At 62.0% G+C, this 56,651-nt stretch carries 53 protein-coding genes and 1 tRNA gene (2 of these 54 only partly in view); 27 read left to right on the forward strand and 27 right to left on the reverse strand.

All coding sequences use genetic code 11. The annotated features are described in order from the left end of the window. Positions 1 to 342, forward strand: the 3' portion of a protein-coding gene (locus F0M18_RS10745; RefSeq protein WP_149611426.1) for a hypothetical protein. 282 nt of this gene lie to the left of the window's left edge; the window shows 342 of its 624 coding nt (coding positions 283-624); its start codon lies off the left edge, out of view; it ends in the stop codon at positions 340 to 342. A gap of 358 nt (positions 343 to 700) precedes the next feature. Here the strand turns inward: F0M18_RS10745 and F0M18_RS20180 are convergent, their stop codons facing one another. From F0M18_RS20180 to F0M18_RS10760, 3 genes are all read right to left on the reverse strand, one after another. Next, positions 701 to 1,111 (reverse strand): HNH endonuclease, encoded by a 411-nt coding sequence (locus tag F0M18_RS20180; RefSeq protein WP_394349401.1) that lies wholly within the window; start codon positions 1,109 to 1,111, stop codon positions 701 to 703. A gap of 357 nt (positions 1,112 to 1,468) precedes the next feature. Next, positions 1,469 to 1,545, reverse strand: a tRNA-Ile gene (locus tag F0M18_RS10755). A 187-nt stretch (positions 1,546 to 1,732) separates the two neighbouring features. Beyond that, on the reverse strand, positions 1,733 to 1,999 hold the full coding sequence (locus tag F0M18_RS10760; RefSeq protein WP_149611428.1) for a DUF5062 family protein: 267 nt from the start codon (positions 1,997 to 1,999) through the stop codon (positions 1,733 to 1,735). A gap of 185 nt (positions 2,000 to 2,184) precedes the next feature. Here F0M18_RS10760 and F0M18_RS10765 point away from each other — a divergent pair, with 185 nt between their 5' ends. Beyond that, entirely contained in the window at positions 2,185 to 2,628 is a 444-nt protein-coding gene (locus F0M18_RS10765; RefSeq protein ID WP_149611429.1) for a PaaI family thioesterase, read from the forward strand. Positions 2,629 to 2,692: 64 nt separating this feature from the next. On the opposite strand, the gene F0M18_RS10770 is transcribed toward F0M18_RS10765, so the two are convergent. From F0M18_RS10770 to F0M18_RS10795, 6 genes are all read right to left on the reverse strand, one after another. After that, complete coding sequence (locus F0M18_RS10770) at positions 2,693 to 4,861, reverse strand: PQQ-dependent dehydrogenase, methanol/ethanol family (protein ID WP_149611430.1); 2,169 nt, start codon at positions 4,859 to 4,861, stop codon at positions 2,693 to 2,695. A 56-nt stretch (positions 4,862 to 4,917) separates the two neighbouring features. Beyond that, positions 4,918 to 5,349, reverse strand: a complete 432-nt coding sequence (locus tag F0M18_RS10775; RefSeq protein ID WP_149611431.1) for an MAPEG family protein — start codon at positions 5,347 to 5,349, stop codon at positions 4,918 to 4,920. 72 nt (positions 5,350 to 5,421) lie between these two features. After that, positions 5,422 to 6,951, reverse strand: a complete 1,530-nt coding sequence (locus tag F0M18_RS10780; RefSeq protein ID WP_149611432.1) for a cryptochrome/photolyase family protein — start codon at positions 6,949 to 6,951, stop codon at positions 5,422 to 5,424. Positions 6,952 to 7,002: 51 nt separating this feature from the next. Continuing rightward, positions 7,003 to 7,620: a hypothetical protein gene (locus tag F0M18_RS10785; RefSeq protein ID WP_149611433.1), complete on the reverse strand. Its 618-nt coding sequence runs from the start codon at positions 7,618 to 7,620 to the stop codon at positions 7,003 to 7,005. Then, positions 7,617 to 8,696, reverse strand: a complete 1,080-nt coding sequence (locus F0M18_RS10790; protein ID WP_149611434.1) for an NAD(P)H-dependent amine dehydrogenase family protein — start codon at positions 8,694 to 8,696, stop codon at positions 7,617 to 7,619. Before F0M18_RS10790 ends, F0M18_RS10785 begins: the two co-directional genes overlap by 4 nt. A gap of 310 nt (positions 8,697 to 9,006) precedes the next feature. Next, entirely contained in the window at positions 9,007 to 9,246 is a 240-nt protein-coding gene (locus F0M18_RS10795) for a hypothetical protein (protein ID WP_149611435.1), read from the reverse strand. Positions 9,247 to 9,348: 102 nt separating this feature from the next. Here F0M18_RS10795 and F0M18_RS10800 point away from each other — a divergent pair, with 102 nt between their 5' ends. Continuing rightward, complete coding sequence (locus F0M18_RS10800; RefSeq protein ID WP_149611436.1) at positions 9,349 to 9,636, forward strand: 4a-hydroxytetrahydrobiopterin dehydratase; 288 nt, start codon at positions 9,349 to 9,351, stop codon at positions 9,634 to 9,636. Beyond that, positions 9,620 to 10,225: an alpha-ketoglutarate-dependent dioxygenase AlkB family protein gene (locus F0M18_RS10805; RefSeq protein WP_149611437.1), complete on the forward strand. Its 606-nt coding sequence runs from the start codon at positions 9,620 to 9,622 to the stop codon at positions 10,223 to 10,225. Before F0M18_RS10800 ends, F0M18_RS10805 begins: the two co-directional genes overlap by 17 nt. A 20-nt stretch (positions 10,226 to 10,245) precedes the next feature. Here F0M18_RS10805 and nei read toward each other — a convergent pair whose 3' ends face one another. Then, complete coding sequence (nei, locus tag F0M18_RS10810) at positions 10,246 to 11,070, reverse strand: endonuclease VIII (RefSeq protein ID WP_149611438.1); 825 nt, start codon at positions 11,068 to 11,070, stop codon at positions 10,246 to 10,248. 142 nt (positions 11,071 to 11,212) lie between these two features. Between nei and F0M18_RS10815 the strand changes: the two genes are divergently transcribed. From F0M18_RS10815 to F0M18_RS10845, 7 genes are all read left to right on the forward strand, one after another. Then, positions 11,213 to 12,100, forward strand: a complete 888-nt coding sequence (locus tag F0M18_RS10815; RefSeq protein ID WP_262500912.1) for an alpha/beta fold hydrolase — start codon at positions 11,213 to 11,215, stop codon at positions 12,098 to 12,100. A gap of 291 nt (positions 12,101 to 12,391) precedes the next feature. Beyond that, complete coding sequence (locus tag F0M18_RS10820) at positions 12,392 to 14,080, forward strand: ATP-binding protein (protein ID WP_149611440.1); 1,689 nt, start codon at positions 12,392 to 12,394, stop codon at positions 14,078 to 14,080. 231 nt (positions 14,081 to 14,311) lie between these two features. Continuing rightward, positions 14,312 to 14,581 carry a DUF211 domain-containing protein gene (locus tag F0M18_RS10825; RefSeq protein ID WP_149611441.1) on the forward strand — a complete coding sequence of 90 codons (270 nt, stop codon included), beginning with the start codon at positions 14,312 to 14,314 and terminating at the stop codon, positions 14,579 to 14,581. Positions 14,582 to 14,586: 5 nt separating this feature from the next. Then, positions 14,587 to 15,168 carry a VIT1/CCC1 transporter family protein gene (locus tag F0M18_RS10830; protein WP_149611442.1) on the forward strand — a complete coding sequence of 194 codons (582 nt, stop codon included), beginning with the start codon at positions 14,587 to 14,589 and terminating at the stop codon, positions 15,166 to 15,168. Positions 15,169 to 15,172: 4 nt separating this feature from the next. After that, a complete protein-coding gene (locus F0M18_RS10835; RefSeq protein WP_149611443.1) occupies positions 15,173 to 17,812 on the forward strand; it encodes a cation-translocating P-type ATPase in 2,640 nt (879 codons plus the stop codon). Between the two features lie 70 nt (positions 17,813 to 17,882). Next, complete coding sequence (locus F0M18_RS10840; protein WP_149611444.1) at positions 17,883 to 19,220, forward strand: NfeD family protein; 1,338 nt, start codon at positions 17,883 to 17,885, stop codon at positions 19,218 to 19,220. Between the two features lie 32 nt (positions 19,221 to 19,252). Next, on the forward strand, positions 19,253 to 20,008 hold the full coding sequence (locus F0M18_RS10845; protein WP_149611445.1) for a slipin family protein: 756 nt from the start codon (positions 19,253 to 19,255) through the stop codon (positions 20,006 to 20,008). On the opposite strand, the gene F0M18_RS10850 is transcribed toward F0M18_RS10845, so the two are convergent. The 4 genes from F0M18_RS10850 to F0M18_RS10865 all read right to left on the reverse strand — a co-directional run bounded on the left by F0M18_RS10850 (position 20,005) and on the right by F0M18_RS10865 (position 23,285). Beyond that, a complete protein-coding gene (locus F0M18_RS10850) occupies positions 20,005 to 21,309 on the reverse strand; it encodes a DUF6498-containing protein (RefSeq protein WP_149611446.1) in 1,305 nt (434 codons plus the stop codon). The genes F0M18_RS10845 and F0M18_RS10850 overlap by 4 nt on opposite strands. A 32-nt stretch (positions 21,310 to 21,341) precedes the next feature. After that, positions 21,342 to 21,560 carry an amphi-Trp domain-containing protein gene (locus tag F0M18_RS10855; RefSeq protein WP_149611447.1) on the reverse strand — a complete coding sequence of 73 codons (219 nt, stop codon included), beginning with the start codon at positions 21,558 to 21,560 and terminating at the stop codon, positions 21,342 to 21,344. 88 nt (positions 21,561 to 21,648) lie between these two features. Then, positions 21,649 to 22,287: a hypothetical protein gene (locus F0M18_RS10860; RefSeq protein ID WP_149611448.1), complete on the reverse strand. Its 639-nt coding sequence runs from the start codon at positions 22,285 to 22,287 to the stop codon at positions 21,649 to 21,651. After that, positions 22,284 to 23,285: a metallophosphoesterase family protein gene (locus F0M18_RS10865; RefSeq protein ID WP_149611449.1), complete on the reverse strand. Its 1,002-nt coding sequence runs from the start codon at positions 23,283 to 23,285 to the stop codon at positions 22,284 to 22,286. The genes F0M18_RS10860 and F0M18_RS10865 overlap by 4 nt, the downstream gene beginning before the upstream one ends. A 130-nt stretch (positions 23,286 to 23,415) precedes the next feature. On the opposite strand from F0M18_RS10865, the gene F0M18_RS10870 reads away from it, so the two are divergent. Together F0M18_RS10870 and F0M18_RS10875 are read left to right on the forward strand one after the other, a co-directional pair. Next, on the forward strand, positions 23,416 to 24,834 hold the full coding sequence (locus F0M18_RS10870; protein WP_149611450.1) for a hypothetical protein: 1,419 nt from the start codon (positions 23,416 to 23,418) through the stop codon (positions 24,832 to 24,834). A gap of 103 nt (positions 24,835 to 24,937) precedes the next feature. Beyond that, positions 24,938 to 26,656, forward strand: coding sequence for an alkaline phosphatase D family protein (locus tag F0M18_RS10875; protein ID WP_149611451.1), 1,719 nt, complete (start codon positions 24,938 to 24,940; stop codon positions 26,654 to 26,656). A gap of 49 nt (positions 26,657 to 26,705) precedes the next feature. Here the strand turns inward: F0M18_RS10875 and F0M18_RS10880 are convergent, their stop codons facing one another. Next, positions 26,706 to 27,233, reverse strand: a complete 528-nt coding sequence (locus F0M18_RS10880; RefSeq protein WP_149611452.1) for a fasciclin domain-containing protein — start codon at positions 27,231 to 27,233, stop codon at positions 26,706 to 26,708. A 239-nt stretch (positions 27,234 to 27,472) separates the two neighbouring features. On the opposite strand from F0M18_RS10880, the gene F0M18_RS10885 reads away from it, so the two are divergent. From F0M18_RS10885 to F0M18_RS10905, 5 genes are read left to right on the forward strand one after another with little or no spacing between them, the layout of a single operon-like run. After that, positions 27,473 to 27,793 (forward strand): ArsR/SmtB family transcription factor, encoded by a 321-nt coding sequence (locus tag F0M18_RS10885; protein WP_262500913.1) that lies wholly within the window; start codon positions 27,473 to 27,475, stop codon positions 27,791 to 27,793. Between the two features lie 32 nt (positions 27,794 to 27,825). Next, positions 27,826 to 29,097, forward strand: coding sequence for an NAD(P)/FAD-dependent oxidoreductase (locus F0M18_RS10890; protein WP_149611453.1), 1,272 nt, complete (start codon positions 27,826 to 27,828; stop codon positions 29,095 to 29,097). Between the two features lie 10 nt (positions 29,098 to 29,107). After that, a complete protein-coding gene (locus F0M18_RS10895) occupies positions 29,108 to 29,311 on the forward strand; it encodes a YgaP family membrane protein (protein WP_149611454.1) in 204 nt (67 codons plus the stop codon). 27 nt (positions 29,312 to 29,338) lie between these two features. After that, positions 29,339 to 32,653, forward strand: coding sequence for an efflux RND transporter permease subunit (locus tag F0M18_RS10900; protein ID WP_149611455.1), 3,315 nt, complete (start codon positions 29,339 to 29,341; stop codon positions 32,651 to 32,653). After that, the gene (locus tag F0M18_RS10905; protein ID WP_149611456.1) at positions 32,650 to 33,693 is read left to right on the forward strand and encodes an efflux RND transporter periplasmic adaptor subunit; all 1,044 of its coding nucleotides are present in this window, start codon (positions 32,650 to 32,652) and stop codon (positions 33,691 to 33,693) included. The genes F0M18_RS10900 and F0M18_RS10905 overlap by 4 nt, the downstream gene beginning before the upstream one ends. A gap of 71 nt (positions 33,694 to 33,764) precedes the next feature. On the opposite strand, the gene rpoD is transcribed toward F0M18_RS10905, so the two are convergent. The 4 genes from rpoD to rpsU form a co-directional block, all read right to left on the reverse strand. Beyond that, positions 33,765 to 35,579, reverse strand: a complete 1,815-nt coding sequence (gene rpoD, locus F0M18_RS10910) for an RNA polymerase sigma factor RpoD (RefSeq protein WP_149611457.1) — start codon at positions 35,577 to 35,579, stop codon at positions 33,765 to 33,767. A 213-nt stretch (positions 35,580 to 35,792) separates the two neighbouring features. After that, complete coding sequence (dnaG, locus tag F0M18_RS10915) at positions 35,793 to 37,709, reverse strand: DNA primase (protein ID WP_149611458.1); 1,917 nt, start codon at positions 37,707 to 37,709, stop codon at positions 35,793 to 35,795. Positions 37,710 to 38,162: 453 nt separating this feature from the next. Continuing rightward, positions 38,163 to 38,618 carry a GatB/YqeY domain-containing protein gene (locus F0M18_RS10920; RefSeq protein ID WP_149611459.1) on the reverse strand — a complete coding sequence of 152 codons (456 nt, stop codon included), beginning with the start codon at positions 38,616 to 38,618 and terminating at the stop codon, positions 38,163 to 38,165. Between the two features lie 16 nt (positions 38,619 to 38,634). Next, positions 38,635 to 38,850, reverse strand: coding sequence for a 30S ribosomal protein S21 (gene rpsU / locus F0M18_RS10925; protein WP_149611460.1), 216 nt, complete (start codon positions 38,848 to 38,850; stop codon positions 38,635 to 38,637). Positions 38,851 to 39,107: 257 nt separating this feature from the next. On the opposite strand from rpsU, the gene tsaD reads away from it, so the two are divergent. Genes tsaD through folK form a run of 3 tightly spaced genes read left to right on the forward strand, consistent with a single transcriptional unit; the run spans position 39,108 to position 41,013 of the window. After that, positions 39,108 to 40,145 carry a tRNA (adenosine(37)-N6)-threonylcarbamoyltransferase complex transferase subunit TsaD gene (gene tsaD / locus F0M18_RS10930; RefSeq protein ID WP_149611461.1) on the forward strand — a complete coding sequence of 346 codons (1,038 nt, stop codon included), beginning with the start codon at positions 39,108 to 39,110 and terminating at the stop codon, positions 40,143 to 40,145. Then, the gene (gene folB / locus F0M18_RS10935; RefSeq protein ID WP_149611462.1) at positions 40,145 to 40,501 is read left to right on the forward strand and encodes a dihydroneopterin aldolase; all 357 of its coding nucleotides are present in this window, start codon (positions 40,145 to 40,147) and stop codon (positions 40,499 to 40,501) included. The genes tsaD and folB overlap by 1 nt, the downstream gene beginning before the upstream one ends. Continuing rightward, positions 40,501 to 41,013, forward strand: coding sequence for a 2-amino-4-hydroxy-6-hydroxymethyldihydropteridine diphosphokinase (gene folK, locus F0M18_RS10940; RefSeq protein ID WP_149611463.1), 513 nt, complete (start codon positions 40,501 to 40,503; stop codon positions 41,011 to 41,013). Before folB ends, folK begins: the two co-directional genes overlap by 1 nt. Here the strand turns inward: folK and F0M18_RS10945 are convergent. Genes F0M18_RS10945 through rsmA form a run of 4 tightly spaced genes read right to left on the reverse strand, consistent with a single transcriptional unit; the run spans position 41,010 to position 44,326 of the window. Next, positions 41,010 to 42,248, reverse strand: coding sequence for a multifunctional CCA addition/repair protein (locus F0M18_RS10945; protein WP_149611464.1), 1,239 nt, complete (start codon positions 42,246 to 42,248; stop codon positions 41,010 to 41,012). The genes folK and F0M18_RS10945 overlap by 4 nt on opposite strands. Before the next feature lie 45 nt (positions 42,249 to 42,293). Further along, positions 42,294 to 43,124 carry a symmetrical bis(5'-nucleosyl)-tetraphosphatase gene (locus F0M18_RS10950; protein WP_149611465.1) on the reverse strand — a complete coding sequence of 277 codons (831 nt, stop codon included), beginning with the start codon at positions 43,122 to 43,124 and terminating at the stop codon, positions 42,294 to 42,296. Position 43,125: 1 nt separating this feature from the next. After that, positions 43,126 to 43,539, reverse strand: coding sequence for a Co2+/Mg2+ efflux protein ApaG (gene apaG / locus F0M18_RS10955; protein WP_149611466.1), 414 nt, complete (start codon positions 43,537 to 43,539; stop codon positions 43,126 to 43,128). Then, a complete protein-coding gene (gene rsmA, locus F0M18_RS10960; protein WP_149611467.1) occupies positions 43,529 to 44,326 on the reverse strand; it encodes a 16S rRNA (adenine(1518)-N(6)/adenine(1519)-N(6))-dimethyltransferase RsmA in 798 nt (265 codons plus the stop codon). Before rsmA ends, apaG begins: the two co-directional genes overlap by 11 nt. A gap of 122 nt (positions 44,327 to 44,448) precedes the next feature. Between rsmA and F0M18_RS10965 the strand changes: the two genes are divergently transcribed. Beyond that, complete coding sequence (locus F0M18_RS10965) at positions 44,449 to 45,228, forward strand: ABC transporter permease (protein WP_188109689.1); 780 nt, start codon at positions 44,449 to 44,451, stop codon at positions 45,226 to 45,228. Beyond that, positions 45,228 to 45,947: an ABC transporter ATP-binding protein gene (locus tag F0M18_RS10970; RefSeq protein ID WP_262500914.1), complete on the forward strand. Its 720-nt coding sequence runs from the start codon at positions 45,228 to 45,230 to the stop codon at positions 45,945 to 45,947. Before F0M18_RS10965 ends, F0M18_RS10970 begins: the two co-directional genes overlap by 1 nt. A gap of 37 nt (positions 45,948 to 45,984) precedes the next feature. Here F0M18_RS10970 and F0M18_RS10975 read toward each other — a convergent pair whose 3' ends face one another. The 4 genes from F0M18_RS10975 to F0M18_RS10990 form a co-directional block, all read right to left on the reverse strand. Further along, a complete protein-coding gene (locus F0M18_RS10975; protein WP_149611468.1) occupies positions 45,985 to 47,781 on the reverse strand; it encodes a hypothetical protein in 1,797 nt (598 codons plus the stop codon). A gap of 82 nt (positions 47,782 to 47,863) precedes the next feature. Beyond that, positions 47,864 to 48,862 carry a 4-hydroxythreonine-4-phosphate dehydrogenase PdxA gene (pdxA, locus tag F0M18_RS10980; RefSeq protein ID WP_149611469.1) on the reverse strand — a complete coding sequence of 333 codons (999 nt, stop codon included), beginning with the start codon at positions 48,860 to 48,862 and terminating at the stop codon, positions 47,864 to 47,866. 18 nt (positions 48,863 to 48,880) lie between these two features. Further along, complete coding sequence (locus F0M18_RS10985) at positions 48,881 to 50,158, reverse strand: peptidylprolyl isomerase (protein ID WP_262500915.1); 1,278 nt, start codon at positions 50,156 to 50,158, stop codon at positions 48,881 to 48,883. Continuing rightward, the gene (locus F0M18_RS10990) at positions 50,148 to 52,487 is read right to left on the reverse strand and encodes an LPS-assembly protein LptD (RefSeq protein WP_262500916.1); all 2,340 of its coding nucleotides are present in this window, start codon (positions 52,485 to 52,487) and stop codon (positions 50,148 to 50,150) included. Before F0M18_RS10990 ends, F0M18_RS10985 begins: the two co-directional genes overlap by 11 nt. A gap of 109 nt (positions 52,488 to 52,596) precedes the next feature. On the opposite strand from F0M18_RS10990, the gene F0M18_RS10995 reads away from it, so the two are divergent. The 4 genes from F0M18_RS10995 to trpE all read left to right on the forward strand — a co-directional run. Continuing rightward, a complete protein-coding gene (locus F0M18_RS10995; RefSeq protein WP_262500917.1) occupies positions 52,597 to 53,667 on the forward strand; it encodes an aminoglycoside phosphotransferase family protein in 1,071 nt (356 codons plus the stop codon). Positions 53,668 to 53,672: 5 nt separating this feature from the next. After that, the gene (murU, locus tag F0M18_RS11000; RefSeq protein WP_316838472.1) at positions 53,673 to 54,353 is read left to right on the forward strand and encodes an N-acetylmuramate alpha-1-phosphate uridylyltransferase MurU; all 681 of its coding nucleotides are present in this window, start codon (positions 53,673 to 53,675) and stop codon (positions 54,351 to 54,353) included. Between the two features lie 73 nt (positions 54,354 to 54,426). Beyond that, positions 54,427 to 55,095: a ribulose-phosphate 3-epimerase gene (gene rpe, locus F0M18_RS11005; RefSeq protein WP_149611472.1), complete on the forward strand. Its 669-nt coding sequence runs from the start codon at positions 54,427 to 54,429 to the stop codon at positions 55,093 to 55,095. Positions 55,096 to 55,368: 273 nt separating this feature from the next. Next, on the forward strand, positions 55,369 to 56,651 hold the 5' portion of the coding sequence (trpE, locus tag F0M18_RS11010; RefSeq protein ID WP_149611473.1) for an anthranilate synthase component I. It continues 202 nt past the right edge of the window; the window shows 1,283 of its 1,485 coding nt (coding positions 1-1,283); its start codon is at positions 55,369 to 55,371; its stop codon lies beyond the right edge, outside the window.

Raw genomic sequence — 56,651 nt, forward strand, 5'->3', positions numbered from 1 at the left:
GCCTATGTGTGGCGCACCTTTGTTGCCACAGCACACGGCGACGAACTCTTCGTGGATTTCAATGAAAAGTGCCGCTACGGTTACAAGAGCTTGACCCTGCCGGCATACCGCGGGCAGCGCCTGCAGATTCTCATTTCCGAGTATACCGACAAGTACCTGACCCGCGGCAGGCAGTTTCACATCTTCTTTGTCGAGACGCACAATTTCCCGTCGATTGTTGCGGTAAAGAAGGAAGATGCCGTGGTCGTCGGCCATGCAGGATACTGGAAACTGTTCGGTCGCTATTTCTGTTTCCGCTCTACCGGTGCTGCCCGGTACGGTTTTCGTTTCTTTGTGCCCTGAGGTTTACACGCTTTTGTGGTGCACCCAGGGTTTGACCGGGTTCGGCCTTTCCCCGGTGATTAGTGCGTCGCTCCAGTCGATGTGGAGCATAGGAAATGCAAACACCCTAAGGAGAGCAGACTGTAAGTACCCACTGAAATAGTCCCGCGCAAAGCTGAAGTTTTCGGCCATACTTAATGAGGCGAGGAGAGCGACATTGACGTCATCATTAACGGGGGCACCGGCATTCATTAAACTGAATTTGCGAATATCGTTTAATGGAGAGAACACCGATGTCCAACGCAGGGATGATTATAGGTATACCTGGCCTGGAAGTAATGCGGGGAAAGTGATGGCGCTTCGTCCAGTCTGGCAGCCTTCAGTGAGTCCTCCCGGATACTCCATCTGTGAGCCTCAACCCGTGCCAGGCGCCCTTTGATAGTCGGTATTGTGCGCGAGTTTTGAACGCGTCCGAGGTGAGTGCTTTCCCTGCTTTGTGTCGCGTCCTGTTGCAGAACAGGCAAGCGGCAACAATGTTTTCCTGGCTCACCTCGCCGCCCTCTGAATGGGGTACCAGGTGTTCACCGGTGCATTTCAGCAGTTGTGCCTGCTTCGAAGTGATTGGGAAACGTGAAACCAGTTCCTGTTCCGACTCTTTCCACATAGGCTGATGGCAATAGTAGCAATGACCGTGCTGAACCTGGTAAGCACGAGATCTGGACGTCTTGAGAGACTTGCGTTTTTGGGTCTTTACGGATTTTTCTTTGGGGGGTGATTTTATAAAGGACATAGCGATACCAATAATTGATGTCACTAGGCGGTGGAAGGCTGTCCGTTCTGTGACCAGGGCCAACCAGATGGTTATCCCCCAATTATTTATCACTACACAGCCAATGGCTTGTGTCGAGTAGCATGGACTGCCAAGTCCTGTCTCCGACTCGTACGAGGCTCTGAAACATTAAGCTACTTATCAGGCAGATCGCCTGTGATAAAGCACACGAAAAGGATATACCCTGCCTGCCGTGCGGGCAATAGGCTTGGTAATCTCGCGATTCACCCACCGACCATGCATGAGCAGGTGTCACCCATCCTCCCGGAATAATCGGGTGGTCAAGGGCGCTATAACTATCTGATAAATAATGAAAAATGGTGGGCCCAGAAGGACTTGAACCTTCGACCTGCCGATTATGAGTCGGATGCTCTGACCAACTGAGCTATGGGCCCGCAGAGGGTGAGGTGGGCGATTATAGTGAATCAGGAAGCCGGCGCATAGTGCCGGATGGCAGGTGCAGCGTGGCCCCTGGGCAGTGGTTAGGTCGGCCTGGGCTCGCTCGCCAGGCGCACCTCGCAGCGATTGCCGTCTACGCTTACGCGGATCACCCGTTACACAACGTGTTTTGCCAGGCCGCGCTTACTGGCCGCTGACGAGGGGGTGATCGCTGGGCAATTGGCGTTTTATCCACAGGGCCAGCTTGTGCTCCATGTTGGGCACGCTGATATCCTGCTTTGCCAGCGGCTGTATCAGTTTGTCCTCTACCAGGGCGCGGTAAATGTATTCCACTTTGAGTTTGTGGGAGTCGGTGGCCTCAAATTCGCCGTAGCCACGTTTGCGGACATAAACGGCCCCCACGGCGAGCGCCTTTTTCACCAGCTCCGTTTCCTGCTTGTTCTTGGCCACCGTATTCTCCCTTGGAAACTGGATACGTCATGTCAGCTTGCCACAAAGTTCCGGCCTGGCTTCATGGCTTGAACTGTGTGTGTTGCAAAAATAATAGTGTAGTCCAATATGCCTGCGTCGCCGTTTGGCTGCAGGAGAAATCCAGCGCCAGCGGTATCCCGGTATCAGGTTGATTTGGAGAAAACATGAACACGCAGGTGATTATTGATGCGCTTAACAGCCATACCTTGCCTTTCATCAAGATGCTCGGCGGGCGTGTGACGGACGTCGATGTCGAGCAGCAAAGCTGTACCTTCGAATTCAATGTGTCGCATGACTTCTGCCACTCCGGCGATGTGGTACAGGGCGGGTTTGTCACTGCAATGCTGGATGCGGCCATGAGCCATGCGGTCGTTGGCCTCGGGACTGACATCGCCAACGTGTCCTCCCTCGAAATTACCACGCGCTACCTCGAGGCCACCCGGGCCGGCAGGCTTGTCGCCGTCGGCAAGATCACCAAGGCCGCCTACAAGACCGCCTTTCTCGAAGGGTCGCTCTACGACGGCGATGGCAAGTTGCTGGCTACCGCCCAGACCGTCGCCAAACTGGTGCGGAAAAAACCAGGGGATACTGCAAGCCCCGCAGGTTGACGCGGGGAGGGCGGCGCCGTCGGCCTGGCTGCAGTGTTCGGGCCCGGTCGCGAATGCGCCACTTTCACGGTGTGCTTTCTGTTTTGACGCCAGGCTTTGCCGCCTCCCAGTCAGCATTGGCCTTGTCGATAACGAATGCCCGAATTGCCTTCACCTCCGCCTTGCTCAGCCGGTCGCTGAAACTGATCATTCCGTTCTGTTTCAGGGCGCCGTCCAGTACCACCGTGTACCAGCCGTCGTTATCCAGCAGTGCTGAGTGACGCAGGTCGGGCGTGCCGCCGCCGCCGACCACCGCAACGCCATGGCAGCCGCCGCATTGCTGGTAGTAGCGGGTTTTACCCAGGGCGATTTCCTCTGCGCTGGCAACGCTGGGCGGCGGCTTGCGTGTCACCATCTCCTGCTTGGGAATGGATAAGGTGGCATCGCCACCCAGTTTGTACACCAGCACGCGGCCTTCGACCGGCGCCGCCTCCGGGGTCATGAACACGCCGCCCGCCAGCTGCAGCAAACTGCCCCAGCCGGACATCACCGCCACGTATTGTTCACCGTCCACGGTATAGGTCACCGGGCCGGCGACAATGCCGGTATCTGCCTGGTGATTCCACAACAGCTTGCCGCTATCGGCGGCATAGGCCGCAAAGCGTCTGTCGGAAGTGCCCTGGAACACCAAGTTGCCCGCAGTGGACAGGGTGCCGCCGTTCCAGGGCCGCTGGTACTGGACGCGCCAGACTTCTTTTTGCTGCACCGGATCCCAGGCGCTCAGGTGGCCGCGTATGTCCTTGAGGATATCGTCGCGTTCGGCCTTGTCGGATGGCAGGTCTGCGGTAGAGAAGTCGACGCCGAAGTTGGACTGCCCCGGGCGGTACTCGAAACCGTCAGGCTCGTCCTGGTAGATATGAAAGATTTCCTGGGCGGGCAGGTATACCAGCCCGGTGGCCGGGTTATACGACCAGGGATGCCAGTTGTGTCCGCCAAAGGGTGAGGGGTAGATGGCCACGCCCTCGCCCTCGTAACGTGCATCTTCTGTTTCCACCGGTCGGCCCGTCTTCGGGTCCACATGGGTGGCCCAGTTGATGGGTACGTAGTTGTTGGCGGATATGAACTCGCCGGTGACCCGGTCAATGACGTAGAAGAAGCCGTTCTTGGGTGCCTGCATCAGCACCTTGCGCGGCTTGCCGTCTATGTCCAGGTCGGCAAGCATAATGGGCTGGGTCGCGGTGTAGTCCCAGGTCTCGCCCGGGGTGGTCTGGTAGTGCCACACGTACTCGCCGCTATCCGGTTTCAGTGCCACGATAGAGGAGAGGAACAGGTTGTCGCCGCCGCCGGGCGAGCGGATACGCTGGTTCCAGGGTGTACCGTTACCCACACCGATATACAGCAGGTCCAGTTCGGGGTCGTAGGCCATGGAATCCCAGACGGTACCGCCGCCGCCGACTTTCCACCACTCACCGTTCCAGGTCTTTTCCGCCATCTCCAATGCGGGGCTTTCCTGGCCATTGGCGGGATTGCCGGGAATGGTATAAAAGCGCCAGTCCATCGCCCCGGTCTCGGAATCGTAGGCGCTGATGTAGCCGCGCACGTCATACTCGCCGCCGCCGCTGCCGATGAACACCTTGCCCTTGATGACACGGGGTGCACCGGTAATGGTGTAAGCCAGTTGCGGATCAAAGGTCTGCACCGACCAGGCGACCTTGCCGCTGTCGCGCTCCAGCGCCACCAGGCGTCCGTCCAGGGTGCCGACGTAGACCTTGTCACCCCAGGCCGCAACGCCGCGGTTGACCACGTCGCAGCAGGCATGCACGCCCTTGCTCCTGGGCACCTGTGGATCGTATTTCCACAGCAGTTTGCCGGTGGCTGCATCGAGTGCGAACACCACGCTCCAGGCGCCAGTGGTATACATGACACCGTCAATGACCAGTGGTGTGGCTTCAATACCGCGATAGATCCCCAGCGGGTAGGACCAGGCCAGCCCCAATCCGGCGACATTATCGCTGGTGATGGATTTCAGCGGGCTGAAACGCTGTTCTGAGTAGGTGCGCCCATGGGTCAGCCAGTTACCGGTTTCCCGATCGGCGTTGCGTATCCGTTCAGCGGTGACGGCGGCAGCATTGTGCGCCGGGCTCACGCTTAATGGTTTAGCGCTTGGCGCGGGCGCTGCTGACGCGGCCGGGGCGCTGCATGCAGCGAGCGTCAGGGCGAGGCAAAGCAGCCCCCGGTATTTCTTATTATGCATGTGTGCTGGCCTGCTATTTTCGGGTCAGAAAACTATAGCACAGCGGTCTCCCGCGCTTACGCCAGCGTTAAATACACCGCTTTCAGTGCCAGTCCCAGCAGGCACAGGCTGGACGCCAGGAACAGCATGAAGCGTATCGGAATGGTGTTGACCAGGTTCTGCCACAGGCTGTGTACGATGCGCAGCCCGCAATAGGCCCATGCCAGTGCGAGGCTGGTGGTGGTGCTGTCGCCGGCTACTGCCAGGATCATGATCACTGCATAAAACAGCGTGGGCTGCTCCATCAGGTGCACGTAGTTGTGCGACACCCAGTTCACCTTTGCGGGCATTGCTGGCTCCACGTCCTGGTAGCGCCCACCGGGTTCCGCTTGCGTGAGATCGATGCCCGCTTTCTTGAACGCGGGGAAGCGGGTGAACATGATCCAGAACAGCACGATGATAGACCACAGGATGAGCACGGCCGCGGGGGCCAGGATGGGGGGCGCCATGTTTATCTCCTTGTTGTTTGGCTACCCCGGCATTGTCCGGCGCGGCGGGGAGGCAATGCAAGCGCGGTGTGCTCAGCCCAGCAGGCGTTCGCGGGTCTTATCCGCCCACGTGAGAATGGACTGGCGTTCGTCGGCCGACTTGCGTTGCCAGTTGTTGAGTGTCAGGCCCATGCGGCCGTTGTCGCTGAAGGCCTCCTGGTGGCGGTCGATAAACTGCCAGTACAGGCTGTTGTAGGGGCAGGCATCGCTGCCGGTCATTTTGTCCGGCCGGTAACGACAGTGATCGCAATGATCGCCCTGTCGCTTGATGTACTTGCCGCTGGCGGCGTAGGGTTTGCTGGCCATGATGCCGCCGTCGGCATGCAGCGCCATGCCCAGCGTGTTGGGTAGCTCCACCCATTCGAAGGCATCCACGTAGACGGCCAGGTACCAGTCGCAAACCTGCTTCACGTCGAGGCCGGTGAGCAGGGCGAAGTTGCCTATAACCATGAGCCGCTGGATGTGGTGCCCGTAACCGAGATCGAGGGATTGTTGCAGTGCTTTGTGCAGGCACTGCATGTCTGTGTCAGCGGTCCAGAACCAGTCGGGCAGGGGGGTGGTGGCGTCGAGCGTATTCAGCTCCGCGTAATCCGGCATCTTCAGCCAGTACAGGCCGCGCACATATTCCCGCCAGCCGAGTATCTGGCGGATAAAGCCCTCGGCTGCGGCGAGATCGCATTGGCCCTCGCGCCAGGCGTCCTCCGCAGCGCGGCACACCGCCAGCGGGTCCAGCAGGCCGATATTCAGGTACATGGAAACCAGGCTGTGATAGAGCCAGGGCGATTCCTCCGCCATGGCATCCTGGTACTGGCCGAATTTCGGCAGGCAGTGCTGTATAAAAAACGTCAGTTGTTCTTCCGCCGCCGCCGCGGTGACGGCGAAATTAAAACGTGTGAGATCGCCGGGGTTGTCGGGGAACTCGCGTTCCACCAGGTCCAGCACTTCTTCCGTGAGAGTGTCGCGGGCGATGTCGGGGCGTTCGGGAATAGCGTCCTTGCCGCGCCAGCCGGCGCGATTCTGCTGGTCGTAGTTCCACTTGCCGCCTTCGGGCTTACCCTGCTCATCCAGCAGCAGCTTGTGCTGGCGCCGCATTTGCCGGTAAAAGTACTCCATGCGCAGTTGCTTGCGGCCCTCCGCCCAGTCCCTGAATGCGTCCAGTGAGCACAGGAAGCGATCGTCCGGGAGCCAGCGCAGCTCAAGGCCGACTTCGTCGGCAACGGCATCGAGGTGTTCGGAAACTCGGTGCTCTCCGGGCTCACAAAAGACCACCTCGGTAATATCGGTCTCCGCGCTGACCTGCTGCAGGGCCTCACCCAGTGAAGCCACGCCATCTTCATATTGGAAGTAGTGCACCTTGAAACCCGCTGCACGCAGGTCGTCGCGAAAGTGCCGCATGGCGGCAAAGATCAGTGCGATCTTGTGCCGGTTGTGTGTCACGTAAGTGGCTTCGTCGCGCACCTCGGCCATCAGCACGACGTCCTGTTGCGGATCGAGTTCGCGCAGCGGCGCGAGCTCACGGCTTAGCTGGTCACCGAGTACCAGTATGATCTTGGGATTTTGCATGAGCTTGATACGCAGCGGGTGCGCCCGCGGATGGCGTGCGTCGGGTGCTACTCAGGTCAGGGCCATCCAGCAGAGCACGCCGGTGATCGCGCTGCCGGCGATAGCCCGGCCCAGGACCGGGGGCGTCAGTTTCGACAACTCGGCCAGCGGATCACGGCTGCGCCGGGTGCGCAGCAATACCGGCCATTCGATGAGGGAGCCGAGCACGAAGCCGGCAACCCCCGCCGCGAGCAGTGCCGCCCGGCCGCTGTTGTCAGGCGAGATGTTCGCAAACAGGTACCATACGCCCAGCGCGCCGCCGACACTACCGGCGATACTCATGACATAAAAACGGCCGAGCGAGTTCTTGTCGAAATGCCAGTCAAAGACAAACAGGCCCGGCCGCGCGGCAATGGCGTACTGCCCGGAGGTGAGTTTCGCCCCCAGGTAGTGGAACCACTCATGCACCAGGTTAACGGTGACAAACCCGGCGACGATGCCGGTCAGCATGTTCAGCAGGGACGCCAGTGACGAACCTGTCAGCTCGGTCCAGCTATCGGTGGCGGCGAACAGGCTGAAGCTCAGCAGCCACACTGCCAGGTGAATGCCCGCCTGTTTTGCCAGCAGGAAGCCTGGGCGCTGGCTGAGTTCGGCAAAAGCCGCTTCGGTACTGTTCACGGAGTCGTTCACGGTGTCGCTCCCAGCTGCGCGGCACCGGTTATCGGCGGCAGGTCGAGTACGGTGACCACCCCGGGTTGTGCGTCACACACGGCGGGAATCGCATTCACCAGCCAGGCCGCCGCCGAGGCGTTGCCGCCGCCGGCCGGGCCGGTTTCCACCGGGTCGTGACCGTGCACGGTGACATTGAGTGTCGGGCTGCCGGAAACGATCACCTGGTGACAGCCGCCGCCCTCGGGCGGATAGGGCCAGTCCGGTGCGCAGTCGTCGTCAATGCGGGTTATGTGTTCGAGCGCGTACAGTGGCTCATCCCCATGGTAGCCGAGGATCTCGAAACGGAATGCTCCCTGGGTGCCCTGCTCGAAGGTGCCCATGCCGGGAACGGTGATGGTTTTCTCCAGGGGCCTGCGCTCCACGCTGATTGTGCAGCGCTGCACCGGTTTGCCGAGCGCACGCCCGACCAGCTTGATCATGGGCGACCACACCATGTCGATGGCGACGTCGTGCAGCATCAGCGGCAACGTGTCCATGGACTGGCCGAAGCCGATCACCTCGCGCACAACCTGGGGCTGGTCGTAGAGCGCGTAGTTGAAAATCTCCCGAGTGCGGATTTCCGATATATTCGCGCTGGCGCCGCTGAGCACGGCCGGCAGCATGTCCATGACCCAGCCGGGGTCGATGCCGGAGACAAACAGCGAAGCACCGGACCGCTCACAGGCGGCCTGTATGGGGGCCAGTGCTTCCTCTGGCGTGGATTGCGGGTCGAGATAGAGGTAGAAACCCGATGCCACCACGTTGATGCCCGCGTCCAGGCAGGCTACCAGTTCGGCAATGGCATCTTCCATGCGCGTGTCGGCGGTGGCGCTGTAGACGAGGGCGTCGGCCCCGGACGCCAGCACCGCCTGCCAGTCGGATACGGCAGTGACGCCACAGGGAGCGGTGCCGGCCAGTTCCCCGGCATCGCGCCCGACTTTGTCCGGATTGGATACGATCACCGCGTGCAGGTTCAGGTGGGCGTGGTGCAGTATGGCCCTGATGGCGGGGCGACCCACATTGCCGGTGCCCCAGACGATGACGTTTTTTTGCATAACCGTTTCTCACTCGATGGCCGGAGGGCCGGCCTGGCTTTTATTGTGGTTCGAGTAGCGCAATGTCCCAGCCGCTATGCTCTCCCCTTGCCGTTGACGCCAGCATATAGGAAGCGAACCGATGACAGAAGAGTGGGGTGCGCCGCAGCTGGCCGCTGACATAACCTGTGCACTTCAGCACCACCAGCGTCGTTGGTAGCAGGCGATGGGAGCACACACCACGGCGCACCGCCGGCTCCACCGCACCCTTACGGGCGCGGAAGAGACTTTTTCCAGCTGGAGTTGCAAGGCAGCCACAGCTGCTCCGCCTTTACAGCACCAGTTGCCCATCCGGGGTACTGTCTGCCGGTTCTGCGGGCGGTTCCAGTGATTCCAACTCAAAGCAGTGGAAATGTCGGTGTGCATCGCTGGCCGGGTCATAGATCACGGCGACACGGGTGTCGGTACAGGCCATCACAAATCTGTCCTGGGTACTGTCCTTGCCGCCGAGATAACCGATGGCCGTGCCCGTAAGCAGGGCCAGCGACGTCATCAATACGTAGAGCTTCATAGTGTGCTCCAGGGTGTTTGCAGTAATTACGCAGGCCGCCACGCATCCGTTCACTGTTCCTCTATAATCGGTGCTCTCAAGGCGATATCAGAGGAAGCGAACATGGCAGTAGACAGACTTTCCGACGACGACATCAAGGCACGCCTGCCGGGGCTGCCGGAATGGTCATTGCGCGACGGGGTCCTGTATCGCGCCTTCCGTTTCAGTGACTTCAGCGAGGCCTTCGGCTTTATGGCGCGAGTGGCGCTGGAGGCCGAGCGACTGGATCACCATCCGGAGTGGCAGAATGTGTACAACCAGGTGCAGATCAGCCTGACCACTCACGATGCCGGTGGCATCAGCGACCGTGACTTCGAGCTGGCGCAGCGCATCGATGCCCTGCTGCCCTGAGCCGTCCGCGCAGCTGGCGCTGCCGGGCGCCGACCTGACCCTGTTGCGCAGCCCCGACCTGGGGCTGCCGGCGCGGGAATTGCTGTCGCGGCTGCTGGCGGAGACGCCCTGGCGCCAGGAGACGATTACCCTGTTCGGCAAGACCCACTTGCAGCCGCGCCTGCTGGCCTGGTACGGCGATCCCGACGCGGTATACCGCTACTCGGGCAAGACGCACCAGCCACTGCCCTGGACCGAAACCCTCACCGCACTGCGCCAGCGTATGGAGGCGCTAGCCGGGGCCCGCTTCAACAGCGTGTTGTTGAACTACTACCGAGACCAGCGTGACTCCATGGGGCTGCACGCGGATGACGAGCCCGAGCTCGGTCCACAGCCGGTGATAGCCTCAATCAGCCTGGGTGAGGAGCGCAAACTGTATTTTCGCCACAAGCGCCAGCGCGAGATGCAGGGCCTTGATGTTCCGCTACCCGATGGCAGCGTGTTGCTGATGCGCGGTGATACGCAGGCTAACTGGAAGCACGGTGTGCGCAAACTCTGGCGCCACTGCGAGCCGAGGGTCAACCTGACGTTTCGCCGAGTCCATACCTGATCGCAGGCCGGGGCTGGCTGTCAGTCCCCGGGTTGGCATTCAGGGCAGTAGTAGAGCCCGCGGCTGTTGAGTTCGGTACGCACAATGGTTTGCCCGCAGTGATAGCAGGGCAGGTCGCCGCGGCCATAGGCGTAGAAGCGGCGCTGCTCGCGTGGCAGGTTGTGCCGCGACAGGCTGGCCGCCAGGCGCGGTGCCAGGGTAATACCGCCGGTAGCATAACTGCGACGGCTGATTTCCAGCGTGCTGCGCGCCAGCCTGCCGCGTTCGCCGCGTGTCAGCTCTGCCGGCCGGCGGCGCGGGTGCAGCCCGGCCCGGTGCAGGATTTCGGAACGCAGGTAGTTGCCATTGCCACCGAGGAACGACTGGTCCAGGTACAGCGTGGCGAGCTCGCGCTTGCAGAAAGGGGCCTGGCGCAGGCGGCGCTCGATGTCACGCCAGGTGAGGTCGGGGTTCATGATATCCGGGCCCAGCTTTGCAAGGAATGGATGTTGTGGCAGCTCTTCTGTTGGCATCACGCTGATATCGGAGGCACTGTACAGGATGGCACTGTGCGCAGGTGTTTGCAGCAGCAGGCGCAGTGAGCGATTGCTTTTCGGCAGCTTGTGTCCTTTCACCACCCGCCAGACGCCGTAAAGCTGGTTGTGCGAATAAATGCTGTAGCCGTTGTCGAAGTGGGTCAACATGGCCTTGCCACGGGTTTCGACCTCGGTAACGTGACTGCCGCGCAGTACCCTGGCGTAGCGTTTCAGCCGGGGCAGGCCAAAGCGTACGCTACTGATTTCCTGGTTCACCAGCACCGCTGCGATGTTATCGGCGGCGCGTCGTATTTCCGGTCCTTCCGGCATGCTGGGCTATCTCCTTGCGGTGGAGCCAGTGTTTACGCAGCCGTGCTGCAATCCGTTCACGGTTGGCAATATTTGCAGTCGGCATCGATACGGGCTGCGTATACACTACACTGCTTACTACCGACTCAGGGAGCCCGGACCATTGCGTATCGAGGACTGGCAAGCGCGTGGCAAAACAGCACAGTTGTGTGGTCACGATATTTTCTATATCGACGAGCCCGCTCGCGGTGAGCCCTGGGGTACCGTACTGCTGATTCACGGCTTCCCCTCGGCCAGCTGGGACTGGTGGAAAATCTGGCCCAATCTCAACCGCCACCATCGCGTGGTGGCGATGGACATGCTCGGTTTCGGTTTCAGCGCCAAGCCCAGTCCTCACGACTATCGCATCATGGAACAGGCGGATATCTGCGAAGCGCTGGTAGCTGAACTCGGCCTGACCGGGTTCCACGTGCTGGCCCATGACTATGGAGACACGGTGGCCCAGGAAATGCTGGCGCGCCAGAACGCGGGCCAGGGCGCGGGGCAGTGGCAGTCATGCCTGTTCCTGAACGGCGGCCTGTTCCCCGAAACCCATCATGCCCTGCTGGTACAGCGTTTGTTGCTGGGACGCTTCGGTTTCCTGGTGCGGCACGCTTTCAGCCGGGCCAGTATGCGCAAGTCCTTCGATCGCGTATTCGGCCCCAACACCAAGGCCAGTGACGAGGAAATCGAGGTGCTGTGGCAGCTGTTCACCCGCGACAATGGCCAGCGCAACCTGCATCGCCTGATTCATTATATGAGCGACCGTCGCCAGCACCGCCAGCGCTGGCTCGACGCCCTGCGCGAGGCGAAATGTCCGCTCGGACTGATCAATGGCAGCGTCGACCCGGTATCCGGCGACCACATGGTGCAACGCTTTATCGAACTGGTAGGCGACCAGCACTTTATCCGCCGTTTACCGGATATCGGGCATTATCCCCAGTTGGAGGCCGCTGACGATGTGTCGTCGGCCTACCGTGAGTTCCTGGTGCTGGTTGGGGAGCCGGGGTAGGGCATTGGCCGGATCTCCGGGCCTCCAATTTCGCCGCGCTGGCTCCTTAAAACGCCGTTCAGGTGTCAGCAGTAATTCCGTAAAGCATTGATAATAAAGTAAAAATATCGACATGGTGCCGGCGAGGTTGTCGCGTTATGACGGGCCGGTTGTAGGCCGCTGCGTGACCCCGGTTGCCGGTTTGCTGCCTTTCACCAAGTTAACAAATGCTTAAAATCCCCAGTTTTTGCTGTACCCCGGTAGGTGCTTTCCCCTAACTTTCAGGCAATCGGCATTACGAGGGAACGCAACATGCTTGAATCTGTGAGCGCTGCCAGCTCCGGCGAACAGCCAGCCAGCGGACAGGAAACCCGTGTGGGTTTGCTGGTAGAGGTAACTGGTGAGTACTTTACTGCGCGGCTGGACCCGCGCCAGGACGCGGCGGCCGCGGAAGGTGCGTCGGATGCCAATCACATGCCCGCAGGGCAGGTAGGCTCTTACCTGAAGATTCGCAACGGCGACGGCTTTGTGCTGGTGATGGTTGAGCGCAGCTATCATGCTGCAGACAAACAGGGCCGGGCGGTGAACATGGTTCACCTGACACCCTTGGGTGAACTCAACAGTAACGGCGACTTCCAGCGCGGGGTCTCCTCCTACCCGATATCCGGGGCGCATATATACCGGGTCAGCCGTGACAGCCTGGCGACGATTTTTTCCCGTTATGGCGACACGGATTTCCGGGTCGGGCGCCTGGCCTCGTTCGACTCGATCGGGGTGCACCTCGACGCCTCGTCATTTTTCGGGCGCCATGCCGCCATTCTCGGCCAGTCCGGCGCCGGTAAGTCCTGGACTGTCACCAGCCTGATCCAGTCCACGCTGCAGGCCATGCCTGAAGCCCACATCATCCTGCTGGATATGCACGGGGAGTACAGCGACAAGGAAGTAGACGGTATTGTCTCGCGCTCGCCGTTTCATGCCGCAGGCAAGGTGCGCAGTTTCAAAGCCGAAGAGTTGGAGTTTCCCTATTGGCTGCTGTCCTTTTCCGAACTGTGCGACCTGCTGATCAACGCCGAGGACGAGAATGCCTCTATACAGGTTTCGGCCATGCGCACCGCCCTGATCAAGCTGCGCACGGAAGTAAACCAACACCTGAATCTGGGCCACATCACCGTGGACTCCCCGCTCTACTATTCGCTGCACGACCTGAACCTCGCCCTGAAAGAAGCCAACCGTGCCACCACCGATTTCGGCAAGGAAAAGCTCGCCACCTTTGGCAAGTTCAACCAGGTGCTGGTGCGCCTGGGCAGCCTGCTCAACGACAACCGCTACGACTTCCTGATGAAGCCCAAGCGGCGCACGTCCTCGGAGTCGCTCACCGGCCTGATGCAGGACCTGGTGGGGCTGGGTACGCCCAAGGCCAGTGTGACGGTTATCGACCTCAGCGCCGTGCCCTATGACGTGGTGCCGCTGGTGGCGGCGCAGATCGGCCGCCTCACCTACGAATTCAATTTCTGGAACCCGCGCTGCCGTGATTTCCCGCTGTTCCTGATCTGCGAAGAGGCCCACGAGTATATCCCGCGTGAAGATATTCCCCGCTTCCGCGAGGCGCGCCGGACCATGGAGCGTATCTCCAAGAACGGGCGCAAATATGGCGTTGGCCTGTGTGTGGTGAGCCAGCGGCCCCACGACGTGTCTGAAACCGTGCTGGCGCAGTGCAGTTCCTATATCTGTCTGCGTATCTCCAACCCTGATGACCAGGAATACGTGCGTTCGATGGTGCCCGACGCGGCCCGCGGTACGTTCTCAGCGCTGACCTCCCTGTCCAAGGGTGAGGCCGTGGCGCTTGGCGAGGCGGTACCCATGCCCGTACGTTTCCGGGTGGACCTGCCCGATCCGCCGCCCAACTCCACCGATATCGACTACTCCGGCAAGTGGCGCACCGAAGGCGATGGCGTCGATGTCGAAAAGCTGGTGCACAACTGGCATACGCAGGAACGCTAACCGGCGTTGCCCGGTTATTCAATCCCGCGCAGTCGCCCCGGCGTCTGCGCGGGGATGGCAAGCGCATAGCGCGCCACAGCATCGGCTTCCCGATTCCCCCCAATCCCCTCGCGCGCGCGAATTCCATACCCCTCCAGCAGGCATGACAGAGATCAAGCGAAGCTGTGTTTAGGCTTCCTCGGCTTTTGCAGCTTGCACTATGATGATAACTCGCTGTGTGAGGAATATAAGATGGTGAAGGTCAAGCGCCTGGTCCTGGATGTGTTGAAACCGCATCAACCGGGGGCCCTGGAATTCTGTCGACAGATAGCCGCTTCGGGCGAGGGCTACCGGGTCTGCCTGAAGGTGGATGAGGTGGACGAAAACACGCAAACCCTGCAGCTGGAGATCTGCGGCGAAGACCTTGCGCTGGAATCCATCGAGCGAGTGATCGCGGACATGGGCGCCTCGCTGCACAGCATCGACCTGGTGGAAGCACACAACCCGGCGGATGCCGACTAAAACAGATGAGTCTCTCCCGGCGCACTTCCCAGCTACTGCGCATCTCTGATTCCGGCGCCATCATGCGCCGCTACCTGATCGTCAATGGATTTGATGGTGCCCTGACCATGCTCGGGCTGATCATGGGTTTCCTGTTGAGCGAGCCTGCCGAACTGGCAGTGATCAGCAATGCCTGCCTGGCAGCGGCCATTGCGCTGGGTATGAGTGGTATCAGCAGCGCTTACGTCAGCGAGGAAGCCGAGCGCAAGCGCGAGCTGGACAAGCTGGAGGGCGCCATGATTACCCCCCTCGACCAGTCTGCGCACGGGCGTGCGGCGCGCTGGGTGCCGATCCTGGTGGCAGCGGTAAATGGCGGCTCGCCCCTGCTTATCTCGCTGGTGATCATCACCCCGTTGTGGCTCGCCCAGGCGGGCGTCGTGCTGCCGCTGCCCCCGCTGTTACTGGCGGTGGCTATAGCGGCGGTTTTGATCTTTGTGCTCGGCGTGCTGCTTGGCCGCATCGCCGAGGTGTCATGGGTGCGCAGTGGCCTGCGCACACTGTTGGTGGCCGGAATCACCGTGGCACTCATCTACATGGTCTCCGGGTAGGTGCATGGCGGAGGACTGCTGGTATAACAGCGAGGCAACGGCGGCACTGGCGCACTTCCAGGTCAGTGAACAGGGCCTGGACGAGCCTGAGGTGCAGCGACGACTGCAGCAGTACGGACCCAATGCGCTGCCTGTGCGGCCGCGTCGCCACTGGCTGTTCCTGTTCCTGAACCAGTTCCGCGACTTCATGATCATGGTGCTGCTGGCTGCAGCCGCCGTGTCCGGGGTGATCGGCGATCCGGAAGACACCATCGCCATTCTCGTGATCGTGGTGCTCAATGCCGTTGTCGGTGCGGTGCAGGAGCGCCGCGCGGAAAACGCGATCGCCGCGCTACAGCAGATGGCGGCCCCGTCAGCGCGGGTACTGCGTGGTGGCGAGGCGGCAACGCTGGAGGCATCGGCGCTGGTACCGGGAGACGTGGTCCTGCTCGAGGCCGGGGCCGTGGTGCCGGCAGACCTGCGCCTGCTGGCGGTATCGGAGTTGCTCTGCGACGAGTCGGCATTGACCGGTGAGTCGGTGTCCGTGCGCAAGCAGACCGATGCGCTGGCCGAAACCGGGCTGTCACCTGCCGACCAGGCCAACATGGCGTTTCGCGGGACGCTGGTTACCCAGGGCAGCGCCAGCGGCCTGGTGGTGGCCACCGGCATGGCAACAGAAATGGGCCGCATTGCCGAATTGCTGTCCACAGAACCGAATGCCAGGACACCACTGCAGCAGCGCCTGACGCGCTTTGGCCGCTACCTGGCGCTGGCAGTGCTGGCAATCTGCGCCATTGTGTTTACCGCCGGCCTGTTGCAGGGCCAGCCCACCCTGCTGATGTTCCTGACCGCAGTGAGCCTGGCGGTAGCCGCCATACCGGAGGCGATGCCGGCGGTGATTACGGTTTCCCTGGCCCTGGGGGCGCGGAAGCTGACACGGCACAGTGCGCTGATCCGCAATCTGCCAGCGGTGGAAACGCTGGGCTCGGTAACCTGTATCTGCGCCGACAAGACCGGCACGCTCACCTGTAACCGCATGACAGTGGAAGCGTTCTACTATGCCGGCCAGCGCCAGGCCGCGTTGCAACAGGACGGCCCAGGGGGCGAACTGGGCATGGCGATGGCGCTCAATAACGACGTTATCGTCGAGTCGGGCGAGGCCGCGGGCGAAGCCACCGAGCTGGCGCTGTACCTGGCCGCCGAGCAGGCCGGGTTTGCCAAGCGAGAGCTGTCGCAAAGCCTGCCGCTCAGTGCCGCCATCCCCTTCGACAGTGACCGCAAGCGCATGTCCACGCTGCACCAGACCGGGAATGGGGTGGTGGTCTACGTGAAGGGGGCACCGGAACAGGTGATCCCGGCGTGCCAGCGGTTATACTGCAGTGCCCAGCAATCGGCCATCGACGCCGGGGCGCTGCTGGCCGAGGCGGAATCACTGGCCGGTGACGGCTATCGTGTGCTCGCCTTTGCCCGGCGCACCCTGGACGCGTTGCCCGCAGCATCGGCTGCCGCAGCACCGGCTGCCGCAGATGTGGAACAGCAGCTGGAGTTTCTCGGCCTGGTGGCGCTTATCGATCCGCCGCGTGAGGAAGTACCGCAGGCGGTGCAGGCCTGCCTGGATGCCGGCATCAAGCCGATGATGATCACCGGGGATCACCCCGGCACGGCGCTGGCCATCGCCAGGCGCCTGGGCATTGCCGATGCCGATACGGCCGCGCTCAGTGGTGAGCAGCTGGCCGCGCTGGACGACACGCAGTTACAGCAAGCGGTCTCGACCTGCCGGGTGTTTGCCAGGGTGACGCCGGAGCAGAAGCTGCGCATCGTTGCCGCATTGCAGCAGCGGGGTGAGTTCGTCGCCATGACCGGCGACGGTGTCAACGATGCACCGGCGCTGAAGCGGGCCAATATCGGCATTGCCATGGGGCAGAAGTGCACGGACGTCGCCCGTGAAGCGGCGGACATGGTACTGCTCGATGACAACTTCGCCACCATAGTCAGTGCCGTGCGCGAGGGTCGTTCGATCTTCGACAACATCCGCAAGTTCATCAAGGACACCATGAGTTCCAATTCCGGCGAGATATGGACGCTGTTGCTGGCGCCTTTCCTGGGCCTCCCGGTGCCGCTGTTGCCGATACACATCCTGTGGATCAACCTGGTGACCGATGGCCTGCCCGGACTGGCATTCAGCGCGGAGCCGGCGGAACCCGGCATCATGACGCGCCCGCCGCGCCCGCCGCAGGAAAACATCTTTGCCCACGGCATGTGGCAGCACATTATCTGGGTAGGTCTGTACATCGCCGGTATCTCCATCGCCGCCATGGCCTGGGCCATGTCCCGGGACGCGGCTTACTGGCAGACGGTGGTGTTCACGGTGTTGACCGTGTCGCAGTTGTTCCACTCCATGGCGGTGCGCGCGGAAACCGCGTCGCTGCTGCGTATCGGCGTGTTTACCAATGTACCCATGCTGCTGGCGGTGACGATTACCCTGTTATTGCAGATGGCGGTGATCTACCTGCCTGCCTTGAACGAGGTGTTCCATACCCAGCCCCTGCCTGCCTTTGACCTGGCCGTCTGCCTGGCCCTGTCCTCCACGGTGCTGCTGGTAGTCGAGGTGGAGAAGTGGATGGTTCGGCGCGGCTTCATTTACCAGCAACAGGACACGCCGTGAGCATGACCGGGGCTGCCCGCCAGCTTGCCGTGGACAGGCAGGGCGGCGCGCTCTGGCCTATACTGAGGCGATGAATATCAATCTCTGCAAACGCGTTTTGCCACTGCTCGGCCTGCTGCTGGTTTGTGTCTGGTCGGCACCGGGCCGTGCCGAGGCCTGGCTGGTCGACCTCGAGGGTGCAGTAGGCCCGGCTACTGCGGACCATGTGGTGCGAGGCCTGGGCGAGGCGGCCGATGCCGGCGCCGAGTTGGTCATCCTGCGTATCGACACGCCCGGTGGACTGGACAGCGCCATGCGCGACATGATCAAGGCCGTGCTGGCCTCGCCGGTGCCGGTCCTGGGCTATGTCGCACCCAGCGGCGCCCACGCCGCCAGCGCCGGCACCTACCTGCTGTACGCCACGCATGTGGCTGCCATGGCGCCGGGCACCAACCTCGGGGCCGCAACCCCGATACAGATCGGGAGTCCGGGTATTGGCAGTCTGCCATCCGGCGAAGAGGATGGCGGCGCGGCGTCGCCATCGGCCATGGAAAAGAAAATTATCAACGACGCGGTGGCCTACATACAGAGCCTGGCGCAGCTGCGCGGGCGCAATGCCGAGTGGGCGGAGAGCGCGGTGCGCGACGGCGCCAGTCTCGCCGCAGAGGATGCGCTGGAACTGGGCGTGATCGACCTGCTGGCGGCATCGCTGGATGATTTGCTGCAACAGGCGGATGGACGCACGGTCAACCTCGATGGCACCGAGCGGCTGGTGAACAGTGCCGGTCTCGCGATGCACCATCACCAGGTGGACTGGCGCAGTGATTTCCTGGCCGTGATTACCAACCCCAACGTGGCCTATATATTGATGCTGATAGGTATCTACGGCCTGATTATTGAGTTCTACAACCCCGGCATAGGGCTGCCCGGCGTGCTCGGTGCCGTATGCCTGCTGCTGGCGCTGTATGCGTTCCAGGTATTGCCCGTGAGTTATGCCGGCCTCGCCCTGATCCTGCTTGGCATCGGCTTGATGACGGCGGAGGCTTTCGCGCCAAGCTTCGGCATACTCGGGCTCGGGGGGGTGGCCGCATTTGTCATCGGCTCGGTGATGTTGATGGATACACAGCTGCCGGGGTACCGCATCGCTGTCCCGGTCATCGCTGCCTTCGCGGTATTCAGTGCCGCGATCTGTTCCATCGCCCTGGGTCTGATCCTCAAGGCCCGCAAGCGGGCCAACGTGAGCGGCGTTGAGCACCTGTTGGGGCAGAGCGCCATTGTTGAGCGGGTAACACCGGAGGCGGCCTGGGTCAGGCTGGACGGCGAACTCTGGCATGCCCAGAGCGAACAGCCACTGGCTGAGCAGGATGAAGTTATCGTGGATGCGCTGGATGGGCTGGTGCTCAAGGTAACCCGCAGGCCACATCAATGAGCCTGAACAGGCTCCGGTAAGGAGAATAGCTGATGTTTGAGATGGAGTTTTTCGGCCTGGTGCTGCTGGTACTGGTGGTAGCGCTGCTGGCGTCCATGTTTCGCGTGTTGCGCGAGTACGAGCGCGGCGTCATTTTCATGCTGGGTCGTTTCTATAAGGTCAAAGGGCCCGGCCTGATCATCATTGTACCGGTGCTGCAGCAGATGGTGCGGGTGGACCTGCGTACCATTGTGATGGACGTGCCCACCCAGGATGTCATCTCCCGCGACAACGTCTCGGTGCAGGTGAACGCGGTGATCTACTTCCGCGTTCTGGATCCGGAGAAAGCCATCATCCAGGTGGAAAACTACCTGGAGGCCACCAGCCAGCTCTCGCAGACAACGCTGCGCTCGGTCCTGGGCCAGCATGAACTGGATGACATGCTCGCTGAACGTGAGCGCCTGAACGCGGATATCCAGGACATCCTCGACAAGCAGACCTCGGCCTGGGGTATCAAGGTTGCCAACGTGGAACTCAAGCACGTCGACCTCAACGAAACCATGGTGCGGGCCATTGCCAAGCAGGCTGAAGCCGAGCGTGAACGGCGCGCCAAGGTTATCCACGCGATGGGTGAATCCGAGGCCGCGGAAAAACTCGCCGAAGCCGCCCAGGTGCTGTCGCACCAGGACCAGGCCATACAGCTGCGCTACCTGCAGACGCTGGTGGAAATCGCCAGCGACAAGAGCAACACTATCGTCTTCCCGCTGCCGGTGGACATCCTGGCTAAACTGAAAGGGGAGGAGTCCTAGGTAGCAGCGGGGGGCGAGCCACCTGTCGCGTCGGCAGTGTCCTCGGTGTGTTGCTTCAGGTGTGAGCGCAGGTCGATCCAGGTTTTCAGGACGATGACGCCCATGATGACCGGCGCCGTCTGGCCCAGGATCATGCTCAGTGCACCGCCGAAGATGATGACCAGGTGCATGAATATGATGCGACTGTAGGGTTCTCCCATTTGCTGGCGAATGCTGCGACCAACGTACTCCCTGCGTCCGAGGAAGTTGTGTAAGAAGGAGTAACCGTGGCTGATGAACAATGCCAGCAGTGCCGGCCACAGCCCGATAAAGAGGCCTGCAACCTCCTGCAGTTGCGGATTGCCTGAGGATTCATCGGTGAGTCCGCCAAGGAAAAACGTGTACAGAAACAGGAAGTGCACCGCCATGAAGCCGCCGAAGTGGGCTATGAAGAACGGGGCCGCGCCCAGTGCCTGCCACTTGCCGATCACTATCATCCTGCAGACGTTGAAGAAACCGATTACCGCGCTTTCCGCCCAGTAAAGCAGCATCACCAGGCCGAGGTCCCAGTTCCAGAACACGGCACCGAGCAGGGGCACGATATTGGCCGCGATCAGTAGCAGGCTGGATGGCGATGCCAGCGTCACCGGGTCTGCCACCGGGGCGGCGGGCACCAGCTGTGCCGCGCGGGATGCGGGCGGGGCTTGCGTAACGCTGGCCTGGCTCAGCTCATCTGCTCGCGCTTCGCCCCGGCGCAGGCGCACGCCGGTGAAGGTCTCAATGCGTTCCTGGATCTGCGTCAGTCCCTCCTGCACCAGGTTCACGCCAAACGCGATCTGGTGCTCGCCGTAATCGAACACCGCGTGGCTGCCGCGCCAGGACCTGGCGCTCTTGCTTTCAGCGACCTCGATGCGCAGGTTGCGAATGGTCTCCGCCCGGTAACGCGCGCGCAGGCCCAGCAGAGGTAGCCCCAGGTCGATGGCCAGTTCTCCCGGGCGTGCGCGAATCGTCTCCCTGCCGAACAGCAACAGCAGCAACAGCGCCGTCAGCGTGAGCGGCGCCAGTGACCAGCCCACCAGCCAGAAAGTAATGAACAGCGCGGCCACCAGGTTGAACAGGCCGTCCAGCTGCTGCCAGAGCTCGCTGGCTTCCCGAAAAGTGAGTATGGCCGGAATGAGGAAGACGATGTCGAACACGGCCAGGGCGAGAATGGCACCCCAGTGCCGTTTGAAAGCAAAGGCTTCCTCGTAGGGATAGGAATCGCTGCGGGACCTGGCGCCGAAGTAAAACTGCGGGCGCAGCCCCTTGCCTGGACCGATCACCTTACCGTGCTACGGTTGCGCTCGGCCGGTGTTTACCACTTGAGCTCGATCTCGAGGCTGGTCTCATCGCTCTCGACTTCCAGCTCCACCTCCAGTTCCACCTGGTCCGCCACCCTGACCTGCACCGACTTGCCGTCCTGTGAGAACTGCAGTGCGTTGTGCCGTGCGAGGGAGTCCGCTATTTGATGCAGCAGTTTAGCTGCGTCCTCACGCGACAGGCGCTGTTTGTCCTTGATTTCGAGAATATCCATATCGTCTTTCCTGCAATAGTGGGTGACTTCTGTCTTCATCATCGCCGCAAAGGCGCTATGCGGGCAACACCCGCGCTGTCGCCAGCGTTCAGTATTCCACAATGCGGTCCGCCACCAGCACCCAGCCGGCCTCACCCGGCTCGAGCCGGTACTGGATCTGGCGCGTGCCGCCGCGGGGTTGTGCGTTGATGTCATCGGCCCTGTAGATGGGGTAGCGGCGCACCAGCCGGTTTTCCACCACGCGAAACTCATCGTGGCCCTGGTAACCGCTATGCTCCGGCGAGCTGGCGTCCAGCGGTGGCAGGTAAATCGGCGTAATGGACTTGCCGGCATTGACCGCGTAGGCAACCAGCGAGCCGTAACTGCCGCTGCCGGCCGAGCTGACATAGACGTAGACCTCGGGCCAGCCATTGCCGTCGAGGTCAGCCAGCTCGGCCCTGTAGGCACTGCCGTCGAGCTCTATGGATTGCGACTGCTGGTCCAGTTCAAGACCCATGGGGGTCAGTGCCAGGGTGTTGATGGAACTGCCGCTGCTGGCCTGCAGCAGAAAGCCGATATCGCCATTGCCGAGCCGACAGTAAGGGGCCTTGGTCAGTGCCTCGGCTGAGCACTCCAGGCTGTTGTCTGGAATGGGGGTGTCAGGGTTTGCGGCCATGGTAGAAGTGACCGCCATCAGGCAGACCGTTGTCAGCAGGCCGGTGCGGCCCTGTATGAAGGCAGAATTCATGGTCCGGCGCTCCGTGGTGTTGGCGCGTCCACGGCCGGTGGCAGCAGGTCTCGCCGTTGCAGGCGTTGACTGCCCGTTCCCAGGGCCCGCGGAAGCTGGTTGGTATTGAGGGTCTTGTCGAAGTCAGGACCGAGGAAAGCCGAAACCTGCATTTGTCCGCTCTCGTCGAAGTCGAGGATGGTGAAGCTGAATCCGGTGCGCTGGTCGGTGCCGATCAGCGCGCGCTGGTTGCCGCCAAGGTTGCCCATGCTGAGCATGGTAACGCCACTGCGGTGGCCGGGATAGAAAGCGTGATGGTGACCGCTCAGGTAGGCGCTGACGCGACCTTCGCGCAGCAGCGCTTCCAGCTGCGGGTCGCTTATCACGTCGCGCTCGCGACCGCGTGCGATGGCCTGTAGCGGCAGGTGACCGAAGACCAGGGTGATGTCCGTGTTGGCCGCGCCCCCGGCGCTGCCCCGGCCCAGGGTCTCGGCAAGCCATCGGCGCTGCGCCGGTTCCAGGGCACCCGTTCGCGTCGCGTCCAGGGAAACCAGTTTCAGGCGACCCCGGACCATGCTGAAGTAGAAGGGGAAATTGCCCCCGGGCTCGGGTGAGAGCAGGGGCGGGTGCCGGTGCTGGTAATCCGCGTACATGGCCCGTTCGTGGGCAAAGCCGGGGTAGGCTGAGGCGTCATGGTTTCCCGGGGTCATGACCAGTGGGATGTTGGCTCGCTCCAGTGGCGCGTGCACAGTGCTGCGGAAGCTGCGCCACATGGCTTCCAGCTCTCGAGTTTGCAATGGCGGATGCGCGCGCTGCCCGGCGACCATGTCGCCGGTACTGATGACCAGGTCGGGTTGCAGGGCGATGATGCGCTGTATGGCGGACCCGAGGCGCTGATGATAGCTGGTGCTGCCATAGCGCCCGTTGATATCTGATATTACCGCCACGCGCAGATCACGACTCGCTGCCGCCGGGCTGGCGCAGAGCAGTGTGATCAGTAGCAGTATCAGTGGACGCATCCCGAGTTCCTTTACTCTCTCGCCAGCCGTCCGGCGCGGTGGTGCGGGGTATGGCAGCCCGGTCGAGATCAAGTAGTATTGCAGTTCACGCGATCAGGGCCAAACAGACTTTCAGGTGCAGGGGCAGAAAATGGTGAGCAGGAGATGGACGCAGCGCTTGTTGCCGCTGCTACTGGTGTCGTCGCCAATCGTGGCGCAGCAAACAGCCGCCGGCGACTTTGCCGCCTGTGAGCCACTACCCGCGCTCGCTGGCCAGCCCGGCGCCAGCGATGACGCAGCGGAGCAGGCGTTTTGCGATATCGACTACCAGGGCGGCTCCGTGGCGCTGTGCCCCAAGACCTGGAGCACCAGTCCGGCGGCGCTGGTGTACGACCTGGAAGGCACCCGCTGGCAGGGGCGCGCGGAGGCATTTGAGCGCGAGGTCTGTCCGCGCGGCGGCAGTGCGCGAGACGAGGCCGCCCGCGAGCTGGGCTTCTTCAAGAACTCGCTGAACGGCAGGGAAACCAGCGGTACGTTCGCCCCGGCGAGCCTGCTCTACTACCACTTCAGTCGCCTGCTGCAGACCCGCGTGCAGGTGCCGGTTGCGGTCCGGCAGAGTTTTTCCGTCGCCGAATATCGCCAGCGAGTGGTGGCGCGGGGCGTCGATTACAGCAGCGGTGGGCGCGCGAAGATGCTGCATGCCGGCTGGCTGGAGATGGACCGGGCACTGGCTGCGCCGGCGCAATACAGCCACCGTCGCGAGCTTTTCGACGACACGGGTACACGCCTGCTGGGCGCCCTGCTGCTGGCGGACGGCAAACGCTATGGCGCCGAGGTAAACGGCACGCGTGCCTCCGGCTGGGGGGAAGGCCAGAATCGGGATTTCCAGCGCAGCGCGCCATTCCTGGCCTTGCGCACAGACGCGCCATTGGCGGAGGCGATCGCACAGGGCATCGCGGAGGCGCGTGCCGACCCCGCCATGGCCAGGGCCCTGCCTGCAGATATCAGTGCCGCGCAGGTGGCCTGGTGGATGCGCGACATCACCGAAGTGGTCTTGCTCGATTACATCCTCGGGCAACAGGACCGGGTCGGCAATGTGGACTACCTGTGGCGATGGGTGTGGCAGGAAGAGGGTGAACTGCGCACAGCGCGCAGCGAGCCGGCGGGCCCGGCGCAGAAGCTGCGCATCACCGTGCTCAACGACAACGACGCCGGTGCTCGCGCCAGCTACGCAAACTATGCCCGCAGTACCGGCATGCTCGATGGCTGGCACCATATCGATGCCGGGCTGTATCGCCGGCTGCAGGACCTGGGCGCTGATTTCAGGCAGGGCGGGCCGGTCGCGCAGGCCGTCAGGCAGAATTACCGCCTGTCCGAGCGGGAAGCGCAGCGCATTATCGACAGGGGCATGGCCGCTGCTGACGCATTGCGCAAGCGCTGCCGGGATGGCGCCCTGCGTTTTGACCTGGGTCTGGCCGACGTGCTCAATCCGGGGGCCGCCCGGGCCCAGCCTGTGGATTGCGGTGCGGCCCCCGACTCCCGGCCGATCGCCCGCGAGGACTCGCCATAGAGACTGGCCGGCGTGGTTAACGCCAGGGTCATATTTTTGTGCCAGACTCAGAACAGTGCCGCACCCCAGCGGGTCCTTTGCTGACTAACCGGAGCTCCCCAACATGAAAGACCAACCCGACGTTACGCGCAGGCGACTTGTACAGGGCCTCACCGGTGCTGCGCTGTTACCGCTGTTCAGTGCCAATCTGATCGGTTGTGCCGATAGTTCAGACCGCCAGCGAACGCCGACCGTGCCCGCAGACTTTCGCCACGGCGTGGCGTCCGGGGACCCGCTGGGCGACAGCGTCATTCTGTGGACCCGGCTGACACCGGAACGGCCCGGTGTCGTGGGGGTGGGATGGGAGGTCGCCCTGGATGAGTCCTTCACCGAGGTGGTGGTCAGTGGCTCGGGCACCACCACGGCCGAGGTCGACTACACCGTAAAAGTGGACGTGCAGGGTCTGTCGGCGGATACGCACTACTACTACCGGTTCAGCAGTGGTGACAAGGTCTCACCTGTCGGTCGCGCCCGCACCGCGCCCACCGGTGCGGTGGTGGCCGCCAGTTTTGCCGTGGTTTCCTGTTCGAATTACCCCGCCGGCTATTTCCACGCCTATCGCGAAATTGCCAATCGCGACTATGCCGCCGTGCTGCATCTGGGCGACTATATCTACGAGTACCCGGCGGACGGCTACGCCAGTGACGATGCGCAGGCCCTCGGTCGGGTGTCGGAGCCGGCCAACGAACTACTCACGTTGGCGGATTATCGACGTCGTTATGCCCAGTACCGCAGCGATGCCGATTTACAGGCCTGCCACGCCGCGCACCCGTTTATTGTGGTCTGGGACGACCATGAAGTGGCAAATAACACCTGGAAAGGGGGTGCAGAGAACCACCAGCCAGAAACTGAAGGTGACTTCTTCCAGCGCCGCACGGAGGCTATCCAGGCCTGGTACGAATGGTTACCGGTGCGCCCACCCGCCAGCGAGCGTGAAATCACCTATCGTCGATTCGACTACGGCGACCTGCTTGACCTGATCATGCTGGATACGCGCGTGATCGGGCGCGACCTGCAACTGGAATTTGCCGATTTTGTGAATGGTGAGCTGATCGATGTCGATACGCTGCGCGCTGCCGTGGCAGATCCGGGCCGTTCGCTGCTCGGTGAGGCGCAACTCAACTGGCTCAGGCAGTCGCTGACCGATAGTACGGCGCGCTGGCAGGTGCTGGGGCAGCAGGTTTTGATGACGCGACTGGTGATGCCCGAACCCCTGGTGCGGCCGCTCAGTGGCATTGGTGATGGCGGGCTGGGCGAGGCCACGTCAGCGCTGCTGGCAGCGCTGGCTGCCAAGGCCACGCCACCGGAGAACCGAAGTCCCGAGCAGCAGGCGCTGCTGGACTCGGCCATTCCGCTGAATCTCGATGCCTGGGACGGTTACGATTTCGAGCGCGAGGACATCCTCGCGCATGCGCACCAGCTGCAGTCCCGCCTGGTTGTGTTGGCCGGCGACAGCCACAACAGCTGGGCTTCCCAGTTGACCCTGGCTGATGGCACCCCAGTGGGTGTCGAGTTCGCTGGGGCGAGTGTGACCTCACCAGGTGCCGAGGGGCAGTTGGGGGTAGACAACGCGGTGTTGTTCGCGCCCCTGGCCACGCAGCTGGTAGACGACCTGCACTACGCCAATCTTGCGGATCGCGGTTTCATGGAGATTGTTTTCAACACGGATGAAGTACGTGCGCGCTGGCACTACGTGTCGGATATCAAAAGCCGGGACTATACGCTGTTGCAGGATATTGCGGCGGAAAGGGTTGTGAGCGGGGCGGACATGCTGTTGTCCTGAACCCCGCGTCACGGTTTGGCGCCCGCGGGCGGGCGCCGGTACCTTGTGCTTACAGGTTCGGCAGCAACACGCTGTCGATCACAAACACGATACCGTTGGAAGCGCGCACGCCTTCACAGACGACACCGGCGTTGTTGACACGGGGCTGGCCGTCGGCGCGAGTGAAGTAAATGGACTGGCCCTGCAGGGTGTCACGTGCCACGGATACAGCACCGGGGAACTTGCGCGGATCCTGGTGACCGGTAGTCACGTGGTAGGTCAGGATGCCTGTCAGCAGGTCAGTGTCTGCCAGGGCAGCATCCAGCAACGGTGCCGGCAATGCTGCAAAGGCGTCGTTGGTCGGCGCAAATACGGTAATGTTTTCGGTGGTGGCCAGTGCGTCACCGAGACCGGCTGCAGTGACTGCATCCACCAGGGTGCTCAGTGCGGGTGTGGCGACAGCGGCGTCGACGATAGTGCCGTCAAAATTCACCAGGCTGGTGGACGCGCACTCAGAGAAAGTTTGTGCCTGTGCACCAGCGGACATGCCGAGGGCGAGGGCGGCAGAGGCGATCAGTGTGGTTACCTTGTTTTTCATAGTCAGCTCCAAAAGTGTTCCTGATTCAAAAGTCCAAATTCAAAAGTAGTAACGTACCTCTGGCCACGCCCCTCCCGCGCTTGTTTCCGGCCGGCAGTCGTTACTTAAATCGGTATACGCCCTGGTTTTGAACTCGGATCAAACCCGAGTGTTTTAGTACGGTATGTCTGGGCGCGGTGCCGACTATTCGACCTAAGTATTAGTTGACTCTAATATTATAAATACCTAATATTAAGGTCATGAACGAAGCTCAACCGGAAATGAATCTCGCCGTGCTGCAGGCAAATGCGCAGGAAGCAACGGCGTTACTGAAATCGCTGGCTAACGCGAGCCGCCTGCTGGTGCTCTGTGCACTGGTGGGGCGGGCGCATACCGTGGGTGAGCTGGAAGAGTTGACCGGCCTCAGCCAGTCGGCCATTTCCCAGCACCTCGCGCGCCTGCGTGAAGCGGGCATCGTCAGCACGCGTCGCGATGCGCAGCGGATCTTTTACTCCTTGAACAATGCAGAGGTGCGGGCAGTGCTGGAAACGCTGCATGGCATTTACTGCCCGGATCGATAATTAAACCAGCCCCGCAGGGCGAGGGAGGCAACATGGCAAAGGTAGTGGTAATGGGAGCCGGCATCGGCGGTGTTTCGCTGGCTTACGAACTGAAATCCGAACTGGGTGCAGGCCACGAGGTCATGGTGGTGTCTGATGCGCCGGAATTCCAGTTTGTGCCTTCCAACCCCTGGGTTGCGGTGAACTGGCGCAAGCGCAAGGAAGTGGTGGTTGAACTGGAACCCTATTTCAAGCGCAAGAACATCGGCTTCACTGCCGTGGGCGTCAAGCGCGTTCACGCAGAGGAAAGTCGCCTTGAGCTCAATGACGGCAGCAGCCTGGATTACGACTACCTGGCAATTGCCACCGGGCCGCGACTCGCCTTTGAGGAAATCCCCGGGCTTGGGCCTGAGGGCTACACCAAGTCTGTGTGTCATATCGACCACGCAATGACCGCGCAGGATGACTGGCAGGCGTTCACACAGAATCCCGGCCCCATGGTGGTCGGGGCTGCGCAGGGCGCTTCCTGTTTCGGGCCCGCCTACGAATACGCTTTCATTGCCGATGCGGCGCTGCGCAAACTGAAGATACGTGACAAGGTGCCGATGACCTACGTCACCTCGGAGCCCTACATCGGCCATATGGGTCTCGACGGCGTGGGCGACTCCAAGGGACTGCTGGAGAACGAACTGCGCCAGCGCCACATTGACTGGATATGCAACGCCAGGATCCTGGAAGTGAAGGAAGACGTGATGATCGTCTCTGAGTGCGATGACAAGGGCGAGGAAATACAGCGCCATGAGTTGCCGCACAGCTATTCCATGGTATTGCCGGCGTTTACCGGTGTCGATGCGGTGCGTGATATCGAGGGGCTGGATAATCCGCGCGGATTTATCCTCATTGATGACTACAATCGCAACCCGACTTACCAGAATATCTACGCTGTTGGTGTGTGCGTGGCGATCGCCCCCAACAAGCCGACACCGGTTCCGACCGGGGTGCCCAAAACCGGCTACATGATCGAATCCATGGTCGCGGCGACGGTAAAGAATATCGCTCAGGCCGTTGCCGGTAAGGAACCCAGCCATGAGGCCACGTGGGCGGCTATCTGCCTGGCTGATATGGGCGACAGCGGTGCTGCCTTCGTGGCCATTCCGCAGATACCGCCGCGCAATGTGACCTGGGCCCGCAAGGGCAAATGGGTGCACCTGGCAAAAGTGGCGTTTGAGAAGTATCACCTGCGCAAGGTACGCACAGGCAGCACCGACCCAATTTACGAGAAATTGACGCTCAAGTTTATGGGCATCGAAAAACTCAAGTCATGAGGACATCAATGTGAACGTTGACAGACTGGTGCTGGCCATTGCCGGCGTATTCGTTCTGCTCAGCCTTGTGCTGAGCCAGTTACATTCCGCCTACTGGCTGTGGTTCACTGCCTTCGTGGGCGCCAATCTTTTGCAGGCGGCATTCACGGGTTTCTGCCCGCTGGCCATCATCCTGAAAAAGTTCGGCAAAGAACCCGGCTGCGCTTTCCAGTAACGGGCGCGTTCAGGAACAATACTGACTATGGTGCACCCTGTTGATCGATTGATCCGCTACACCCTGGGCGGCGGCCTGCCGAAACTGATATTCGTGGTGGGGGTCTTTGCCGGCCTGCTGGCATTGCTGTACACACCGCGCGAGGAAGAGCCGCAGATCGTGGTGCCCATGGTGGATGTGATGGTGGCGGCTCCGGGACTGAGTGCCGGGCAGGTCGAACGGCAGGTGACCATCCCGCTGGAAAAACTGCTGGCGCAGATACCCGGTGTCGAGCATGTGTACTCATCCAGTGGCACCGGGCAGGCCGCGGTGACCTTGAGCTTTTACGTAGGCGAGGACCGCGAGGACTCCATCCTCAACACCTACAACAAGCTGTACTCAAACCAGGACCGTCTGCCCCCTGTGGTGTCGCGGTGGATGATGCGTCCGGTGGAAGTGGATGACGTGCCTATCATCATGCTGGGCCTCTGGAGTGAAGACCCCGGGCTCTACAGTGACTTCGAGCTGCGCCGCATGGCTGAAGAGGTATCCACCTTCCTGCAGGCCATTCCCAGTACCAGTGAAGTCGAGGTGGTAGGGGGGCGCCCGCGTACCGTACGCATACTGGTCGACCCGGAAAGCCTGGGTGCGCGCAGCACCACGGCGCAGGATATCGTGCAGGCCCTGGCGGTTTCCAACGTGTTGCAAAGCGCCGGCGACTGGACGTTCGCGAACCAGTCCATTGAACTGGAAGCAGGTGATGTGCTGCGCGATACCGCCGAGCTGGACAACCTCGTGGTCAATGTTATTGACGGCGTCCCCATCTACCTGCGTGACGTTGCCCGCATCGAGGACGGTCCCGATGAAGCGGACGCCTACACCTGGATCGGCTTCGCCCCTGATCATCCTGTGGGCGACATCGGCACGCGGCCCATGGTGGCTGTTTCTGTTGCCAAGCAGCCGGGAACCAATGCCGTGGGTGTGGCCCGCGATGTGCACGGGGTCATGGCCGAACTCAAGCAGCAACTGTTGCCCGCCGAGGTGCACATCGAGGTATTGCGCGATTACGGGCAAACCGCCAATGAAAAGGTGAACAACCTCACCAGTAGCCTTGGCTTCGCCATTATCACCGTGGTGGTGTTTATCGGTGTGTTCCTGGGCTGGCGGCCAGCGCTGGTGGTCGGCCTGGCGGTGCCGATTTGCTACGGCATCACCCTGGCGATGGATATGGCCCTGGGGTATACCATCAACCGCGTTACCCTGTTCGCGCTGATCCTTTCCCTGGGCTTGTTGGTCGATGACCCGATTACCGGTGTCGACAATATCAGTCGCTTCATGGGGCGTAAGGATCTCTCTCCGGCAGATCGCGTGGTGGCGGCCATGAGCGAGATCCGGGTGCCGCTGATCATGTCTACCATTACCATCATCTTCGCCTTCCTGCCGCTCGCGGGCATCACCGGGATGATGGGGCCCTACATGGCGCCGATGGCGTTCAACGTGCCAGCCAGTGTGGTCACCAGTACGGCGGTGGCATTCATGGTGACCCCGTGGCTGGCCAGCCGCCTGCTCAAGGAAGCCCCCCCTGCTGCGGAGACCGCGAACGACGACGGCCTCTACGTGCGCTTGATGGCCCCGCTGCTGGACAATCGCAGCAGGGCGAAATTGACGCTCTGGGTGGTCCTCGGCCTGTTCATGGTGACTGCCAGCCTGCCGCTGTTTCGCCTGGTGCCATTGAAACTGCTGCCCTTCGATAACAAGAACGAGGTCCAGGTACTGATTGATATGCCCGAGAGCGCGAGCCTCGAGCAAACCGCGGCGTTGGCGCGGGAAATTGCCGCAGACGTGGCCCGCGTGCCAGAGGTGCGGGCCATCGCCGCATTTATCGGGCAGCCCTCACCCATCGATTTTAATGGCATGGTGCGTCGCTATTACCAGCGCATCGGCCCGCACCTGGGCGAGTTGCGAATTACGCTGGCCGACAAGACGGAGCGGGCGCATCAGTCACACGGCCTGGTGTTGCGCCTGCGTGAACTGCTGGCGCCCTACAGCGCCGATGGCATCTCGGTGAAAGTGGTAGAGGTGCCGCCGGGCCCGCCGGTCCTGAGCACGCTGGTAGCGGAAATCTACGCCGATACCCTGACACCCTACGCGACCCAGAAGCAGGCGGCCAGGGAGCTGATGGCGCGTCTCTCGCGGGAGGCGCATGTGGTCGAGATCGACTCCACGCTGGAAGCAGAACAGCCTCGCCTGCGCTTCGTGACCGACCGCCAAAAGGCCGCGCTTTCCGGCATTTCCACGGATGACATTGCCCAGACGCTGGCCATGGCAAATGACGGCTATGTGGCCGGTTACGTGCAGTCCCCACGTGAGGCCAGCCCACTGCCGATTGAGTTGCGCCTGGACCCGCAGCAACGCATAGCCGACAACGACTTCGAGCGCCTGCTGGTGAGGGGTCGACAGGGCGTAGCCAAGAGCAGCACCCCCCAGGGCCTGGAGATCGCGCCGCAGCCGCTGGCCGCCCTTGGTGAACTCGGTGAATTTGAAACGGGTGTGGCGGATACGATGATTCATCGCAAGGATCTGCGCCCGGTGGTTTATGTGATGGCCGAGCTCAACGGGCGTACGCCGGCGGAAATTATCGCCGACGTGCACGCTGACATGGGCGCGGATCCGGGCGCGGCCAACGACTGGCAGTCGCGCACCTTCCTCACTAGCGGTGCCGGTGACGGCTGGCAACTGCCGCAGGGCACTGATGTGCAATGGACCGGTGAGGGCGAGTGGCGCATTACCAAGGATGTGTTCCGGGATATGGGCCTCGGCTACGCCTTCGCCCTGCTGGCGATCTTTTTTGTGCTGCGGGTGCAGACCAGTTCGACCCCGCTGTCGTTGATCATCATGCTGTCTATCCCGCTCACCGTCATCGGCATCATGCCCGGGTTCTGGGTGATGAACCAGTTTGGTGAACGCTGGATTGCCGGTGCCCCGGAGCCGGTGTTGTTCACTGCCACGGCCATGATCGGGATGATCGCACTCGCCGGTATTGTGGTGCGCAACTCGTTGATTCTGGTCGAGTTTATCAGCCAGGCACGGGATCGGGGTGCGTCCATTCGCGATGCGCTGCTGCAGGCGGGATCAGTGCGCATGCGGCCCGTATTGCTCACCGCGGGCACGACCATGCTGGGTAATCTCATCATCACCCTGGATCCGGTGTTTTCCGGGCTGGCCCTGGCCATTATTTTCGGCATTGTCGCCTCGACGGCGTTCTCGCTGGTCGTGGTGCCGGTGGTCTATATGCTGGTCTTTGATAAACCGGGTAACGCGCCGGAGGCCGCGCCTTCCCCGGTAGAGGAAACGCAATCATGAAAAAGATATTGCTCCCGCTGGCAGCCATCGTCCTGCTGTTGCTTATGGTGGCCGGGATGGCCGGCTATTTCAGCGACAAGATAGAACCAGGGCTGGCCGAGCCACAAGCCACGTCAACGGAACAGGCCGTCGCCGTTGTCAGGCGCAGCGCACCGTCCACGGAATCGGTGCCCGCCTCGATAGAGGCCAAGGAGGCGACGATGATCTCTTCCCGGCTGCTGGCGCGGATCACTTCGATCAAGGTGCGCGCGGGGGACTACGTGGAAGAGGGGCAACTGCTGCTGGAACTGGAGCAGTCTGACCTCAATGCCCGTGCCGAGCAGGCCCGCGAACAAGTGCGGGTAGTGGAGGCGCGCTTACGTGAAGCACAGCAGAACCTGAAACGCGCGCAGGAGCTGCACCAGCGCGGCCTTATTGCCGTGGCCGACCGCGACGCGGCCCGAGCCGATGCGACGGCGCTGGCAGCGGAGCTCTCCTCTGCCCGCCGCGCCCTGGAAGAGGCCGAGGCATCGGTCGCTTTCAGTGAAATCCGCTCGCCGATTGCGGGGCGCGTGGTGGACCGGTTTGCCGAACCGGGCGACACGGCTTCGCCGGGCAGCAAGTTACTGTCGCTCTACAACCCTTTTTCACTGTGGGTGGAGGCGCGCGTGCGCGAGCAGTTGGCCCTCTCATTGCAGATGGGGCAGACGCTGACAGTGGAGGTTCCTGCGCTTGAGAAGCGCCTGACAGCTCGCATAGAGGAGATTGTGCCGGCCGCTGACCCGGGCTCGCGCAGCTTCCTCATCAAGGCGGTCCTGCCCGGCGAAAAAGACCTGTTACCGGGAATGTATGCCCGCCTGCTGGTGCCCGCCGGTGAGCGCGAGCGTCTGCTGGTTCCCGCTGACCGGGTGGTAGAGGTGGGCCAGCTGGATGTGGTCTGGGTAGCCGAGGGGGGCGCGCCGGTGCGTCGCTTTGTGCGTCTTGGTCGATCTGCCGAGGACGGCATGGTAGAAGTGGTTTCCGGGCTGTCGGAGGGTGACCTGGTACTGCCGGTTCCGTGAACCGGTATCGATACGCCTGAAGCGCGGGGGAGTGCAGGCGGGGTACACCAGCGTGCACCCCGCCTCGTGGTTTACTCGTCGAGGAAGCTGCGCAGGTAATCCGAACGGGTCGGGTGGCGCAGCTTGCGCAGTGCCTTGGCCTCGATCTGGCGGATACGCTCACGGGTCACGTCAAACTGCTTGCCCACCTCTTCTAGCGTATGGTCGGTGTTCATGTCGATGCCAAAGCGCATGCGCAACACCTTCGCCTCCCTCGCTGTCAGCCCCGCCAGGACCTCCTTGGTGGCCTCCTGCAGGCCCTGCCCGGTAGCGGAGTCAACCGGCGAGGAAATGGTGTTGTCCTCGATGAAGTCTCCCAGGTGCGAATCTTCGTCGTCGCCAATCGGCGTCTCCATGGAGATCGGCTCCTTGGCGATCTTGAGCACCTTGCGCACCTTGTCTTCCGGCATGTCCATGCGCTCACCGAGTTCTTCCGGCGTCGGCTCGCGGCCCATCTCCTGCAGCATCTGCCGCGAGATGCGGTTCAGCTTGTTGATGGTCTCGATCATGTGCACCGGTATACGGATGGTGCGTGCCTGGTCGGCGATGGAGCGGGTAATGGCCTGGCGAATCCACCAGGTAGCGTAGGTGGAGAACTTGTAGCCGCGGCGGTACTCGAACTTGTCGACCGCTTTCATCAGGCCGATGTTGCCCTCCTGGATCAGGTCCAGGAACTGCAGCCCGCGGTTGGTGTACTTCTTGGCGATAGAAATCACCAGGCGCAGGTTGGCCTCTACCATTTCTTTCTTGGCGCGGCGGGCGCGAGCCTCGCCCATGGACATGCGGCGGTTGATTTCCTTGATCTCACTGACAGTGAGGCCGGTGTCTTCCTCGACCTGGCGAATCCTGCGCTGCAGGCGCTGAATGGTTTCTTTCTCGGCGTTCAGGCTGGAGCCGTAATCTTTCTTGCGCGCATGGCGTGAAACCCACTTCAGGTCGGTTTCAGAGCCCAGGAACGAGGTAATGAAATCCTTGCGGGGCATGCCGCACACCTTGATGGCGATGCGCATGATCTCACGCTCCTGGTCACGCACGGCGGCGAGGATATTGCGCGGCGTATCGCTGATCGGATCGAAAACCCGCGGCGTCAGCTTGAAGAACTTGAACAGTTCGCCCAGCTTCTCCATTTCCTTCTGGCTGGTCGCGTCCTGGCGGCCCTTGGCGGTGATCGCTTTCTCGGTTTTGTTGTACTGACGCTTGAGAGCGGTGAATCGCTTCTTGGCTTCAACCGGATCGGGCCCGGTATCGGCTTCTTCGTCGTCATCGTCGTCATCGGTGTTTTTGTTGGCAGCGGCTTCGGCCATTTCCGCGGCTGAAGGCACGTGCTCTGCCGGATCGAGGTAGCCGACCATGATATCGGCGAGCTTGCGCTCTTCCTTGGCTACCAGGTCATATTCATCCAGCACCTGCTTGACCGCGCCCGGGTATAGCGCCAGTGCCGCCATCAGCTCGCGGATGCCTTCCTCGATGCGCTTGGCGATAACGATTTCGCCTTCCCGGGTCAGCAGTTCCACGGTGCCCATTTCGCGCATGTACATGCGCACCGGGTCAGTGGTCCGGCCGGCTTCGGTTTCCACCGCGGCCAGTGCCGCCGCAGCTTCCGCAGCGGCAATGTCATCCGCCGAGGAGTCGCCCTCGGTCATCAGCAACTCGTCGGCATCGGGAGCCTGCTCGAACACCTGGATGCCCATGTCGTTGATCATCTGGATGATGTCTTCAACCTGGTCCGGGTCGGAAATGTCTTCTGGGAGATGGTCGTTCACCTCCGCGTAGGTCAGATAGCCTTGTTCCTTACCCTTGGCGATGAGTGCTTTCAGGCGGGACTGTTGCTGTACCACGTCGGTCATTAAGCTGGCACCTTAAAATTCAAATAAGCAAAAAAAAATCAGCCGGCAATTATAGCCGGCAATCGATGGCTTAACTACTAAAAAGCCGGGATATTTCGCGAAATCCGGGCCATTTTCCGCCCTTTGCAGCCGTTTTTCTTAGATGAGGGCAGTTTGCTCAAAAACAACGTCTCCCGGGCGATAAGCGGGGGTTTTTCCTGCCCCGGGAGCGCGTTACGGCTCACGCCGCTTGCGCTCTTCATCGCGTCGCTGTTTTTCCTGCAGCATTTCTCTCAGTTGCTGCTTCTCCAGATCGCTCACTTGAGCGTAGTTCGTGAGTTTGAGTTTGTCGACTTGCTGGGCGAGTTTTGATTCCCGCGGCAGTCGATCGGCAAGACTGTGCATGATATCGCTGAATTGCTGCTCGATGCCCGCGCTGGGAATCAGTCGTTCCTGCCCGGCCAGCCGGCTAAGCAGTTCCCCTTCCGGGGTGCCGTACCAGTGCCCCAAGAGCATGCCGGTATTGGATTCCGGCCGCCGCTGCACCAGTTCGATCAGGTCTCGCAACAGGTTGACGTCGTCGCCGCTGAGCGCCTCCAGGCTGGCCGTTTTTACGGTGCGGGCTATCTCCGGCTGGTGCAGGATGAGGGCGATGGCGCTCTGGGCGAGATTGGAGTAACCCGGGGCGGTTTGCGGTGTTGGCGTGCGCTTGCGCGGCTGCGCTGCCAGTTCGCCCTCGTCGAAGTGCCCATAGTCGCCGGGCTCCGCCGGCGGCGGCTCTCCCGGCCCCGGGACGTTGTGTTCTGTTGCCGCATCGGGCGCGAAATTTGGCGCTGGGGGCGGGCTCGCCGCTTCCAGGCGCATCAGGCTCTCCAGTTCCAGCCCGGTGCGCTCGGCCAGTGCCTGGAACATCAGCTGCCGGTAGACCCCGTCGGGAAGCTGCCGGATGTAGGGCAGGGCCAGCTTGCTGAGGCGCGCGCGCCCGTCGAGGCTGTTCGTATCCAGCCCCTCGGCCATGGAATCGAAGAGAAAGGTTTCCAGGGGCTGCGCCTCCTGCAGCAGGGCGGTGAACTGGCTGGCGCCGCCGGCCCGGACAACCGTATCCGGATCTTCGCCCTCGGCGAGGAACAGAAAGCGTGCCTGGCGGCCATCTTCCATACACGGCAGGGCCGCTTCCAGGGCGCGAAAGGCCGCCTTGCGCCCGGCCTCGTCGCCGTCGAAGCAGAAAATCACCTCGGTGCAGCGCCGGTATAGCCGCTCCAGGTGCGTCTTGCTGGTGGCCGTGCCGAGTGTGGCGGTGGCGTAGCTGATACCGTGCTGTGCCAGCGCAATAACATCCATGTAGCCTTCCACTACCAGCACGCGATCGAGTTTCCGATTGGCCTGCAGGGCCTCGTAAAGACCGTAGAGCTCGCGGCCCTTGTGGAATATTTCCGTCTCCGGGGAATTCAGGTATTTGGGTTTGTCGTCGCCTAGGACCCTGCCGCCAAATGCGATAACGCGCCCGCGCTGGTCGCGGATCGGGAAGACCACGCGGTCGCGAAAGCGATCGTATATCCTGCCCTTGTCGTTCTCGACCAGCATACCTGCCTGCATCAGCAGCTGTTTCTTCTCGTCAGTCTCGCCGATAGCCTGCAGCAGGTTGTCCCAGCCCGGCGGTGCGAACCCGAGGCCGAACTGTCGCGCGATTTCGCCGGTGAGTCCGCGCTGCTTCAGGTAGGCGACTGCCTTGTCGCGCTGCGGGTGATGGCGCAACTGGTGCTTGTAGAAACCGGCTACCTGCTCCATCAACTTGTAGAGCGGCTTGCTGGTCTCCTCGCGCCGCTCCTGCGCCGCGCCGCCGCGAGAGGGCTCTCTCTGGACCTCCAGCCCGACGGTGCTGGCGAGGTTTTCCACCGCCTGCGGGAACTCCAGGTTCTCGTAGTCCATGAGAAAACCCAGCGCGTTGCCACCGGCGCCGCAACCGAAGCAGTAGTAGAACTGTTTGTCGGGACTGACCGAAAACGAAGGTGTTTTCTCGTCGTGAAAGGGGCATCGCGCGCTGTAGTTCTTGCCGGTTTTCTTCAGCTTCACGCGCCGATCGATGACGTCGACGATGTCGACGCGGTCCAGCAGGTCATCGATGAAGGTCTGTGGGATTCTTCCGGCCATAAGCCGAGTAGTGTACCTGTATTTCTGGTGTCTCACCCGTGGTTCTGGGGCTTGTTTGGCCAAGCCGGTATGGCGCCATCAGACTCCAGACCTCAGAAGAGTCACCAGGAACAACCACCGACTTGGTGGGCGGAACAGAACAGTAATTGATGATTGATACGAGGTTTGGGGGCCTGGTCAACTGCTCCCGGGGCGTGCGAGGCCACGGACGGCCGAGCCCGAGCCTGGCATGGATGCCGCTGTTTGGCGGTCCCGGGAGCAGTTGACCAGGTCTCCAGACCGCTTAGAGCGAAAGAAACTTTTCAAGACTTTGGGATTTCCCCGGGCGATTTTCCAAGAATATGCTGCGCCGGCGGTCACGGAAACAGTTGATCCTGCCTCCAAGCCGTGTAGGCAATAGGAAACAGCACCTCTGTTACGTGAGGTGATAGATGAGAGTGTCTCAGAATAGCGTCAGGCGGAAAGCCGCTGCTTGACCAGCCCACTGACGGCACCCATATCGGCGCGTCCGGCGAGTTTTGGCTTGAGCTGGCCCATGACCGGCCCCATGGCGGCCATGCCCTCGGCACCCGAGGCGGCGATGGCCTCGTCGATCAGGGCGATGATTTCGTCTTCAGACAGCTGCTGCGGCAGGAATTCCTGGAGTACGGCGATCTCGGCGTTTTCTTTCTCAGCGAGTTCGTCGCGGCCAGCGTCGGCGTACTGCTGTGCGGAGTCGCGGCGCTGCTTGACCATCTTGTCGAGCACAGCCAGGGCGCGTGCGTCATCGACTTCGATGCGCTCGTCCACTTCGATACGTTTGAATTCGGCCTGTATCAGCCGGATGGTGCCCAGTCGATCCTTATCCCTCGCCTTCATGGCCGCTTTCATGGCGGCCCTGATGCTTGCGGTGAGCGACTGGTCAGTCATTGGGAGGGGTGGGCGCTTAGTACAGGCGTACGCGCTTGCGGTTTTCCCGGGAGACTTTCTTCAGGTGACGCTTGACGGCAGCTGCTGCAGCGCGCTTGCGCACGGTGGTGGGCTTCTCGTAGTGCTCACGCTTGCGTACTTCAGCCAGCACGCCGGCTTTTTCGCACGAGCGCTTGAAGCGGCGCAGGGCCACGTCGAAAGGCTCGTTATCTTTGACCTTGATATGGGGCATTAACTCTGTACCTGTCTCTGTTGTTGGTCACGGGCACCGGCCTTCGGGGCCAGTGAACACCTGAAAGGGCGCGCATTCTATACCTAACCAGAGGGCTTTGCAAAGGCCCTGGCGGGGCGAAATTCGGTAATTTGCGGGGATGGTCGCCGTTTGGCAGCGATCCCGGGGCGGGGCGCGGCGTCGGGCAGCCAATTCAGGCTGGTTTGCGCCTTTTGCAGCCAGTATGATGCGCCGGTGAGTGCTATTGGAACCCCCGAATGCTGATCCTCGGCCTGGAAACCTCCTGTGATGAAACCGGCGTGGCGTTATACGACACGGAACGCGGCCTGCTGGCGCATGCCCTGTTCAGCCAGGTCGATATTCACGTGGAATATGGGGGTGTGGTGCCGGAACTGGCGTCCCGCGACCACGTGCGCAAAACCCTGCCGCTGATTGACGAGGTAATACACGAAGCCGGCGTCAGCGTTACCGATATCGACGGGGTGGCCTACACCGCCGGCCCGGGGCTGGTGGGCGCGCTCATGGTGGGCGCCACACTGGCCAGGTCGCTGGCCTGGGGCTGGGGTGTACCTAGCCTGGGGGTGCATCATATGGAAGGCCATTTGCTGGCGCCGATGCTGGAGCCCGAGCGCCCCGAGTTTCCCTTTATTGCGTTGTTGGTCTCCGGCGGGCATACGCAGCTGGTGCGCGTGGACGGTATTGGCCGCTACCGGCTGCTGGGGGAATCACTCGACGATGCCGCCGGCGAGGCCTTCGACAAGACCGCCAAAATGCTTGGCCTGCCTTATCCCGGTGGCCCGCATGTAGCGCGCCTGGCCGAGAAAGGCGAACCCGGCCGCTTCGACTTTCCGCGACCGATGGTCAACCGGCCGGGGCTGGATTTCAGCTTCAGCGGCCTCAAGACCTATACCCTGAATACCGTTGCAGCGTGTCGTGGCGAGGGCGAGCTGAGTGAGCGTGACCGGTGTGACATTGCACGCGCCTTCGAGGAGGCCGTGGTGGCGACCCTGGTAATCAAGTGCCGCAGGGCCCTGCAACAGGAAAAGCTGCACACGCTGGTGATGGCTGGCGGGGTCAGCGCCAACGCCAACCTGCGCGCCGAACTCAAACGCGCGCTGGCGAAAGAGCGCGCCGAGGTATTTTACCCGGCCCCCGTCTTCTGCACGGACAACGGCGCCATGATCGCCTACGCTGGCGCACAGCGGCTGTTGGCGGGGCAGGTGGATTCCGCCGAGGCCAGGGTGCGCCCGCGCTGGCCCATGGATGAACTGCAACCACTGGAGCGCGCGGGCTGATGGATATTGTCTATATCACCGGGTTGCAGGCCGAGGCGGTGATTGGCGTTTACGAATGGGAGCGTTCGATTCGCCAGCAACTGGTGCTGGATCTTGAGCTGGCCTGCGATTGCAGGGTGGCAGCCAGTAGCGATTCGATAGAGGATGCCGTGGACTACGATGCCATCTCCGGCCGCCTGCTCGCCTACATTGGCGACAGTGAATTCCAGCTCATCGAGACCCTGGCCGAACGCGCAGCCGAGCTGGTGATGCGGGAATTTGGGGTCAGCTGGCTGCGCTTGCGCCTGGCCAAGCCCGGTGCCGTGGCGGAGGCAGCCAGTGTGGGCGTGGTAATTGAACGGGGCCAGCCGGGCTGATGGCGCGGGTTTACCTTGGCCTGGGCAGCAATATCGAGCGCGAGCGCTACATCGTTGCCGGCCTCGACGCCTTGCACACCCTGTTCGGGGCGCTGGACCTGTCACCGGTGTACGACTGCCCGGCCATGGGCTTTACCGGCCGGCCATTCCTCAACCTCGTGGTGGGTGTGCACACTGACCTGGACGTGGCTACTCTGGCACGCCGCCTGCGCGCAGTGGAAACCGAGCACGGGCGGCCGGCCGATGCGCAGCGTAATTCACCGCGCCAGCTGGATATCGACATACTCACCTACGACAATTTGACCGGACACGTGCACGGCGTGGAATTGCCGCGGGGCGAAATCCTGCAGCATGCCTTTGTGCTGCGCCCCCTGTCCGACCTGGTCCCTGACGAGCGTCACCCCGTTTCCGGGAAGCGCTATCGCGAGCACTGGGAGGAGTTCGACCAGTCCTCGCAGCCCATCTATCCTGTCGCTTTCCAGTGGCGCGGCAGGGACCTGCCGCTGCCCTAGCCAGTGGCGCCCTGACAGCTGTCCCGCAGCGCGTCGAGTTCCGCGATGCGCTTTTGCCGGATCGCCTCACCCAGGGCCTTGCCTTCCAGGCCCTGCCCGGCGAAGTCGCGGGCACTGACCTGTGCGGCAAGCTGCTGTGCCCGGCGCAGGTAGTCGGCCTGGGGGTAGGGCGCCTGCTCCTGTCCCCCGCGCCCCCTGGCGTCGGCCGTGCATGCCAGCAGGAACGACTCGAAGCGATCGGGCCGGCGCAGGGCATCGGTGGCAGTGAGGAGTTTCAGCAAAGTCTGGCCGCGCAACTCCATGGCGCGGTGACTGTGCAGGTGAAACTCGCAGACCTTGAGCGCAAGCTCCTGGTACAGCCGTGGCGCTTTCAACCGTTGGCAAACCGCTTTCACAGGCTTCAGCCCCCGGTGCTCGTGGGCGATGTGGCGGGGTAACTCCGCAGCCGGGGTCAGGGCTTTGCCGAGGTCGTGCAGCAGCACCGCGAAGCGTACGTCGCGATCGGGTGACAGCATGACCGCCTGTTGCAGCGCCATCAGCGTGTGGCGCCCGCAGTCGATCTCGGGGTGATGGGCGGCGGGTTGCGGTACGCCGAACAGGGCGTCCAGCTCTGGCAACAGGCGCGCCAGTGCACCGCACTGCCGCAGGGTCTCGATAAATACCTCCGGGTGACGCTCGCCCATGGCGCGGTCCAGTTCGACCCAGATGCGCTCCGCTGGCAGGTGCCCCAGTTCGCCCTGTTCGCCGATGGTGCGCATCACCGCCAGGGTTTCGTCGGCAACCTCGAAGCCCAGGTGGGCATAGCGTGCCGCGAACCTGGCCGTGCGCAGCACCCGCAGCGGGTCCTCGACAAATGCGTCGGAGACATGACGCAACCTGCGCTGCTCCAGGTCGCGTTGGCCGCCGTAAGGGTCGATGAGGCGGCCCTCGGTGTCCATCGCCATGGCGTTTACCGTGAGGTCGCGACGTTTCAGGTCGTCTTCCAGGGTCACGTCTTCGCCGCAGTGTACGGCGAAACCGGTATAGCCGTGGCCGCGCTTACGCTCGGTACGGGCAAGGGCGTACTCGTCCTTGGTTTCCGGGTGCAGGAATACCGGGAAGTCCTTGCCGACCTGCTGAAAGCCGCGCGCCAGCATGTCGTCCACGGTCGCGCCGACGACCACCCAGTCGCGTTCGGTAACCGGGTAGTTCAGCAGTTGGTCGCGGACGGCGCCGCCAACGAGATATGTCTCCATGTCAGCAGTCTACAGAAAGTGGTGGTCTCATGGGGCGGCCGAATCTCAGGCTGGCACCAGGGGTTTTCCGTCTTCGCAACGGCAGCGTGTCCAGGCGCCGGTTTCGAGGCAGTAGAGGGAGAGGGCGCCGCCCCAGACACAGCCCGTATCCAGGCCGATGGCGTTGGGTGTATCCGTTTTCCCCTGCAGGGAAGCCCAGTGACCGAACAGGATGCGATCATTGGCCGCCTTGCGATTCGCGTGGCTGAACCAGGCCGATACCTTTTTGCCATTGCAGGGTGGCTCCGGCCCCTTGTCCACCAGGTCCAGCCAGCCTTCCGCGGTGCAATACCGCATCCGGGTCAGGTAATTGGTGATCACGCGCAGTCGCTCCATGCCCTGCAGTTCCCTGGACCAGACTGCCGGCTCATTGCCATACATACTGCGCAGGAAGTTGACGCAATCCGGCCCGCGCAGCACTTTCTCCACCTCGCGGGCGCGCTTCATCGCCTTCTTGACGCTCCATTGCGGTGGAATGCCGGCATGGACCAGCGTGTACCCGTCCTGGTGATGAATCAACGGGCGGTGGATCAGCCACTCAATGAGTTCTGCACGGTCGGGCGCGTCCAGGATCTGGTCGAGGGTGTCTGACTTGGCCGGGCGCCTGGCGCCGCAGGCCACCGCCAGCAGGTGCAGGTCATGGTTGCCCAGCACCACCACGGCACTGTCGCGCAACTGGTAAAAGAAGCGCAGGGTGTCGAGGCAGTTAGGCCCCCGGTTGACGATATCGCCAACCGACCAGAGCATATCCGTGGCCGGGTCGAACTTTACTGTCTGCAGCAGGCACTGTAGTGGCTCGAGACAGCCCTGAACATCACCTACAGCATAGGTGGCCATATCAATTCAGCGCCGTTGGCGTGTGCAGGGTGAAAGGCGAGATAGGCACTTCGAAGGTGGGCAGTTCCTCCGGCGCCATATCCATCGGTTCGCGCACCACCATGTAATAGCTGCCCTCCATGTAGCCCAGGGGGGTGTTCAGGGTGGCACCGCTGGTATAGCGGTAGGAGTCGCCGGGTGCGATAACTGGCTGCTCACCGACAACCCCTTCGCCGCGCACTTCCTGCACCGACTCATTGGCATCGGTGATTTTCCAGTGGCGCGACAGCAGTTGCACCGGCAGGTCACTGGCGTTGCTGATGGTGATGGTGTAGGCGAAGGTGTAGTGATTGTCTTCAGGATTGGAATGCGTCGGCAGGAAGGTGGTGACCACGCTGACGCCAATCAAGGAGGGGTTGAACGGGCTATTTTGCATGGATGGCGTTCGCGATATCGATAAACTGGGTCAGTTCAAGCGTTTCTGCGCGGGCACCCGGGTCAATCCCGAGTCGCTCCAGGTCAGCGCTATCTATAAGCGCTTTCAGGTTGTTGCGCAAGGTTTTCCTGCGCTGGGCAAAGCTCGCCTGCACTACTTGCCGCAATTGTGCCTGGTCGCACTCGGGCCAGGGGCTGCTCTGCCACGGCGTGAGGCGGACAATCGCTGACTGTACCTTTGGCGGCGGGTTAAACGCCTCCGGGGGCACGTCGAACAGATGTTCTACAGCGCACAGGTATTGCGCCATGATGCCGAGCCGGCCCCAGTGTTTGCTGCCCGGGCTGGCCGCCAGTCTCTGCACGACCTCCAGCTGCAGCATGAAATGCATGTCCCGAATGATCGGAGCGTCCTGCAGCAGCTTGAAAATCAGTGGCGTGGAGATGTTGTAGGGCAGGTTGCCGACCACCCGCAGCGGGGCGCCGGCGCTGCCGAGCGTGTTGAAGTCGAACTTCAGCGCGTCGGCGTTGTGCAGGGTGAAGTGCGGGTAGATGCTGAATGCGGCGAGCAGGCCGGGCACCAGGTCCCGGTCCAGTTCTATGACATCCAGCTGGCACTTCAGCGGCGCCAGGGTTTCCGTGAGCGCGCCCTGGCCCGGGCCGATCTCGACCACGTGATCCTGCTCGCTGGCGGCTATCGCGTCGGCAATGCGGTCGATCACACTGTGATCAGTGAGAAAGTTCTGGCCGAAACGCTTGCGCGGTCGATGAGTGGCGGGCTTGCGGGACATGGCAGCTATTGTACCTGTGGCAAAGGTGAATACTACTGATTGCCGCTAAGCGCAGCAGATTTCTGGTAAACTCTTGGCGTTCAGTTCGGGCCCGCCCCAGCACAACGGAAATGACACACTGCATGACCCTCCGACAGTATTTCAGTCTAATCGATGTCCAGGCGCGGATGCTGTTGAAGGCGGATTCCTCTAAATTCCGCCTCGGCTTTCTGTGGTGGTTTCTCGAACCCCTGCTCTGGGTTTCCGTGTTCTTCCTGGTCTTCAACCTGATTCTTGACTCGGGCCGCAAGTCCGGGGACTTTATCCTGTTCCTGGCCTGCGGCAAGTTCGCCTTTATCTGGTTTTCCAAGACCGTGACCCAGGCCTCCGGCAGCATCGTCGCCAGCCAGGGCCTGGTGGGTAAAGTGAACATGCCCAAATCCCTGTGGCCGATGTCGGCGATACAGGAAAGCCTGTACCGCCAGGCCACCGTCTACCTGCTGCTGTTGCTTATCCTGGTCCTGTTTGGCGTTTACCCGGGAGCGGCCTGGCTGTGGATGCTGCCGGTTGCCGCGGTCATGTACCTGGTCATCGTCGCCTGCGGCCTGATCGGCGCGTGCCTGGTGTGCATTTCCCGTGATTTCCAGAAAGTCATTCCCCTGGCAATGACCTTCCTGTTGTTTACCTCGGGCATATTCTGGGACGTGCGCGAAATCGCTGACCAGGACAAGGCCCGGCTGCTGTTGAATGCCAACCCACTCACCTTCATGGTGGATGCGCACCGGCAGGTGCTGATGTACAAGCAGGCGCCGGACCTGTGGCATCTCGGGCTTATCGCGCTGGGCGCAGTGCTACTGATCGTTGCGGCGATAGCGTACATGCGGCGCAACAGCCAGTACCTGGCGCTGAAGGTGCTGACCTGATGAGTGTTGTCGACAACGACGTCATGCTGGAACTGCGCGACGTGTCCATTAATTTCCGCAGCAGTCCGGGCACCTTCGACCACGGTGTGCACCACGTGCTCGATCGCGTTTCATTCAAGCTGTATGAAAACGAAACCCTGGGCATCATCGGCCGCAACGGGGTGGGTAAGACCACCATGCTGCGGATCATGGCCGGTATCCTCGCGCCCACCAGCGGTGAGGTCATCACCCGCCAGGGCATAGCAGCCTCGCTGTTGACGCTGGGCCTGGGTCATCGCCTCGATCTCAATGGCCGCGACAACGCCATCCTCTCCGCCATGTTGCAGGGCGCGAGCAGGTCCGAGGCGCTGGGCTACCTGGAGGAGATCAAGGCCTTCTCGGAACTGGGTGACTCTTTCGAGGAGCCAGTGAGAACGTACTCCGCGGGGATGAAGGCGCGGCTGGGGTTTACCACCGCGCTGTTGACCCATGTGGATGTTCTGCTGGTGGACGAGATTCTCAGCGTTGGCGACGCGCAGTTCAGGAGCAAGGCCGAAGAGGCCATGAAGCAGCGCATCAGCGGCAAGCAGACAGTCGTGTTCGTCTCACACTCCGCGCCGCAGGTGAAAGACCTGTGCGACCGGGTATTGTGGATCGACCAGGGCCGGATACGTGCCCAGGGTGATCCGGCGGATACCATTGCCCAGTATCGCGATTCGATGAAGCCCGCCCGGGACTGAAACAGCAGCTACGGCAACGCCGCCCGCTGCACAGTCCTCAGGCGATATTCCTGGCGGCCTCGCGTATCTCTTCCCAGCCCGCCAACGCACAACCGAAACCACCCGCAAGATGGCGGAACTGCTCCAGTAGCTGGGCGTCGCTCTGGTCCCCCGGCACCTTGGGTAGGTCGCTGATGGCGGCGACTTCCTGCATGGCCCGGTTCACGTTGGCCGCACTTTCCTGTAGCCAGGATTCCCAGCTCGGGGGGCGGATACTGCCGTCCTGCAGCAGAGTGTTCAGTTTGTAGATTTCCAGGCCCTGGGCCTCTGCCACGTCACGGCGGAACAGGGTGGTCAGGCCGCGGTCATCGGTCTGCGACAGCTGTGTGGCCAGGTTGGCCAGGCCCTGCAGGCGCGTTTCCGGGCTGATACCCAGCTCGTAAACCGTGTGGTCGGTCACGTACTTGCCTACGCTGAACAGGCCCTTGCCGGTTTTCGCTGGCGGCGTCGCCGGTGCCTGTCGTTCCTCGAGCGGCAGGTGCGGTACGCACCAGGTGTAGCTGAGCACGGCCGCCTGTGGGTGCATATGCTCGGTCATCGCCCCGAACAGGTAGTCCTCGCCGCGGAACACCGGGAAATAAGGCGGCAACAGCCGCGCGTTGTCCAGCCCGGTGGCCTGTGACATCACTGCCATCTTGGAAAAGCAGGGTCGGGGGTGGCCGAGCCAGTAGCTGCGCGATGCCAGGGCGCCCTCCAGGCCGCCGGGGAATGCGGCGAGGCGTTTGGCGGTATCGTCCTGGGCAAAGTAGATCCAGTCGGTATCCGGTGATCCGGGGTCGCCCAGGGTGCCACACTGGGTGACCAGGACCGGAGACCCGGCATCCCAGAAACGCAGGTAGCTGGCGCTGGTATCCTGCAGGTCAGCGGGGCTGATGTCGCCCGCGTTGAGCTTCTGCAGGGCCTGGCCCATGTTCAGGCCAAGGCACTGGCTGTGGCCGGCGATAGGGTCGAAATCAGCAGCAGTGGTGCTGGCGAGCATCTCCTGGTGATTGGCGTAAAAATCGGCCTCACGCTCGGCGGTGCCGAACTCAATGCCCGGTTTGCTATGTGGCGAGACCAGGGCGCTGCACAGGACATCATCATCAAGGATGACCGCGCGTTTGCCCACCGACAGCAGCAGGCAGAGGTTCCTTGCCAGGCCATAGGTTTTCTCCCCGGACCAGCGCTGGCGGTCGATGAGGAAGCGGATGCCCTCTTCCCGCTGCGGGCAGGCCGCGATCAGGTCCGCCATCAGTTGCGCGGCCTCTTGCGCGCCGAAGTACTGCATGTCGCGGGGCGATGTAAGGTTGAACTGGGCAACGGCTTCGCGGTTGCGCTCGGCATTGGCTGCATCGCGGGAATCGTCCACCAGGAACAGCGCCTCGTGCCGGCTCAGGTTGCTGGTGCGCAACATGGATTCCAGTAACCTCTCCACCGCGGCCGGGCGATCGCAGGTGATAATGAATGCGCGCGTGGCCGGCAGGTCAACAGCCGGCGCAACCGAAGCGTTGATACGCTCGCACACCGCCGTCGCAGGGGTCATCAAACCGGCGTCGCGCAGCATTGCCAGTACGTTCATCACGTCAGCGGTCTGGCCAGCCAGTTCGGGCACCGTAGAGGTCAGGTGCCTGGCGTGTTGCTCCATGGTGCGGAAGGTACGGCAGGTCTGCATGCTCTGGGCGACAGGCGGCGCGACCAGCACCTGGGCATCGCTGAACTTGTCGATGAGTAACACCGCACCGCTGAGCATGGGTACTACTTCGCATTCGGTGAATGCGTACAGTTCGGGTGCAGCGGCGGGGTCTGGGTTGCTCATGAGTTGCTCTTGGCAGGCTGGAAAAGCGCCAATTCTAGGGCTGTGGGTGGTGGGTGTAAACCGAACGCTGCAATGGCTGCGCTCAAGTGCGGCTGGTTGCGCGTGCAGACATTGCCATTTGCTGCGCCATGCGCAGCGCTGCCTGCAGGCTGGAAGCGTCGGCTTTACCGCTGCCCGCGAGGTCCAGGGCGGTGCCGTGGTCCACGGAGGTGCGCACGATGGGCAAGCCCAGGGTAACGTTCACAGCCTTGCCGAAACCAGCGTACTTGAGTGTAGGCAGCCCCTGGTCGTGGTACATGGCGAAGACGACGTCGCAATCATCCAGCACCTTTGGGTTGAAAGCCGTGTCCGCGGGGAGCGGGCCGGCCAAATCCAGCCCGCGCTCGCGCAGCGTATCCAGGGTTGGAATGATGACCTCGAGTTCCTCCCTGCCCAGGTGACCTCCCTCGCCCGCGTGCGGATTCAGGCCCAGGACAGCGATACGGGGCTGCTCAAGGCCGAACTGGCGGCGCAGGTCCCGGTCCACGATGGTAAGGGTTTCTTCCAGCAGTGCGGGGGTAATGGCATCGGGCACGTCGCGCAGCGGCAAGTGCGTTGTTGCCAGTGCTACGCGCAGGGAGTCACTTGCCAGCATCATCACCACGCGGGGTGTGCCGGTGCGCTCGGCCAGCAGTTCCGTATGGCCGGAAAAGGGAATGCCGGCATCATTGATCACCGACTTCTGTACCGGTGCGGTCACCAGGGCGGCAAAGGTGCCCTCCAGGCAGCCTGTTATCGCTTGCTCGAGCGTCGCGATAACGTAGCCGGCATTGGCGGTCTCAAGCTTGCCGGCGACGCAGGGCGCGGCAAGCGCAACCGGCGCCACGGGCAGTGAGCCGGCGGTATGACGGGCAGGGGGTGCAGAGGGGTCGAAATCAGTGAGTTCGATACGCAGGCCCAGTTGCTGCGCTCTCTGCCGCAGCAGTGCCGGGTCGCCGATGGCCACGATTTCCGCATCCCAGTCCAGCGCCGCAATAGCGAGGGTGATATCCGGCCCTATACCGGCTGGTTCGCCCGGGGTGAGGGCCAGTCTGGGTATCAAGGCAGCGTGCCCCGGCCGCTACTTGATGTCGACAAACGCTTCATCGCGTATTTGCCGCAGCCATGCGTCCAGCTCTTCCTGGTATTTACGCTGGTGCAGGTAGTTCTTCGCCTGGTTACGCACGGCGGTGTCGGTCATATCCTGCTCCCGGCGGTCCAGAACCTCGAGGATATGCCAGCCGAATTCACTGCGTACGGGGTCGGAAATTTCACCTACCGGGGTCGCCGCCATGGCCGCATCAAACTCGGGAACCATCTGCCCGGGGCTGGTCCAGCCGAGGTCGCCGCCTTCCTGTGCCGACCCGATATCTTCGGAGTATTCGCGCGCCAGTTCAGCGAAATCCTCGCCGTCCAGGGCGCGTTGCTTGAGCTCGGCTACCAACGCCCGCGCCTGGTCGTCGCTCATGATTTCGGAGGGTTTGACCAGGATGTGCCGCACATGCGTCTGTGCAACTACCATGTTCTCGCCGCCGCGGCGGTCGGCCATGTTGATCAGGTGGAAGCCGCTCTCCGAGCGCACCAGGTCGGTTTCACCCTTGGCCAGGCCCGGTGCAATGTCCGCGAACAGGGAGGGCAGGTCATCCAGGCGCCGCCAGCCCAGGTTGCCGCCGCTGAAAGCGTAGGGCCCGGGGGCACTCACCGCCTTGTCGAAGGGTGTGCCGGAGCGTATTTCCGCCAATATCCTGTTGACGTAGGCCTCGGCACGGGCGACTTCATCGGCCGGAGCACTCGGGGATACCGCCAGCAGGGCGTGAAGAATCTGGTATTCAGGCTGCGACAGCTTGCGGCCGTCCTCCGTGGCCAGGAAGTTGTCGACTTCCTGTTCGCTGATCTCGATGCGCTGGTTGACGTTGCCGGCCTGGACGCGCTGGATAACGATCTCCTTGCGTATCTGTTCCCGCATCGCCTGGTAGGACTGGCCCTGCGATTCCAGCGCCGTGCGGAACTGCTCCAGGTCCATGCCGTTCTGTGCCGCGACCCGTTGCATGGCGCTGTTGAGTTGGGCGTCGGAAATGCGCACGCCCACCCGCTGGCCTTTCTGTATCTGGATGCTCTCCAGTATCAGTCGGTCCAGTGTCTCGCGGATGAGTACATCCTCAGGCGGCATTTCGACGCCCCGGGACTCCAGCGTTTCGCGCAACTGGTTGAGGCGCTCGCGCAGTTCGCTGGCCATGATCACATCGTCTTCAACGATGGCCACGACCTGGTCAAGCATTACAGTTTCGGCCCTGGCGTTGCCGCCAATGAGGCACAGGGCTGCCAGTAACAGGCAGGGCAGCGTCGTTTTAATATTCACTATCGGTAAAACCTCGAATCATGTCTTTCATGATGCTGCTGGCACGGCTGCCGAAGCCGCCCATGCCTTTGAGCATGATTTGAACCTGGGTGGAATCTTCACGCTCGAGCAGGGGGTCGTTAAAGTCTGGGTTTTCCCCGGAAGCGTTGTCGAAGTAGCGCAGGTAAAGCACCCGCACCCTCCAGCAGCAGCTATCATATTCCACTCCAAACATATCTTCTACGCTGGTGTTGGCCTCGACCGAGTAATTCATCGCTGCAAATACCCGCCAGTTGCGACCGGCAGGCATAAAAAATGACACGTGTGCCTGCTCGGTGGGGGCCTGCTCCGTGTTGACCGTGGTCAGCGGGCGACGGTAGGTGTAGCCGAGGTTGAAGATACTGCCATCGTCACGGGTGTAGCTGGTGAAAAAATTACCCGAGTTCATCTTGTCGCTGTAGGGGTCCCAGATCAGGCTGGCGCGGGCGCTCAGGCGCTCATTGGGATAGTAGGCCACCTCGGCAGCGAGTTCTGAGCCGCCCGTTTCCAGGGGCGGGTCATTCGGCTTCAGCCGGACTTCGCGGTCCCGGAAGTAGAGAATCTGGCCGATGCTGGCATTAAACTCCTCGCGGCCGTCTTCTTCATCGATGAAACGGGTGGTCAGGCCGACCGACAGCTGGTTGGCGTCGTCGATACGGTCACGGCCCGAAAAACGGGTATCACGGAACAGCTGGTTGTAGGTGAAGGTCAGTTCGGCACTGTCGAAATCCGGCTGGTCGCTCTGGTCGTCATAGCCGCTGTAGAGATAGTAGAGCCGCGGCTCCAGGGTCTGCAGCATGGAGTTGCCGAACAGCCTGGTGGGGCGATCAAAATACAGTCCGCCATCCACATTCAGCATTGCAGCTCCAGCATCAGGGCTGTTGTCCTCGAAGTTCCTGTGCTCGTTGAGGTCGTATTTCAGGAATCGGTACTGTGCGGTCGGGCGCAGGAAGCCGTAAGTCCAGAGCATCGGGTAGGCGAGTCCGGCCTCGGTGTAGAGGCGGTTGCCGGTGACTCTCTCGTCGTCTGAATCGAAGGTGGAATACTGGGCCAGGAAAATTGGGTCTATCTCGAATGGGGTGCCGTCCGGCCGGTAGCTGCCGGTAATCTGCGGCAGTTTCTTGTAGTCGTTGTTGATGTCGTCCGCGAGGCTCTGGAACTGCTGCACTTCCACGTTTGCCAGCCAGCGATCACCAAGATAGTCCAGCGCCCCGTATTGCAGCAGCGCGGTCTCGCGTTTCGAATCCAGGCTCGAGGTTTCCAGATCCTTGAGATAATTCACATCACTGGCTTTGCTGTAGTCCACCTGCGAACGCCAGCGCTTGTTGAACAGCCCGTTATGCTTCACCACCGCCAGCCAGCGATCATAGTTGCGATCGCTCGGGTACTCGTCCTCATAGCGCTTGTCGTTGTCCATGAAGGCGCCGCCCACCAGCCAGTCGCCAACCAGCGGATTCATGTAGCGCGCCTTGGCTTCGTGGTTGATGCCGCGTTCCTCGATATAGCGGGGCGAATACAGCAAGTCGTAGTTTGGGGCAATATTGAAGTAGACCGGCACCGACACGTCGATACCACCCCGGGTATCGGAACCGATATCCGGCCACAGGAAGCCCGTGCGACGGCGGTCATCGATGGGGAATTGCAGCCAGGGCGAATAAAACACCGGCACACCGGCGACATCAATGCGCGCGCCGCGGGCAACCCCGAGGCCCTCCTCGACATCCAGTTCCAGCGTGTCTGCACGGATACGCCAGTCATCCCTGTCTTCGTCCGGCGCGCAGAAGCTCAGCTGCCCACCATGAATATGCAGTATACCGGCATCGTCGCGTTCAAGCAGGTCGGCATTGCCGTGCAGGTGTTGCTGGTGCAGTACAAACTGGCTGTTTTCTATGCTCGCTTCGCCGGTCCTGGCGTAAACCCGGGCGCGCTCACCCCGCAGCAGTACCCCGGGCTCGCGCAAGGAAATATTTCCTTCCAGGATTGCCGAGCGCTCCAGCCGGTCGATACTGGCGCTGTCGGCCCGGATGCGGCGATAGCCCTGGTTGGCTTCCACCCCGCCCAGGAAGATGACGGTATTGTCCCGGAGTTCAGTCTCCGCGGTGCGCGCGTTGATGTCGGATGCTTCCGGCGGTGTGGACTGGTCTTCATCCCGCAGCGGGTCAAGATAGCGCCCGTCGCACCGCAGGCACTGGTCGTCGCGCATATCCCTGGGTACGTCGCGCTCTTTGGACCAGTCCAGGGGGTGTGCCTCAGTCGCGGCGCTGGTATCCTGTGCCGTCGCCGGGGTGGCGAAGACGAGCAGTACGGCCAAGCCGAGAACGGTAGTTCCAGTGCGCGGTCGATGGAGAGCAGAACTGAACGTCATTCTTATAAGGGTGTGGTGGCGGGTAAAGGCCGAATTCTAATGCATCAAATGGTCATTGTCCGAGAAATTTTCCCGCGCGGTCTCCGCGGCGGTGCTGCCGTTGACTGACAGCGCCCCGCATCCCGACCTGCTGCCCTGGGCGCTGTCCGTGCTCGGTGACAGTCAGGTACCCGCATTGACGGCGGTGGCGGGCGATGCCAGCGCGCGTCGGTACTTCCGGCTGTCTTTCACCGGAGAGAGCTTCATTGCCGTGGAGTCGCCCCCGGCGAGCGAAAAAAACGCCCAGTTCCTGGCCATGCGCGATGTGCTGGAGTCAGCGGGCCTGTGTGTGCCGGGCCTGGTGGCAGCTGACCTGGAGCGCGGCTTCCTGCTGCTGGGTGACCTCGGCGACAGGCTGCTGCTCGCTGAGCTGGCCGCTGATACTGTAGATGAACGTTACCGTGAGGCCTTTGACGTACTGCAGCGATTGGGCGCGGCCGACCCCGCCGATCCCGATTGGCCGCAGTACGATGAGGCACTGCTGCGTGAGGAGCTGAGTCGCTTTCCGCAGTGGTTTGCCGGGCGCCTGCTCGGTACCGAGGTGCCGCCGGAAGCTGGCTGGGACGCCCTGGTGCGCTGCCTGGTAGACAGCGCACTGGAGCAACCCAGGGTGCTGGTGCACAGGGATTTCCACAGTCGCAACCTGATGCCGCAGGCCAATGGGGCGCTTGGCGTCATTGATTTCCAGGACGCGGTGATCGGCCCCGTCACCTACGACCTGGTTTCCCTGCTGCGTGATTGTTATGTCCGCTGGCCGCCCCAACAGGTGCAGTCCTGGGCTCTCGCTTACCTGGAGCGACTGCTTAAGGCCCAGCCTGACACCGAAATCACGGCAGCGCGATTCTTGCGCTGGTTCGACCTGATGGGCCTGCAACGTCACCTCAAGGTGCTGGGGACGTTTGCGCGGCTCTACCTGCGCGATGGCAAGCCGGCCTATCTCGATGATTTGCCGCTGGTACTGCGTTATGTCAGTGAAGTGCTCGATGCCTACCGCGATTCGATCCCCGAGGTGAAGCCATTTGCCCACTGGTTCGAGTCAGCCCTGGTGCCCGCCGCTGCGGCGCAGGATTGGAGCCAAGGCCGTTGAAAGCGATGATTCTTGCCGCCGGGGTGGGAGAGCGGATGCGCCCGCTCACCGACCACAGCCCGAAGCCCCTGCTGCGGGTGGCAGGGGTGCCGCTGATTGAGCATCACCTCCGGCACCTGGCCCGGGCGGGGTTTCATCAACTGGTGGTGAATGTGTCCTACCTCGGCGAGCAACTGGAAGCGTATTGCGGAGATGGTTCGCGATGGGGCCTGCATATCGACTACTCTCGCGAGCAGCAGCCGCTGGAAACGGCCGGAGGTATACAACAGGCGTTGCCGCTGCTTGGCGATGCACCGTTCGTGGTGTTGAATGGTGATGTCTGGATCGACTATCCGCTGAAACGACTGCGCCACGCAGAACTGCAGCACTGGGAAGCGGCGCGACTGGTGATGGTGGACAACCCGCCACAGCATCCACTGGGAGACTTCGCTCTCGACGACACAGGCCGCCTGCGCTACCGCCAGGAGGGCTGCGTCGGCTATACCTATGCCGGCCTGGGCCTGTTCACGCCGCGCTTTTTCGCTGAGATCGGCGCCGGCAAGCTGGCCCTGCGCCCGCTGCTGGATGCCGCGATTGGCGCTGGTAACCTGGGTGCGGAGTACTACAGCGGCGACTGGGAAGATGTCGGTACGCCAGAGCGCCTGGCGGCACTGGATGCCCGCGTCAGTGCGCAAACTGGTGCCTGAAGTTTTAGCGTGTCTCGTGCCCACGCGATTGAACAGTTAGAATAGCGCCCTCGTCATTTCCCGGAGTCCTGTCATGGCCGACTACCAGATCGCCCCTTCCATACTTTCTGCCGACTTTGCCCGCCTTGGCGAGGAAGTGGATAACGTGCTCGCTGCCGGCGCCGATATCGTGCACTTCGACGTGATGGACAATCACTATGTGCCCAACCTCACTATTGGGCCCATGGTTTGCAAGGCCCTGCGCAACCACGGGGTCATCGCCCCGATCGATGTGCACCTGATGGTCAGCCCCGTTGATCGGCTGATCGGGGATTTCGCCGAGGCGGGCGCCACGTACATAACCTTCCACCCGGACGCGTCCACGCATGTAGACCGCTCCCTGCAAATGATTCGTGACGCGGGTTGCAAGTCAGGCCTGGTGTTCAATCCCGCGATGGGCCTGGATGCGCTGAAGTATGTCATGGACAAGGTCGACATGGTGCTGTTGATGTCGGTGAACCCGGGTTTCGGTGGCCAGTCCTTCATACCCGCCACGCTGGACAAGCTGCGTGAGGCGCGGGCCCTGATCGATGCCTCGGGCCACGACATTCGCCTGGAAATAGACGGCGGCGTCACGCCGGATAATATCGCCGAGATCGCCGCGGCCGGCGCCGACACCTTCGTGGCCGGATCGGCGATCTTCAATCAGCCGGATTATGCCGAGGTCATTGGCCGCATGCGCGCACAGCTGGCATCGATTTAGCCGGCGATATTTCCAGCTGGCATCGCTCCCCGGCGGCCAGGGCAGCCAGGCGCCGCCCGGCACCAATACCAACAATGGCCTCGTTGCCAGGCCGTATTTGCCAATACCGGGCGGCAATGTAAAATAGGCGCACTTTCTATCCGGAGACCGCTGTGCAAACAGCCCTGCGTAACAGCATCGACCAACTCTCGATGCGGGAGATCACCTGCTGGCGATGGTAGCCAGGACACTGCTACGCCCTGATTACGCACCCCAATTCTCCGAGGAACACCCATGAATCCGCAGGACTTTGCCGCGCTGGCGGCACAAGACTACAACCGTATACCCGTCAGCCTGGAAGTGCTGGCGGATCTGGAAACCCCGATCAGTGCCTACCGCAAGCTCGCGGAGGGCCCCTATTCTTTCTTTTTCGAATCGGTGCAGGGCGGTGAGAAATGGGGCCGTTACTCAATAATTGGCCTGCCTTGCCGCACCGTGCTGAAAGTGCACGGGTACCGGGCCGAGGTCTACCAGGACGGCAAGCTGGTGGAAAGCGAAGAGGTCGCGGATCCGCTGGCCTTTGTCGAGGCCTTCCAGCAGCGTTACCGGGCCGCACCACGGGATGACCTCCCCGTATTCCACGGCGGCCTGGTCGGCTATTTCGGCTATGACACCGTGCGCTACGTCGAACCGCGCCTGGCCGCCAGTGAGCCGGAAGATGAGCTGGGCAATCCCGATATCCTGCTCATGCTGGCGGAGGAAGTGCTGGTATTCGATAACCTGGCCGGCACCATTCGCCTGGTTGTCAGCGTGGATCCAGCCAAGGAAGACGCACTGGGGCGCGCCATGCAGCGGCTGCAGGAACTCGTGGCCACTTTGCCGCGACCGATGCCACCGTTGCCGCAGGTAGTGCTTGAGGGCGCTGACAGCGCCGAACTGGAGCGCGAGGCGGACTCGCATTTCACGGAAGCGTCCTACCATGATGCCGTCAACAAGGTGAAGGAGTACGTGCTCGCTGGTGATGTGATGCAGGTCGTGCCTTCACAGCGTATGAGTGCCCCCTTCAGCGCACCACCGCTAAATCTCTACCGTGCCCTGCGCAACCTCAACCCTTCCCCGTATATGTTTTACCTCGATCTGGATGACTTCCATATCGTGGGTTCGTCACCGGAAATCCTCGCCCGACTGGAAAAGGGCGAAGTGACCGTCCGCCCGATTGCCGGCACCCGCCGGCGCGGCTATTCGGATGAGGAAGATCGCGCACTGGAAGAAGAGTTGCTCGCCGATCCCAAGGAAATTGCCGAACACCTGATGCTGATCGACCTCGGCCGCAACGATGTCGGACGCATTGCGGAGATCGGTTCGGTGAAACTGACCGACAAGATGGTTGTAGAGCGTTACTCGCACGTGATGCACATCGTGTCCAACGTGACCGGAAAGCTGAAGGCGGGCTGCAGTGCCATTGATGTCCTGCGTGCGACGCTGCCCGCCGGGACATTGAGCGGAGCACCGAAAATTCGCGCGATGGAAATTATCGACGAACTGGAGCCGGTCAAACGCGGTGTTTATGGCGGCGC

The organism is Pseudohalioglobus sediminis, assembly GCF_008370495.1.
GTDB lineage: Bacteria > Pseudomonadota > Gammaproteobacteria > Pseudomonadales > Halieaceae > Halioglobus.

Coding starts and splice junctions, on each gene's coding strand:
- F0M18_RS20180 (WP_394349401.1), bottom strand. CDS start 1,111: ATGTCCTTTATAAAATCACCCCCCAAAGAAAAATCCGTAAAGACCCAA.
- F0M18_RS10765 (WP_149611429.1), top strand. CDS start 2,185: ATGAACACGCAGGTGATTATTGATGCGCTTAACAGCCATACCTTGCCT.
- F0M18_RS10770 (WP_149611430.1), bottom strand. CDS start 4,861: ATGCATAATAAGAAATACCGGGGGCTGCTTTGCCTCGCCCTGACGCTC.
- F0M18_RS10775 (WP_149611431.1), bottom strand. CDS start 5,349: ATGGCGCCCCCCATCCTGGCCCCCGCGGCCGTGCTCATCCTGTGGTCT.
- F0M18_RS10780 (WP_149611432.1), bottom strand. CDS start 6,951: ATGCAAAATCCCAAGATCATACTGGTACTCGGTGACCAGCTAAGCCGT.
- F0M18_RS10790 (WP_149611434.1), bottom strand. CDS start 8,696: ATGCAAAAAAACGTCATCGTCTGGGGCACCGGCAATGTGGGTCGCCCC.
- F0M18_RS10795 (WP_149611435.1), bottom strand. CDS start 9,246: ATGAAGCTCTACGTATTGATGACGTCGCTGGCCCTGCTTACGGGCACG.
- F0M18_RS10800 (WP_149611436.1), top strand. CDS start 9,349: ATGGCAGTAGACAGACTTTCCGACGACGACATCAAGGCACGCCTGCCG.
- F0M18_RS10805 (WP_149611437.1), top strand. CDS start 9,620: ATGCCCTGCTGCCCTGAGCCGTCCGCGCAGCTGGCGCTGCCGGGCGCC.
- nei (WP_149611438.1), bottom strand. CDS start 11,070: ATGCCGGAAGGACCGGAAATACGACGCGCCGCCGATAACATCGCAGCG.
- F0M18_RS10820 (WP_149611440.1), top strand. CDS start 12,392: ATGCTTGAATCTGTGAGCGCTGCCAGCTCCGGCGAACAGCCAGCCAGC.
- F0M18_RS10825 (WP_149611441.1), top strand. CDS start 14,312: ATGGTGAAGGTCAAGCGCCTGGTCCTGGATGTGTTGAAACCGCATCAA.
- F0M18_RS10830 (WP_149611442.1), top strand. CDS start 14,587: ATGAGTCTCTCCCGGCGCACTTCCCAGCTACTGCGCATCTCTGATTCC.
- F0M18_RS10835 (WP_149611443.1), top strand. CDS start 15,173: ATGGCGGAGGACTGCTGGTATAACAGCGAGGCAACGGCGGCACTGGCG.
- F0M18_RS10840 (WP_149611444.1), top strand. CDS start 17,883: ATGAATATCAATCTCTGCAAACGCGTTTTGCCACTGCTCGGCCTGCTG.
- F0M18_RS10845 (WP_149611445.1), top strand. CDS start 19,253: ATGTTTGAGATGGAGTTTTTCGGCCTGGTGCTGCTGGTACTGGTGGTA.
- F0M18_RS10855 (WP_149611447.1), bottom strand. CDS start 21,560: ATGGATATTCTCGAAATCAAGGACAAACAGCGCCTGTCGCGTGAGGAC.
- F0M18_RS10860 (WP_149611448.1), bottom strand. CDS start 22,287: ATGAATTCTGCCTTCATACAGGGCCGCACCGGCCTGCTGACAACGGTC.
- F0M18_RS10865 (WP_149611449.1), bottom strand. CDS start 23,285: ATGCGTCCACTGATACTGCTACTGATCACACTGCTCTGCGCCAGCCCG.
- F0M18_RS10870 (WP_149611450.1), top strand. CDS start 23,416: ATGGTGAGCAGGAGATGGACGCAGCGCTTGTTGCCGCTGCTACTGGTG.
- F0M18_RS10875 (WP_149611451.1), top strand. CDS start 24,938: ATGAAAGACCAACCCGACGTTACGCGCAGGCGACTTGTACAGGGCCTC.
- F0M18_RS10880 (WP_149611452.1), bottom strand. CDS start 27,233: ATGAAAAACAAGGTAACCACACTGATCGCCTCTGCCGCCCTCGCCCTC.
- F0M18_RS10885 (WP_262500913.1), top strand. CDS start 27,473: ATGAACGAAGCTCAACCGGAAATGAATCTCGCCGTGCTGCAGGCAAAT.
- F0M18_RS10890 (WP_149611453.1), top strand. CDS start 27,826: ATGGCAAAGGTAGTGGTAATGGGAGCCGGCATCGGCGGTGTTTCGCTG.
- F0M18_RS10900 (WP_149611455.1), top strand. CDS start 29,339: ATGGTGCACCCTGTTGATCGATTGATCCGCTACACCCTGGGCGGCGGC.
- F0M18_RS10905 (WP_149611456.1), top strand. CDS start 32,650: ATGAAAAAGATATTGCTCCCGCTGGCAGCCATCGTCCTGCTGTTGCTT.
- rpoD (WP_149611457.1), bottom strand. CDS start 35,579: ATGACCGACGTGGTACAGCAACAGTCCCGCCTGAAAGCACTCATCGCC.
- dnaG (WP_149611458.1), bottom strand. CDS start 37,709: ATGGCCGGAAGAATCCCACAGACCTTCATCGATGACCTGCTGGACCGC.
- F0M18_RS10920 (WP_149611459.1), bottom strand. CDS start 38,618: ATGACTGACCAGTCGCTCACCGCAAGCATCAGGGCCGCCATGAAAGCG.
- rpsU (WP_149611460.1), bottom strand. CDS start 38,850: ATGCCCCATATCAAGGTCAAAGATAACGAGCCTTTCGACGTGGCCCTG.
- tsaD (WP_149611461.1), top strand. CDS start 39,108: ATGCTGATCCTCGGCCTGGAAACCTCCTGTGATGAAACCGGCGTGGCG.
- folB (WP_149611462.1), top strand. CDS start 40,145: ATGGATATTGTCTATATCACCGGGTTGCAGGCCGAGGCGGTGATTGGC.
- folK (WP_149611463.1), top strand. CDS start 40,501: ATGGCGCGGGTTTACCTTGGCCTGGGCAGCAATATCGAGCGCGAGCGC.
- F0M18_RS10945 (WP_149611464.1), bottom strand. CDS start 42,248: ATGGAGACATATCTCGTTGGCGGCGCCGTCCGCGACCAACTGCTGAAC.
- F0M18_RS10950 (WP_149611465.1), bottom strand. CDS start 43,124: ATGGCCACCTATGCTGTAGGTGATGTTCAGGGCTGTCTCGAGCCACTA.
- apaG (WP_149611466.1), bottom strand. CDS start 43,539: ATGCAAAATAGCCCGTTCAACCCCTCCTTGATTGGCGTCAGCGTGGTC.
- rsmA (WP_149611467.1), bottom strand. CDS start 44,326: ATGTCCCGCAAGCCCGCCACTCATCGACCGCGCAAGCGTTTCGGCCAG.
- F0M18_RS10965 (WP_188109689.1), top strand. CDS start 44,449: ATGACCCTCCGACAGTATTTCAGTCTAATCGATGTCCAGGCGCGGATG.
- F0M18_RS10970 (WP_262500914.1), top strand. CDS start 45,228: ATGAGTGTTGTCGACAACGACGTCATGCTGGAACTGCGCGACGTGTCC.
- F0M18_RS10975 (WP_149611468.1), bottom strand. CDS start 47,781: ATGAGCAACCCAGACCCCGCCGCTGCACCCGAACTGTACGCATTCACC.
- murU (WP_316838472.1), top strand. CDS start 53,673: ATGATTCTTGCCGCCGGGGTGGGAGAGCGGATGCGCCCGCTCACCGAC.
- rpe (WP_149611472.1), top strand. CDS start 54,427: ATGGCCGACTACCAGATCGCCCCTTCCATACTTTCTGCCGACTTTGCC.